The organism is Streptomyces sp. NPDC004065 (assembly GCF_044903565.1).
Taxonomy (GTDB): Bacteria; Actinomycetota; Actinomycetes; order Streptomycetales; family Streptomycetaceae; genus Streptomyces.
Genome location: NZ_JBJDQT010000032.1, coordinates 57,356 through 105,218, shown reverse-complemented (window position 1 = coordinate 105,218; position 47,863 = coordinate 57,356). Strand labels below are relative to the sequence as shown.

Annotated in this window: 39 protein-coding genes (1 of these 39 only partly in view); 29 read left to right on the top strand and 10 right to left on the bottom strand. The window is 69.7% G+C overall.

Annotation, left to right across the window (positions count from 1 at the left end):
* From ACI2LW_RS28360 to ACI2LW_RS28350, 3 genes are all read right to left on the bottom strand, one after another.
* On the bottom strand, positions 1–1,484 hold a 1,484-nt coding region (locus ACI2LW_RS28360), incomplete at its 3' end, for a hypothetical protein (RefSeq protein WP_404734084.1).
* Positions 1,481–2,569 carry a hypothetical protein gene (locus ACI2LW_RS28355; protein WP_404734081.1) on the bottom strand — a complete coding sequence of 363 codons (1,089 nt, stop codon included), beginning with the start codon at positions 2,567–2,569 and terminating at the stop codon, positions 1,481–1,483. The genes ACI2LW_RS28360 and ACI2LW_RS28355, both read right to left, overlap by 4 nt.
* Before the next feature lie 151 nt (positions 2,570–2,720).
* Positions 2,721–4,052: a hypothetical protein gene (locus tag ACI2LW_RS28350; RefSeq protein ID WP_404734080.1), complete on the bottom strand. Its 1,332-nt coding sequence runs from the start codon at positions 4,050–4,052 to the stop codon at positions 2,721–2,723.
* A 220-nt stretch (positions 4,053–4,272) separates the two neighbouring features.
* Between ACI2LW_RS28350 and ACI2LW_RS28345 the strand changes: the two genes are divergently transcribed.
* Positions 4,273–6,306, top strand: coding sequence for a hypothetical protein (locus ACI2LW_RS28345; RefSeq protein WP_404734079.1), 2,034 nt, complete (start codon positions 4,273–4,275; stop codon positions 6,304–6,306).
* A gap of 24 nt (positions 6,307–6,330) precedes the next feature.
* A complete protein-coding gene (locus ACI2LW_RS28340) occupies positions 6,331–6,873 on the top strand; it encodes a hypothetical protein (RefSeq protein ID WP_404734078.1) in 543 nt (180 codons plus the stop codon).
* Positions 6,874–6,973: 100 nt separating this feature from the next.
* Here ACI2LW_RS28340 and ACI2LW_RS28335 read toward each other — a convergent pair whose 3' ends face one another.
* Both ACI2LW_RS28335 and ACI2LW_RS28330 read right to left on the bottom strand, forming a co-directional pair.
* Positions 6,974–7,288, bottom strand: coding sequence for a zinc-ribbon domain-containing protein (locus ACI2LW_RS28335; protein ID WP_404734077.1), 315 nt, complete (start codon positions 7,286–7,288; stop codon positions 6,974–6,976).
* Positions 7,289–7,547: 259 nt separating this feature from the next.
* Positions 7,548–8,030: an HIT family protein gene (locus ACI2LW_RS28330; RefSeq protein WP_404734076.1), complete on the bottom strand. Its 483-nt coding sequence runs from the start codon at positions 8,028–8,030 to the stop codon at positions 7,548–7,550.
* A 188-nt stretch (positions 8,031–8,218) separates the two neighbouring features.
* Between ACI2LW_RS28330 and ACI2LW_RS28325 the strand changes: the two genes are divergently transcribed.
* The 5 genes from ACI2LW_RS28325 (at position 8,219) to ACI2LW_RS28305 (ending at position 13,601) form a co-directional block, all read left to right on the top strand.
* Positions 8,219–8,839 carry a DUF1349 domain-containing protein gene (locus ACI2LW_RS28325; protein ID WP_404734075.1) on the top strand — a complete coding sequence of 207 codons (621 nt, stop codon included), beginning with the start codon at positions 8,219–8,221 and terminating at the stop codon, positions 8,837–8,839.
* Complete coding sequence (locus tag ACI2LW_RS28320; protein ID WP_404734074.1) at positions 8,826–11,603, top strand: LuxR C-terminal-related transcriptional regulator; 2,778 nt, start codon at positions 8,826–8,828, stop codon at positions 11,601–11,603. Before ACI2LW_RS28325 ends, ACI2LW_RS28320 begins: the two co-directional genes overlap by 14 nt.
* A gap of 177 nt (positions 11,604–11,780) precedes the next feature.
* Positions 11,781–11,972 (top strand): hypothetical protein, encoded by a 192-nt coding sequence (locus tag ACI2LW_RS28315; protein ID WP_404734073.1) that lies wholly within the window; start codon positions 11,781–11,783, stop codon positions 11,970–11,972.
* A 100-nt stretch (positions 11,973–12,072) separates the two neighbouring features.
* Positions 12,073–12,906 carry an SDR family oxidoreductase gene (locus ACI2LW_RS28310; RefSeq protein WP_404734072.1) on the top strand — a complete coding sequence of 278 codons (834 nt, stop codon included), beginning with the start codon at positions 12,073–12,075 and terminating at the stop codon, positions 12,904–12,906.
* Positions 12,907–12,956: 50 nt separating this feature from the next.
* Complete coding sequence (locus ACI2LW_RS28305; RefSeq protein WP_404734071.1) at positions 12,957–13,601, top strand: FMN-binding negative transcriptional regulator; 645 nt, start codon at positions 12,957–12,959, stop codon at positions 13,599–13,601.
* A 66-nt stretch (positions 13,602–13,667) separates the two neighbouring features.
* Here ACI2LW_RS28305 and ACI2LW_RS28300 read toward each other — a convergent pair whose 3' ends face one another.
* Positions 13,668–16,331 carry a LuxR C-terminal-related transcriptional regulator gene (locus tag ACI2LW_RS28300; protein ID WP_404734070.1) on the bottom strand — a complete coding sequence of 888 codons (2,664 nt, stop codon included), beginning with the start codon at positions 16,329–16,331 and terminating at the stop codon, positions 13,668–13,670.
* 475 nt (positions 16,332–16,806) lie between these two features.
* Here ACI2LW_RS28300 and ACI2LW_RS28295 point away from each other — a divergent pair, with 475 nt between their 5' ends.
* The 4 genes from ACI2LW_RS28295 to ACI2LW_RS28280 all read left to right on the top strand — a co-directional run bounded on the left by ACI2LW_RS28295 (position 16,807) and on the right by ACI2LW_RS28280 (position 21,292).
* Positions 16,807–17,409: a DUF998 domain-containing protein gene (locus tag ACI2LW_RS28295; protein ID WP_404734069.1), complete on the top strand. Its 603-nt coding sequence runs from the start codon at positions 16,807–16,809 to the stop codon at positions 17,407–17,409.
* Positions 17,406–18,662 (top strand): PLP-dependent aminotransferase family protein, encoded by a 1,257-nt coding sequence (locus tag ACI2LW_RS28290; RefSeq protein ID WP_404734068.1) that lies wholly within the window; start codon positions 17,406–17,408, stop codon positions 18,660–18,662. The genes ACI2LW_RS28295 and ACI2LW_RS28290 overlap by 4 nt, the downstream gene beginning before the upstream one ends.
* A 99-nt stretch (positions 18,663–18,761) precedes the next feature.
* Positions 18,762–20,558: a serine/threonine-protein kinase gene (locus tag ACI2LW_RS28285; protein WP_404734067.1), complete on the top strand. Its 1,797-nt coding sequence runs from the start codon at positions 18,762–18,764 to the stop codon at positions 20,556–20,558.
* 23 nt (positions 20,559–20,581) lie between these two features.
* Positions 20,582–21,292 carry a hypothetical protein gene (locus ACI2LW_RS28280; RefSeq protein WP_404734066.1) on the top strand — a complete coding sequence of 237 codons (711 nt, stop codon included), beginning with the start codon at positions 20,582–20,584 and terminating at the stop codon, positions 21,290–21,292.
* A 40-nt stretch (positions 21,293–21,332) separates the two neighbouring features.
* Here ACI2LW_RS28280 and ACI2LW_RS28275 read toward each other — a convergent pair whose 3' ends face one another.
* A complete protein-coding gene (locus tag ACI2LW_RS28275) occupies positions 21,333–24,077 on the bottom strand; it encodes a LuxR C-terminal-related transcriptional regulator (protein ID WP_404734065.1) in 2,745 nt (914 codons plus the stop codon).
* Between the two features lie 257 nt (positions 24,078–24,334).
* Here ACI2LW_RS28275 and ACI2LW_RS28270 point away from each other — a divergent pair, with 257 nt between their 5' ends.
* The 5 genes from ACI2LW_RS28270 (at position 24,335) to ACI2LW_RS28250 (ending at position 28,517) form a co-directional block, all read left to right on the top strand.
* Positions 24,335–24,784, top strand: coding sequence for an ATP-binding protein (locus tag ACI2LW_RS28270; protein WP_404734083.1), 450 nt, complete (start codon positions 24,335–24,337; stop codon positions 24,782–24,784).
* Between the two features lie 339 nt (positions 24,785–25,123).
* On the top strand, positions 25,124–25,585 hold the full coding sequence (locus ACI2LW_RS28265) for a C40 family peptidase (RefSeq protein WP_404734064.1): 462 nt from the start codon (positions 25,124–25,126) through the stop codon (positions 25,583–25,585).
* 76 nt (positions 25,586–25,661) lie between these two features.
* Positions 25,662–26,888, top strand: a complete 1,227-nt coding sequence (locus ACI2LW_RS28260; protein ID WP_404734063.1) for an MFS transporter — start codon at positions 25,662–25,664, stop codon at positions 26,886–26,888.
* On the top strand, positions 26,885–27,907 hold the full coding sequence (locus tag ACI2LW_RS28255; protein WP_404734062.1) for a tetratricopeptide repeat protein: 1,023 nt from the start codon (positions 26,885–26,887) through the stop codon (positions 27,905–27,907). Before ACI2LW_RS28260 ends, ACI2LW_RS28255 begins: the two co-directional genes overlap by 4 nt.
* Positions 27,908–27,938: 31 nt before the next feature.
* Entirely contained in the window at positions 27,939–28,517 is a 579-nt protein-coding gene (locus ACI2LW_RS28250; RefSeq protein WP_404734061.1) for a GNAT family N-acetyltransferase, read from the top strand.
* Positions 28,518–28,666: 149 nt separating this feature from the next.
* Here ACI2LW_RS28250 and ACI2LW_RS28245 read toward each other — a convergent pair whose 3' ends face one another.
* Positions 28,667–29,266, bottom strand: coding sequence for a hypothetical protein (locus ACI2LW_RS28245; protein ID WP_404734060.1), 600 nt, complete (start codon positions 29,264–29,266; stop codon positions 28,667–28,669).
* 474 nt (positions 29,267–29,740) lie between these two features.
* Here ACI2LW_RS28245 and ACI2LW_RS28240 point away from each other — a divergent pair, with 474 nt between their 5' ends.
* The 3 genes from ACI2LW_RS28240 to ACI2LW_RS28230 all read left to right on the top strand — a co-directional run bounded on the left by ACI2LW_RS28240 (position 29,741) and on the right by ACI2LW_RS28230 (position 38,560).
* Complete coding sequence (locus tag ACI2LW_RS28240) at positions 29,741–36,115, top strand: FG-GAP-like repeat-containing protein (RefSeq protein WP_404734059.1); 6,375 nt, start codon at positions 29,741–29,743, stop codon at positions 36,113–36,115.
* A gap of 52 nt (positions 36,116–36,167) precedes the next feature.
* Positions 36,168–37,445, top strand: coding sequence for an IS701 family transposase (locus ACI2LW_RS28235; protein WP_404734058.1), 1,278 nt, complete (start codon positions 36,168–36,170; stop codon positions 37,443–37,445).
* A 251-nt stretch (positions 37,446–37,696) separates the two neighbouring features.
* A complete protein-coding gene (locus tag ACI2LW_RS28230) occupies positions 37,697–38,560 on the top strand; it encodes an SMP-30/gluconolactonase/LRE family protein (RefSeq protein WP_404734057.1) in 864 nt (287 codons plus the stop codon).
* 22 nt (positions 38,561–38,582) lie between these two features.
* Here ACI2LW_RS28230 and ACI2LW_RS28225 read toward each other — a convergent pair whose 3' ends face one another.
* Positions 38,583–38,723, bottom strand: a complete 141-nt coding sequence (locus ACI2LW_RS28225; RefSeq protein WP_404734056.1) for a hypothetical protein — start codon at positions 38,721–38,723, stop codon at positions 38,583–38,585.
* 619 nt (positions 38,724–39,342) lie between these two features.
* Between ACI2LW_RS28225 and ACI2LW_RS28220 the strand changes: the two genes are divergently transcribed.
* The 8 genes from ACI2LW_RS28220 (at position 39,343) to ACI2LW_RS28185 (ending at position 45,859) form a co-directional block, all read left to right on the top strand.
* Positions 39,343–40,014: a HEAT repeat domain-containing protein gene (locus ACI2LW_RS28220; RefSeq protein ID WP_404734055.1), complete on the top strand. Its 672-nt coding sequence runs from the start codon at positions 39,343–39,345 to the stop codon at positions 40,012–40,014.
* A 3-nt stretch (positions 40,015–40,017) separates the two neighbouring features.
* The gene (locus ACI2LW_RS28215) at positions 40,018–41,022 is read left to right on the top strand and encodes a HEAT repeat domain-containing protein (protein WP_404734054.1); all 1,005 of its coding nucleotides are present in this window, start codon (positions 40,018–40,020) and stop codon (positions 41,020–41,022) included.
* A 253-nt stretch (positions 41,023–41,275) separates the two neighbouring features.
* A complete protein-coding gene (locus ACI2LW_RS28210) occupies positions 41,276–41,434 on the top strand; it encodes a hypothetical protein (RefSeq protein ID WP_404734053.1) in 159 nt (52 codons plus the stop codon).
* Positions 41,435–41,483: 49 nt separating this feature from the next.
* On the top strand, positions 41,484–41,864 hold the full coding sequence (locus ACI2LW_RS28205; protein WP_404734052.1) for a hypothetical protein: 381 nt from the start codon (positions 41,484–41,486) through the stop codon (positions 41,862–41,864).
* 12 nt (positions 41,865–41,876) lie between these two features.
* Positions 41,877–43,310 carry an MFS transporter gene (locus ACI2LW_RS28200; RefSeq protein WP_404734051.1) on the top strand — a complete coding sequence of 478 codons (1,434 nt, stop codon included), beginning with the start codon at positions 41,877–41,879 and terminating at the stop codon, positions 43,308–43,310.
* 36 nt (positions 43,311–43,346) lie between these two features.
* A complete protein-coding gene (locus tag ACI2LW_RS28195; protein ID WP_404734050.1) occupies positions 43,347–44,174 on the top strand; it encodes a hypothetical protein in 828 nt (275 codons plus the stop codon).
* 163 nt (positions 44,175–44,337) lie between these two features.
* Entirely contained in the window at positions 44,338–44,931 is a 594-nt protein-coding gene (locus ACI2LW_RS28190; protein ID WP_404734049.1) for an RNA polymerase sigma factor, read from the top strand.
* Positions 44,903–45,859 (top strand): CU044_5270 family protein, encoded by a 957-nt coding sequence (locus ACI2LW_RS28185; protein ID WP_404734048.1) that lies wholly within the window; start codon positions 44,903–44,905, stop codon positions 45,857–45,859. The genes ACI2LW_RS28190 and ACI2LW_RS28185 overlap by 29 nt, the downstream gene beginning before the upstream one ends.
* Positions 45,860–46,152: 293 nt before the next feature.
* On the opposite strand, the gene ACI2LW_RS28180 is transcribed toward ACI2LW_RS28185, so the two are convergent.
* Positions 46,153–46,812 (bottom strand): hypothetical protein, encoded by a 660-nt coding sequence (locus ACI2LW_RS28180; RefSeq protein ID WP_404734047.1) that lies wholly within the window; start codon positions 46,810–46,812, stop codon positions 46,153–46,155.
* A gap of 200 nt (positions 46,813–47,012) precedes the next feature.
* On the opposite strand from ACI2LW_RS28180, the gene ACI2LW_RS28175 reads away from it, so the two are divergent.
* Both ACI2LW_RS28175 and ACI2LW_RS28170 read left to right on the top strand, forming a co-directional pair.
* Complete coding sequence (locus tag ACI2LW_RS28175; protein WP_404734046.1) at positions 47,013–47,330, top strand: hypothetical protein; 318 nt, start codon at positions 47,013–47,015, stop codon at positions 47,328–47,330.
* A gap of 480 nt (positions 47,331–47,810) precedes the next feature.
* Positions 47,811–47,863 carry the 5' portion of a hypothetical protein gene (locus ACI2LW_RS28170; RefSeq protein WP_404734045.1) on the top strand. Its footprint extends 3,166 nt past the window's final position, so 53 of the gene's 3,219 nt are visible here — the first part of the coding sequence; its start codon is at positions 47,811–47,813; its stop codon lies off the right edge, out of view.

The following is a 47,863-nucleotide window of genomic DNA, read 5'->3' as shown; positions in this document are numbered from 1 at the left end:
TCGACGATGTCGCCGTCGTTGAAGTACTTGATCGTCTCGTCGATCGCTGCGAGGAAGGCTTCCTCGTTACCGATGTCGTTGACCGCTACCTGCGGCTGAAGGGTGGGTGCGGGCTGCAGCTGGGTCGCCGCGCTCGAGGCGTTCAGGGCGGCGCGTGCGGAGGTGGCGGTGGCGGACCGGGTGGTGGGGGAGGGGCCGGCGAGGTGCGCTGTTCCCGTGGAGGCCGGGTATCCGGCGGCGGGGGCGGAGGAGTAGTCGGCCCGGCTTGCGGTGATCTTCTCCGTGAGGGTCCGGCAGACCTGGTAGGAGGCCTGGACGAGCTGCACGACGGGGTGGTGGTCTCCCAGCAGCGCGGCCATGCTGCGCCACTGCAGGTACAGGTCCTGGAGGATGTCGTCGGCCTGCGCCCGGTCGTGGCAGGCGCGTGCGCATTCGAGCCGCGCGACGGCGAGGTTGCCGGCCGCGGCGAGTGCCTGCGGATGGCGCGCACCCACGTGCCGGTTGAGGCGGCTGCCGATGAAGGCCAGATCGGTGGTGGCCTTGCGCAGCCGTAACGGGGAGCGGGCCGCCCGCGCGCATTCGACGTGGACCGCGGCGAGCTTGCCCTGCACCACCAGGGCCCGCGGGTGGTCGGCGCCCAGCATGGCGGACAGCCGCTGACTGGCTGCTTCCAATATGCCCGCCGCGTGTTCCAGACGGTCGTCGGCCTGGGCGTCGCGGGCGTCCTCGACGGCGGCCAGCGCGAGTTGGGCCACGATCAGGTACCCCTGCGGGTCGCGGGGGTCCAGCGCTGCGATGGCGTCCAGCGACGCACGGGTGAACTCGGTCGCGGCGGCGGTACGCGACGGCCCGGACGGTGTGCGGCGTGCGAGGAAGACCCGTACCCCCGCCAGGAGCCGGCGGATCTCGACGGGCGCGGCCTCGGTGGCCGCGGCGAGGAGGAGGTCGGCCTGGGCCAGCCAGTGAGCCGCCTGCCGCGGCTGTTGTGTACCGGCGCTGATGGCGGCGAGGTTGGCCATGGCCCGCACGGATTCCCAGTCCGCCCGGCCGGAGCCGGTGGCCTTCCCGGCCGGGCGCGGGGCGTCGGCCGGTGCCGGTCGGGCTTCGCTGCCCGTGCCCGCCCCGGCCTTGTCCGCCGTGTCCGTGCGGTGCAGCCGGGTCAGCAGGCTCTGGGCCTCGTCCGGGTGCCCGAGGCAGGTGAGCAGCACCGCGCAGCGGTTGGGGTCACCGCCGGGGGGATAGCCCTGCGGGGGGTCGGACACCAGACGCCGCACCAGGGAGTGCGAGGCGGTGTGGAGGCCCATCTGGTAGAGAAGCCACGCCAGTCTCAGGACGAAGGTGAGGTTGGTGGCGGAGACGGGCGGCACTTCCCCGGCGGCGCATCGGTCGGTGAACACTTTCAGCGAATCGGGCACGCCGGTGCGGCGGGTCTCCCGCAGGGCCTCCTCGGCGTGCGTGACCGCGTCCTCGTATGAACTGATCATGCTTCGCCTCCCTCGTCGCCGGCGGACAGTTGGAGTGCGCGCAGCGCGTCCGTGAGGTCCCCCACCGACCGTACGCGCAGCGGTTCCAGGTCGAGCGATTCGACCAGTTCCGATTCGCTCAGGTGGTGGAGAAACCGCAGATAGTCTTCTGTTCGGGCACACAGCGCGCTGAGCACGGGGTCTCTGATCTCCTGCGGTGACCAGGAGAGGCCGGCCGTGGGTGATATGTCCAGTACGGCGCCGTTCGAATCCCCTTGGCCACGTTCGGGCGGGGGCTCGAGGTGCACTCCGGCGTGCGCGCCGGTCTCGGACGCCGTCTCCTCGCGCGCCAGCGGTGCCGGCGCGGCACTGTGCGCCGGCACCAACACCGTGTCGGGCGGGCAGGAGGGCGACTCCCCGGCGATCAGGCTGGTGGCCAGCCCCAGCGCGGACAGGCCGGGGAAGGCCTCCATCGCGCTGTCGATCGAGGTGGCGACCACACCCTGGGGCGGGCTGTGCGAGAACCGCGGCGAAGCCGGCGACATCAGCACTCCGACCAGGGGGGAGCGCTCCGGTTCGTCAAGGATCCGTTCGACCGGTCCGCCGCCGAACGCGGCATGGTTGTGCACCGGGGTGTCGGTGGCGAGATGGATGGCGATGCGGCACGGGCCGTGCTCCGGGTGATCGTGCACCACGTCGTCGACGGTGCCGCGCAGCGGCCGGCGCACGCGCGGCGGCGTGTACGGGGCGCGCCAGTCGTCGCCCTTGGTCGCGTGGTCCATGCGCGGGGTGGGCAGACACTGGCTGGGGTGGGCGATGACGGAGATCAGTGCGAGACCGACATCCGGCCGCAGGTCGACGATCTCACCGGGGACGTCGGTGCCGGTTCCGCCGACCATGCGCAGCACGATCCGCGAGCCAACCTCGAGCGGGGCGACACAGTCGGTGAGCGTCATCGCGTAGTAGCGGGTGACCAGGAACGCGCCTCCCAGCAGGTCCTCGTCCTGGACCAGATCGACCCAGTACTCGTCGTCGCACTCGCTCATCCGTACCTCTGCCTGGTTCGGGTGCCGCATACAGCCCGAAAAGCTCAACTGCTCGTCCACCAGCTTTCCGTGGGCGCCCCGTGCGTTGCGTGGGGAACACACAACGCTGCCGTGCACCGTAGGGGTTCCGCCCGGCCGGCCGGACAAAAAGTGAGGGCGCACCGCAGCACAAGGGGCGCACGGCGGGGCGCAGAACCGGCTCGGGCGCCCCTCACGGCCCGCGCCCCAGCGCCCGGCCGGCCCCCGAAATGACCGCGGTGGCCAGCACCCACCCCGACACGATCAGGAACACGGCGACCGCCTTGTCCCAGCCCACCGGGTCAAAGGCCGGACGATAGCCCAGCGAGACGACCGGGATCAGCAAATCCATGCAATACAGCACGGGATCGAAGGCCCGCTGCCCGGACCCGCTCACCGGGGCCGGCGCGTGCATCGAGAACCAGCCGGAACCGGCCGCCACCAGCGCCAGCAACCACAGCAGCGCCCGCCGGGGGGCGTAACCGTAGCCGAACAGGACGTCCTGCACCGCCCCCCAGACACGGCCGGTGAGCCGGTCACCCCGCCGCAGATGCCGCTCGCGGGCGTGCCGCACCGTCCTGACCGCGCGTTCGTCGCCCGCCGCCTGGTAGGAGGCGGCCAACTGCTCGAAGACGCTCACCCCGGCCTCCTGGTCCAAGGCGAGCCAGGCCAGCCGGTCCTTCACCGACAGCGGTGCGACGGAGCCCAGACGCCTGTAGACCAGCCCCTCGATGTCCAGCCGGCCCGCGGCGGGCCAGGTGGCGGCGTCGTCGACCAGCGCCCCCACCGTCGCGTCCCGCAGCACGACGCGTCCCGACGGGGCTGCCCGCAGGTCAAGACGCAGCCGCGACGCCGTCAGCCGGCTGAGGATCAGCTCCCCGCGCGGCGCGGCAAGAGTGGCGTCGTGGAACGTCACCACCGACTCGACCACAGCACCCCGCAGCAGCACCTGGCCGCGGGAGCGGAACCCCCAGTCGGCGTAGAACCCGCGACCGCACGAGAGGCCGGTGGCGTCGACCCCGCCCACCCGCGCCGCATTGAGGTACACCGCGTGCGCCACGCGGGCATCGCGCAGATACACCGCGCCGGTGGCCTCGAGCTCGCCCCCCTGCACGGCGCCGTCGACCCGCAGACGCGGAGCGAACACGGACCACAGGCCGTTGGAGTGCAGCCGCAGCCTCTCTGCCGCAAGACTGCCGGTGATCCGCGCGTCCGCCAGTCGCAGGGGCGCCTCCGCGGACGGCTCCGGCACCCGGTGCGGACGCTGCACGGTGTCGCGCACGGCCGCCGCCTCGGTGCCCAGCGCCATGAGCGCACCGGGAGTCGTGCCGATGACACACCCCGACAGCCCGACGTCCCCGTCCACGGTGAGACCGTCCGCCAGCACCGCGGGCACGCACGAGCCGCTCAGGTCGAGTGAAGTCGCGGACAGGCCACGCAGATCAACAGGATCGGAAAACCGGCATTCGACCAGCACCAGCCCGAACTGCAGCTGCCGGTGCGAGAGGTCCACCGGTCCGACCACGCGCGCCCCGCGGAGACGAAACGGTCCCGAACCCGGTTGGTGCTCGGCCACCGCCTGCTCAAGAGCATGCGCGCTGACGGGCCTGCCCCGCGCCACCGCGCGCCGCACCCGGCGTATCGCCCCCGTCCTCGCCATCCAAACATCCCCCTGGTGCTCACTCTCCGCGGGCATCACACCACAACTGGGGCCGCCCTGGCCCCAATTCGGACACACTGGGGGCATGAACGAGTTCTTGAGGTGCTTCGGCGCGCAGGCCGCCGCGGAACTGGAGCGGTGGCAGAACAGCCGACGCAGGATTACCTTCGCCAAAGAACTTACCGGCGGCAGCGGAGCCCGTCTCGCCTTCGTCTACCACCAAGGCGATGCCGATCACCCTCAGCAGAAGCTGCTGCTCAAGCTCTGCGCCGACGAGGAAGGATCCGTCGACGAGCCCCGCGACCACGAGGCGGCATGGCAGTCGGGCCCGGAGTACCACCGGGGCGGGTCCGCCTTCGACTTTCCCCGGCGCCGTCTGATCCGTCAGGTCTATCCGGCGCTCAAGGTCGGAACCACCACCTGGCTGATGTTCCTGGGTGTCGCCCTGGACAAGCGTGGTCGCTACCCGCTGAGCCCGCTGAGCACGGTCCCTTCCGGCACCGGGAAAGCCCAGGTGGCCGCCGCCGTGATCCGCTCCATCTTCGAGGAGTGGAATCCCGATCACAAGGCGAACCAGGAGCTGGCCGCGCACACCTTCCTCCAGCAGGCTCTGGGCCACCGGGCCGCTCCCGACAGCCGACTCGCCCGCAGTTGCCGGCAGCTCCTCGGCTCCGCCGTGCACGACCCCAATGTGCAGCTGCCCGGATGGCCCAGCCCGCTGCCCAACCCCACCCCCCTGGCGAACCCCTCCCCGCTGGCCGGTCTGAAACCACCCACAGTGGCCCTGGGCCGCGCGCACTACGATCTGCACCCCGGCAACATCATGGTGGCCGACCAGCCGGCGCTCGAGCCCGACTCCTTCCGCCTCATCGACCTGTCACGCTTCACGGAAGAGGGGCTGCTCCTGCGCGACCCGGTCCATCTCATGCTGTGCCTGGTCTGCGACTACCTTCCCGACCTGAGCGAGCAGGCACGCGACCAGCTGAGGGCCCTCCTCCTGGACCTGGACGGAGATGGCACCGGCCTCGATGTGGACCGGGTGCCGGCCGGTTTGATCTCCACCGTCCGTCTCCTGCGCTCGGCCACCGAGTCCTGGCGCCGGCGCCGTGACTACCCCCACCCCGACTGGCACCCCCAGTACCTCCTCGCTCTCCAGGCCTGCGCGCTGATGTTCCTCACCCGCAGTGAGGCCCCCGAGGACCAACGGTGGTTCCTGCGCCTGGCAGCCTCTGCCTGCGCAGCGTTCCGGCCCATGGCAGAACCGTTCACCCCCCACCCCTCTGCACAGGCGCCGCCACCAGGCCGGGCCGCGAGCCGGCCCGCCGTCCCCGACGAAGACGCCGACCTGCTGCCCTCCGCACTGCGTGCCGAACTGCTGCGCCACCGATCGAAGTTGCGACACCTGCGCACACGCTGCGCAGACCCGCGCTTCGACACCGTGCTCACCGACAACCTGCGCGCCGTCGTCAATCGGTGCACCAGGCTGGCGGCCCTGGCACAGGACGGCGACCCCACCGAGGCCGCCGCCGTCCTTCACCAGCAGTGCACGACGGTGCTGCAGGCAGCCGAAACCCTGCGGGCGGCCCATGACCGGAGCGACGACCACGCGGCACGGACAGCGGCCCGCACCGCCTTCGTCACCGCACTGGCCCGACTGCTCGATTCCCCCGGTCGCGGTGCCGCCCACCCCGCCGACCCACGCGTAAAAGCCGAGGAGGAGTTGCCTGTGCAGGCCGGCCGGAACAACGACGCAACGCCGAGGACACCACCAGAGCCCCCCATGGCCCAGGTGCTTCCCTTCCCCCATACGCCCCGGACGAGCGGCGCCGCCGTCGAACTGTCCTCCCTTCTGCGGGACATCGATCGCCTTCCCGCAGATGCGAGCGGCCCCCGACTGGTCTTCCTCGGCCGGCGGATCTGCGCAAGAGCCGCCCGCCTCGCGAACTCGCTCACCGGCCTCGACACCACACTGCTGCGCAACCAGCTCGAGGAGAGCGCGGAGCTGATGACCCGCTTCGACGCCACCACCCCGCCCGCGGAAATCCACCACCTGCTGAGACTCGCCGGGCAACGATTGCGCACCTACGGCCGCGAGGTCTGGCCCGACGAAGTCGACTGAGCCACTCCCGGTCCGGGCCGCCCGATGAGCGCAGACAGCGTCGCGCTGGCCGCCTTCCTGGAGAACTGGCAGGAAAAAGCGGGCACAGCCCTGGAGTCATCGCAGGCCGCGATGAGAGCGTCCAGCTACGTCGAGCAGCTCCAGAGACTGCAGGCCGCCGCACAGAACCTGCATCAACTGTGCGGAGAACTCGAGCAGGAGCTGCGCAGGGTCCACAGATCTGCGACCATCACCACTGACCTCAAGACCCTGCGCCAGGGATGCCGAGCTGCTCGAAGCGAGCTGGACCATCTGCTGGCAGCTGTCGCCGAGGCGCGGGAAGGACGCGAGGCGGTCACCGGAGAACAGCTGGCCAGCGCGAATCTACGCCAGCTCCGCACCGAGATCGTCACGCTCAAAGGGCAGGCCGAGGGCAGCACGGACGATCTGCTCGAATTCACGGAAGACGTCCGCCGCGCCCTGCACACAGAAGCCCAGAACCGTCCATCAGCAACGATCCACCGCACCGAGGTCCGCCTGCAACTTCCTCGCACTGATGCCCACAACGACCGCGACGCGACCGCCTGAAACCCTCACAGGCGCACATCCGGGACCCCGGCGGCAATCCGGTGGACCGCACCCGGCCGACCCCGAAGCCGTCGCAGGGGGTGGGGGTGTCCGCCCCCGGTCAGGTTCCGGGGCGCCAGCAGGGCTGCTGTGGATGCTGCGGCTGCTGTGGCTGCGCGTGCGCCTCACTGCCGAGAGGATCTGCCGGCTGTGCCAGCGACCGCTCGACCCACTCCTTGGGCACCGCTTGTCCCATGCCGCAGAATGTGCACTGAAGTGCACAACTCCTCGAGACGGGGAACAGTGGCACGAAGAACAGCGTGAACTTGGTGACGTACTTCGTGACCGTGTGCGCGGCCGGGGTGTCGCAGTGGCGACACGTCAGCATGAGTACCGCGAGCCGGTACGAATATACGCTGGTGCCGAAGATGATCATGAGTGGAGTCCTTCGAAGTGGGGCGGAGAAGGCTGGAATGCGCGCTGGAATGAGGCGGTGGGCGTCCGCTCTCTGCGTTCCGTGCGGTGATTCCATTACGCCTTCGGTGAGGGCCTGGGTCATGACCCGGCCTCTCGTGGCTTGACAAACCCGTGACGAAGACCGGCGCAGGCCGTTCCGGGCCGGGTGACCGCAGCGTCACGGTGTGTGCAGCAACAGGCGTCGCCAGCCGGCGGGGCGAAGCACAGCGCGGACCGGTTCACGGAGCGGAGGGCCCGGCGAGGATCGCGGTCAAGGCATCCTTGATGTCATTGCGCAGAGCGTCGTGCCGTGAGTCGAAAGCGTGCTGGGGAGCCGGCCGTTGGGCTGCGTAGCGCCAGACGGGTCCGTACCGGAACTCCTCCGGTTCCCAGTGGTAGCGGGGGTGGACGTGCCCGTGGAGGTGCTCCCAGGAGTTGCCCAGAATCTCGTAGTTGAGGCGCCGGAATCCCTCGGGGTCGTGCTTTCGGCACGTCTGCTCGACGGCTTCTCCGAGCAGGGACAGGTCGAGGAGAAACCGGGCTCGCTCGTCGCGCGGCAGATCGGTGAGGTGACTGGCCTTCCCCGCGTACAGCAGCAGGCAGTACCCGGGCAGATGCTGGATGTCGCCGATGACCGCCCACCCGGTGCGCATACGGGCCAGGACGGTCGGATTCTCCCCCCGCTCGGCAGACCCGATCCGGTCGTCTTTCCAGTGCGTCATGTCTCCTGCCTATCAGCTGCCGATGCCCCGGGTGCCGGAGCAGGGCCCGGCCTTACGCCGGCTCGCGGCTGGACGCCCTCGGTACCCTGGGAGCGGTCCGCCGGAATGAGTAACGACTACTCATCACAGGGGCTCGCCGACCGGGGAGAGTGACAGCGGGTATTTTCCGATGCCGGAGGGCTTTCGCAATGGTCGTGCATCATCCGTCGCCGGCGAACGGCACACGGCAGGTCGCGTGGAGCGAGGGAACGTGGCTGAACGCGCCGCCGGCCTGCCATGAGGACGGCCAGGACCTCGTGGTGACCACGGCCGGAGGCAGCGACTTCTGGCGGCACACCGCATACGGCTTCGTGCGCGACGACGGTCACGCGCTGCTGACCGACCTGCCGGACACGAGCGCCGTCGAAGTGACCTTCACCGCCGACTTCCTCACTCGCTACGACCAGGCGGGCCTCATGGTCAGGGCCGACGACCAGCTGTGGGTGAAGGCCGGGGCCGAATTGACGGACGGCGCTGTGCACGTGGGAGCGGTGGTGACGCGGACGGTCTCCGACTGGTCGCTGTCCCCGGTGCCGGAATGGTCGGGCCGGCCCGTCACCGTACGGGCGAGCCGCTTCGCGGACGCCCTGACGATCCGGGCCAGGTGCGCCGACGGTCCCTGGCGGCTGCTGCGCGTGGCGCCCTGGTCCGCAGGGGTCACCTCGGCGGCTGGTCCGTACTGCTGTTCGCCCGGGCGCAGCGGCCTGCTCGTTCGCTTCGGCGGCTTCACCGTCGGCCCGGCCGACTCCTCGCTCCATGCCACCCCGTGAGCACGAAGGGTCCTCGCACGAGCCGGCCGACTCCGTGCGGGACCGGCATCGCCGAGCGCTCCCTGCCGTCCCCTTCCTGTCCGACACCGCCGCCTGCGAGCGGCCCTGGCCCCTGGTCGGGCGGGGTCAGGTGCTGGACCTGTTCACCCGGGCTCTGCGGCACCGCCGCGTGCAGGGCATCCTGATCCACGGTCCCGCGGGCGTGGGAAAGTCCCGGCTCGCCGAGGAGTGCCTCATCCGCGCCGAGCGCGCCGGCTTCCGTACAGCGTGGGCGGTCGCCACCGCGGCGGCGGCAGGCGTACCACTGGGCGCCATGGGACACCTGATCCCCGCGGGCGTCGATCTCTCCGACCCGGTCGCCGGATTCGCCGCGGTCGCCGCCGGTCTGCGGCACAGCGAGGAAGGCAGACTGGTGCTGTTGATCGACGACCTCCACCTGCTCGACTCCACGTCGGTGATGCTCGTACGGCAGTTGATGGACTCCGGCACCGTGCTCCTCATCGGCACGGTCAGATCCGGGGAACCCTTCGACCTCGCATCGGCCTTCGGCAGCGGCGACTCGATCCACCGGATGGACATCAGCCCCTTCACGGAAGGCCAGGTCGCCGAGGTCCTGCGGGGGGCACTGGGACGCCCGGTCAGCGTGCACAGTGTGCACGAGCTGTACACGGCCAGCGCCGGAAACGCCCTCTACCTGCGGGAACTTGTCCTGGGCGCGCTCAGGAACGGCTCCCTGACCGACGACGGTGAGGTCTGGCAACTGGCGGCCGGCTGGCGCGTGGGAACGCCCCGGCTCAAGGAGCTGATCGAGGCCCGGCTGGCCCGGGCCACACCGGCCGGCACCGAGGCGCTGGAACTGCTCGCCCTGTGCGAACCCGTCGCCCTGGCCGACATACAGGCCGTCGCAGGACTGGATGAGCTCATCACGCTGGAACGGCTCGGATACGTACGCGTGGTCAAGGAGGACCGCCGTCATACGGCCCTGCTGGCCCACCCGTTGTACGGCGAGGCCCTGCGCGCGGCCATCCCGGAACTGCGCCGCCGAACGATCCTGCTGGCCCAGGCCGGACGAGTGGAGGCCCGCGGTGCCCGCCGCCAGGACGACCTGCTGCACATCGCGTCCTGGCGGCTGGCCGCGACCGGCACCGCGGACCGCGCGCAGCTCGAACGCGCGGCCACCCTCGCACGGCACAGCCACGACTACCCGCAGGTGGTACGGCTGCTGGAGGCTCTCCCTCCGGCCGAACACACCGTCGGCAACCGGCTGCTGCTCGCCGACGCGCTGTTCCAGTCGGGCAGGCCGGACGAGGCGGAGCGCGTACTGGACCAGGCCAAAACCCTGGCGACCACGGAGGACGACCGGCTCGCCGTGGCGGTGGCCTACTCGGTCAACGCCCTGTGGGGGATGGCTCATGCGTCACGGGCGCTGGAAGCGATCAGCTCCAGCCGCACGGACCTCGATTCACCGGAGGCGGCCAGAACCCTCACCATCAGCGAAGGCTGCATCCACGCCGCCTGCGGACGCCCGGTCGAAGGACTGAAGCTGCTCGACGCCCTCGGAGACGACATCGACACGGCGGCGGACATCAGCGCATGGCTCATCGCGGCGAGCGTGAAGACCAGGGCGCTGCAGATGACGGGCGACATCGCCGGGGCCCTGTCCTGGGCGGAGAACGCCTACGCCATCCATCGGCGGGTCAACCGGCGCGCCCTGTCGGCGCCCCATCCGGTGCTGCAACTCGCACCCTCCGTCCTCGCCCTCGCCGAGGAGGGACGCATGGACGACGCCCGGACGCTGGGGGAGCGGCTGTTCGGAGAACTCGTGGGCTCCGAAGCGGGGCTGGCCCGGATGTGGGTCGCCTTCTTCCTGGCCCGCACCGAGTGGCTGGCGGGACGCGTCGTCTCCGCCCGCCGCTGGTACGCCGAGTGCACCGCCCTCGCCCGCTCGCACCACGGGACCCGCCCCATGCGCGAGGCGCTCGGCGGCCTTGCCGCTTGCATCGCCCTGCTCGGTGACGTCCCGGGAGCGGTCGCCGCCCTGTCCGACCTGAACGAGGCGGACGCGTGCATGGCAGAGCTCGAGTACGTCAGTGCGATCGCATCCCCGGGCAGAGCCCTCGCTCAGGCGTGGTCCCGGGCGGCCACCGGGCAGCTGGCGACGGCACGGGAGATCCTGATCCGGGCCGCCGACAGCCTCAGGCACACCGGGAACATCTCGTCGGAGGGACTGCTGCTGCTGGACGTGGCACGCCTGGGCGGAGCGGCGGACGTCCTCGACCGGCTCGAGGCGATCGCGCTGCAGTCGGACGGCAGGCTGGCCCGGGCCAGGGCGGACCTGACCGCCGCCCTGGCCCGCGAGGAGGCCGATGCCCTGATGAGCGTGTCGGAGGAACTGGAGGCGATGGGCTGCGATCTCCTGGCGGCGGAGGCGGCGGCGGCCGCCTCCGCGGCGTACCGCAAGAGCGGGCGCGCCCGCAGCGCGACCGCGGTCGGCGTGCGGGCCGGCGCCGTGGCGACGCGCTGCGAAGGCGCGCGTACACCCCTGCTGGCCATGGCGGAGGCGGCCGTGCCGCTCACGTCGAGGGAGACCGAGATCGCGTGGCGCGCCGCGGCCGGGGCGACCAGCAAGGAGATCGCCGAGGAACTGGTCCTCTCCGTCCGCACGGTCAACAACCACCTCGGTCGCGTCTACGAGAAGCTGGGTGTGACCAGCAGACGGGAACTGGCCCGAGTACTCCCGGACCACCGGGGCGCACAGGCCTGACGCCCGTCGGCCCGCCGTGCCGCGCCCGGTGCCGGCTCAGCGGCCCATGTCCATGCTCTCCCGCACCAATTGAGCAACGCCTGCTCAATCGCGTCCCCCGGGACGGTGCCTAGCGTTGCTGCAACCGCACAACGGCGGTCACCGAAAAGGCCGAGAAACAGAGGAAAGGAGCCTTCCATGAGATCCGGGTCGCACAACCACAACGAGATCGTCGTCGAGCACCCCGGCGAGGGCCGGTCCGGCACGTCCGCCGAGCAGAAGCCGCGTGACATCGAGTCCGTCGCCGCGTCCGAGGCGGGACCGATCGGCTGCAACCACAACCAGATCGGTGTGCTGAACCACAACCACATCAGCGTGCACGGCGTCTGAACCGCCCTCGCCCTGGACAGCCTCCGGACGCGGGCGAGCGAACACGCGCCCGCGTCCGGAGCTGTACGAAGGGGTCCGCTGAGAAGAAGGGACCAAGCAGATGAACGAGACCATTCTCGTCACCGGAGCCACCGGCAACCTCGGCGGTCATGTGCTCGCCCGGCTGCAGGCGGCGGGGCGTGGCGTACGAGGCCTGTCGCGCCGGCCTCCTGCGGAACCGGGGGCCGGTGAGTGGAGCGCGGCAGACCTCTCCGCGGGCTCAGCCGGGCTCGGCGAGGCGCTCGAAGGGGTCGGGACCGTCGTTCACTGCGCGACGGACGGCCGTACCCGTCAAGGCGATGTCCAGGCGGCCCGGAACCTGGTGGCCGCGGCCCTGCGCGGCGGCCGTCCGCACATCGTCTACGTCTCCATCATCGGAGTGGATCGTCACCCCCTCGCCTACTACCGGGCCAAGCACGAGGTCGAACAGCTCCTGGAGGCCTCCGGACTCCTGTACACGATCCTGCGGGCGGCCCAGTTCCACGACATGCTCCACTTCGCGCTCAGCCGGGCCGCGCGCCTTCCGGTGCTTCCCGTCCTCGCGCGCACCAGCTTCCAGACCGTGGACACGGCCCACGTCGCCTCCCGCACGGCAGAACTCGCGGTCGACGAACCCAGGGGCCGTGTGGCGGACCTCCCCGGGCCGCAGACACTGACGATGGCGGAGATGGCCCGCGCCCACCTGCGCGCGTCCGGAACCCGGCGGCCCCTGCTTCCCGTGCTCCTGCCCGGACGAGTGCCCCGCGCCTACCGGGAAGGGCTGCATCTGGCACCAGGCCCCGTCCCCGGCAGCCGCACCTTCGAGGACTTCCTCGCGGGCGCGCCGGCGGTCCGAGTACCGGCGGCGGCACGCAAGCCCCGGCTCCGCGCCGAGCACAGCAGGCCCAGGCCCTGACCCGCGCACGCGCCTTTCGTGTTCAAGGGAATCCATGGGAGGGAGAGTCCATGTACACACCTGAACGGTTCGTTCCCGACGAGGACTCCGTGCGTGATCTGCTGGCCAATCAGGGGGCGTCCGACCTGATCACCATGACACCGCGCGGTCTCCTCGCCACCTTGCTGCCCTTTGAGTACGCACCGGACGCCGGCGAGCACGGTTCCCTGCTCGGACACGTCGCCCGCGCCAACGACCAGTGGAAGCAGCCCGTGCGGGGCGAGGCCATGGTGATCGTCCGCGGACCGGAGGCGTACATCACGCCGACCTGGTACGCCACCAAGCGCGAGCACCATCGCGTCGTGCCGACCTGGAACTACATGATCGCGCATGTCTACGGGCGTCTGGTCGTCCACGACGAAGCGGCATGGATCGAGGCGCAGATCCGGCGCCTGACCGACCGGCACGAAAGCGGCTGTCCCGCACCATGGTCCGTCGACGACGCCCCGGCGGAGTTCGTCCAGCGGCAACTGCGCGCCGTCGTCGGCGTCGAACTGGTCATCAGCCGCATCGAGGCGAAGTTCAAACTGAGCCAGAACCAGCCGCAGGAGAACCTGGAGGGTGTCATCAACGGGCTCCAGGCCCGCGGATGGGCCGACGACGCCGCTGTCGCGGCCGCGGTCCGTGCGCACGACCCGCGCTCCGCCACTGCCTGACGGCGCCGGCGAACGCCGCGGCGGCCGTATCCGGCGCTCTCGTGCGCCACCGCCCTGGGACGGCACTCAACGAGGCAGATCCTTCGACCCGGTGTCGAGATTCAGGGCCCGGGGGAGTTCCGCGCGGTTGCGGATACCCAGCTTGAGGTAGATGCGCTGCAGGTGGTTGTCCACGGTGCGGACGGACAGCGTGAGGTGCTCGGAAATGCCTTTGCTGGTGTTGCCGGCGGCGGCCAGCAGGGCGATTTCCTGTTCCCGTCCGGTGAGGGGTGCGCAAGCGCCGGCGATGGTCGCCAGGAGCGGAGTGCGGGCGCCTTCGCATCGGCCGGCGAGGCGGGCGGCGCGGGTGGTGGCGGCCGTCGCCGCACGGGAGTCCCCCCGGCGTTTCCAGGCACCGGCGGCCGCGGCCGCCGCCTCGGCGGCGAGGATGGGTGTGCCCATGTGCTCGAGTTCCGCCGAGGAATCCATGAGACTCGCCGGATCGTCGTCCGCCAGGGCGGTCACGAGGCGCGCGCGTGCGTGCGTCAGCGCGCCGTCGCACCGGCGGGACAGTTCGTTCAGGCGCTCCCGGACGCCTTGCGGGTCGCCGAGGCGTCCGATGTCGGTCAGCAGGAGCACCTCGGAGATGAGGTGGCCGGTGCCGCGGGCATCGGCAGCGGCCGTGCGCAGCAGGTCCCGGGCCTGGCCGAGTTCGCCCCGTGCGACGTGCAGCCAGGCCGTGCCGAGCGCTTCCTCGCCGGCCAGAAAGCCGCTCGGCGCGTTCGCTTCGACGTCGGGGACGAGCGAGGCCGCCGTGTCCGTGTCGCCGACGAGCGCGGCACAGGCCATCAGACCTGACAGATAGGAGCGCATGCCCCTGGACAGCCGATGCGTGCGCGCCACCGCGGCGGCCTCGCCGTACCATCGGCGAGCGCTGAGCGGACGACCGGCCAGCCACTCCGCACGTGCGCTGTAGAAGGCCAGGAACTGGCGGGCCACCGGGGCGGGCGCGGCCTGGAGGACGTCGCACGCTCCGACGGACACGTCACGAGCCTGGTCGATCATCCCCTTCTCCATCAGCGACAGTGCGAGCGGTGCGGCCTGCAGGGCAGGGTGAGGAAGCAGCCTGCCTTCCCCGATCGTCTCGTGGACGGACCTCGCGTGTTCGGCCAGGGACCGCGCCTCTTCGACACTGCCAACGAACACCAGACCCAGGGCTTTCGCGTTGAGCGCGATCAACCAGGCGTCCAGACCCTCTTGGGGCGGGGCCTCTCCCAGATCGTCGAGCATGCTCAGCCCCCTGGCAGGCGTGCCGCCCACGGTGAGAATGCCCCCCTCCAGGAAGCGGAACTGGTTGGCGAGGACCGGGTCGGACAGGGCGGACTGGGCCGTGACACACACGGTGAGCGCTCTGTCCGAGTCGGGTGTGGACCAGAAGAGGTTGGTACAGCGGGTTCCCGCGGCGATGGTCTTCTCGTGGTCGTCGCGGGCGCCGGCTTCGGCTTCGGCCAGGACGCTCTCCGCGCGTTCGAGTTGTCCGGCGTGCATGAGGGCCCGGCCGAGCAGGACAAGGCTTTCCGTGGTGTGCTGGTCGGCTTGGATCGCGGAGAGCAACTCGATGACTCGTTCGTTGTCGTTGGAGTTCATCGCGAACTTCGCGGCCCGCAGGAGCAGGACGCAGTCGGCGGTGCCGGTGGCGTCCAGTCGCCAGGAAGCGACACGGAGGGCGTCCTCGCGGCGCCTGAGGCCGTGAGCTTCGAGGCGCTCGGCTTGGCGCAGGGCGATGTCGTAGCGCCGCAGGGCGGGGGTGCGGGCAGCGATGACCCCTCCGTACAGGGAGTGGGCCAGGGCGACGGTCACCCTGCGCCGATGTGCGGAGACACGGACGATGCCCGACCGCTCGAGATCGTCCAGGACGGTGCGGTCGGCGATGGCCGCAGCGTCGGTGCGGGAGAGCTCCCCGCAGAAGGCGAGGGATTCGAGTAGGGGTCGCGCCGCGGAGGGCGAGGCAGAGATCCTGGCGGCGATCAGGTCCATCAGAGTGGGAGTGAACGGCAGGCGTGTCTCCGAGACGTCCCAGACTCCGTCGTTGAGGGCGAGAGCGCCTGACTCCAGGGCGCCCAGAACCAGCTCTCTGAGAAGCAGGGGATTTCCGCCGCTGGCGGTGAACAGCGCGTGGTGGGTACGTCGGCCCACGGGACCCTCGAGGACGCGCTGTAGAAGTTCTTCGAGCTGGTGGCGAGCCATGTCGCCGAGATCGATCCGACGGACGTGGTCGCTCCGCTGCAGCAGCGCATGGATGGCGTCACTCGTCTGTTCACCGGTGCGGGCGGTGCCGATCAGGCTGACCACCCGGGAGTCGAGGAGCTGGCCCAGCAGGACAGCGGACGAGTTGTCGAGGAGATGCAGGTCGTCGACGAGTACGACAGTGGGCCTGGGGCGCCCTGACAGGACCTGCGCGACGGCGCGGAAGCCGCGGACGGGGTCGGCGATGTCGACGCCCGAAGGGAGAATGTGGGCGATCGCCCCGAGCGGCAACTGGGCGGCGGCCCGGCTTGCCACCGCCCTGGCCGTACGGCGTTCACCGGCCGCCGCCAGGTCCAGGAACTCCTCCGCCAGGCGCGTCTTCCCCACCCCGGGCGCCCCGAAGATCAACCAGCAGTGGACGCGGTCCGCGGCAAGATCCTGCCGGAAGGAGTCCAGGTGCGGTTCGCGCCCGACGAGTGGCCATCGGTCCATCCAGCCCTGCATGCCGTACCCCCTCACGGTGCGACGCCACTCATCCTACCTGTGGCCTTACAGGGCACGGCCGCCGGAGGAGTCGCCGACTCCAGCACGACGTCGGCACGACGCCGGCCGGCCCGGTCATGGCCGGGGCATCACCATGGCGTCGCCTGTGACGATCGGGCCGGCGCCGCCCTGGCTCCACCGGCGGTGAAGCCGATGGCGCGGCCGCCCGGATGCCGGCCCGTCCGCCAGGATTCTCCTCCAGGGCCGCCTCGGCGATCCGGCGCGGAAGGAGCGCGCCGCCGGGCAGCCGCCGGCTGAGTACCCGCTGCTCATACGACGTGGCGCCGCCGGACGTAGCGTCCGACTCGTCCGCACAGCCCGGCCGACTCCACCGAGCGTGGGCTCCCGTCGCCCGCGCCCGGCCCGGACTCACGCCCGTCAGGCCCGGGCGGCGCTCGTTCGGCCCACCGCCGGTCCCCGCGCAGGAAAGAACCTGATGAACAGACCCACATCCTCGGCATACGCAGCGACGGCGGAGGCAGCGATCTGGCTGTCGGCGGCGCTCATGGCGTTGCTGCACGTGCTGCCCACGCCGTTGAACCCGGTGACGGACATGGTCAGCGAGTACGCACTCGGCGAGTTCCCGCTGCTGGCCGATGGCTGCTTCCTGGCAATCGCCGTGGCCGCCCTCACCCTCGCCCTGGGTCTGCGCGACGTACTGCCGGCCGATCGCACCGTCACGACGGCAATCGCCGGTCTCGCCGTCACCGCACTCGGCGCCGCCGTCCTGCCGTTCTTCCTCACCGATCCGCAATCGCCGCCCTCGTCGACGCACGGAAGAATCCACGTGACCGCGGCGCTGGTCTCCATGACCTCCCTCACGGCGGCGATATTCGCCCTGGCACTGCGCTTCCGGGCCATGCCGCGATGGAACCGACTCGCCCTCCCCGGCTTCATCTGCGCGGGGATCATGGCGGCGAGCATGGCGCCCATGCTGGTGCGGACGTGGCCGGGAATCATGGAACGCCTCCTGATCCTGGCCGGAATGCTGTGGATCGCCATGACGTCCCGGTTCCTGCGCACGGGCGCGGGCCGATGAACGCCGCCCCGCCTCCGGCAACCGCCGCCCGCCTCGACACCGTGGAGACGTCCCCGCTGCGGGACATCCTGGCGTTGACCTCGCGCAGCGACGTGCTGTCCTTCGCCGGCGGACTTCCCGATCCAGCCCTGTTCGACCACGAGGGCCTGCGGACCGCCGTCGACCAGGTACTGACGCACGCGCCCCGCAGGGCCTTCCAGTACTCACGCACCGAGGGAGATCCCGCGCTGCGCGCGGCGATCGCCGCACGCCTCGACCGCCGCGGTCTGCCTACCGCTCCCGACGACCTGCTGATCACCAGCGGGTCGCAGCAGGCGCTGGCGCTGGCCACCACCGCCCTGCTGGAGCCGGGAGACACGGTCCTGGTCGAAAACCCCAGCTATCTGGCCGCACTCCAGTGTTTCCGGCTGGCGGGGGCCCGGGTTGTGCCCCTGCCGACATGCGGGGGCGAGTGCGATCCCGCGGTGCTCACTGAGGTGGTACGCCGTGAGCGGCCCAGGCTGCTCTACGTGATCCCGAACTTCCAGAACCCCACCGGCAGCACCATGTCGGCGCGGCTGCGTCAGGAGGTGGCGCGGAACGCGGCGGCGCACGGGCTGTGGATCGTCGAGGACGACCCCTACGGCGAACTGCGCTACCGCGGCGATCCGGTCCCCGCGATCGCCGCACACCCCGGAGCCGAGGACCGCACGATCGTGCTGGGCAGCTTCTCCAAGATTCTCGCCCCCGGCCTGCGAGTGGGCTGGCTGCGCGCACCCCGCGGCGCAAGACGGGCGTTGACCGTCGCCAAGCAGGTCGCCGACCTGCACACCTCGACGCTGGACCAGGCCATCGTCGGCGCCTATCTGGCCGGTGGGCGCATGGAAGGACACATTGCCGGCCTGCGTCAGGCCTACGGGGCCCGATTGGCAGCCATGGTCGCGGGCCTTCCCGAGGCACTGCCCGAGGGAAGCACCTGGAACGAGCCGGAAGGGGGCATGTTCCTCTGGGTACGCATGCCGGAGGGAATGGACGCCGCGGCAACTCTGCCGTCGGCGATGCGCCGGAACGTCGCCTACGTTCCGGGAGCCGCCTTCTTCACGGACAGTCCCGTACCCGCCAGCATGCGCCTGACGTTCACCACCCATGCCCCGGACGAGATCGCGGAGGGTCTCGCCCGCCTCGGCACGGTTCTCCGGCGATCTCCGCACGACCGAGGCATGCCGGCCGCCGCACAGCCGACCGCGGGGTCACCGGGCCGACGGCCGAGATGAGCAATGACTGCTCAGGCGGAGGTGTGCCGGAAACCGCAAGGCTGTTCGCGCCCCGTGGAACTGCCTGGGGCGTGGTGTCGAGAAAGGCAGACCTGAACCGTGAAGACGTGGTCGGTTCCCGGTTTCACCGAGATTCGCGAGCTGGGGGCCGGGGCAAGCGGACGTGTGGTGATGGCGGTCGAGATGGCCTCCGGCACTCCTGTCGCGGTCAAGTACCTCAACGAGCGGCTGACCGGGGACGCCCGCTTCCTCGAGGAGTTCCGTGCCGAGGCCGAACTGCTGAAAGAGGTCGACTCCCCGCATGTAGCGCGCCTGCGCCGGTACGTGGAGAGCCGGGACGGTGCCGCCATGGTGCTGGAGCTGGTGGAGGGGTGCACTCTGCGGGCTCTGCTGCGGCGGGAGGGCGCTACGACGCCCGAGGCGGCGCTCACCGTGCTCAAGGGGTCGCTCCTCGGCCTGAGCGCCGCGCATCGGCTGGGCATCGTCCACCGCGACTACAAGCCCGAGAACGTGCTGGTCACCCGGGAGGCCTCCTCGAAGCTCGTCGACTTCGGCATCGCCGCGCGCGACGGGTCCGTACCCGACGGCGCGTCGGGAACCCCGATGTACATGGCACCCGAGCAGTGGCGGGGGCATCCGGCTTCGCCCGCCACGGACGTCTACGCGGTGACCGTCACGTTCTTCGAGTGCGTCACCGGGGTCCGCCCGTTCGGAGGGCGGCATCTGACCGAGGTCGCCGCACAGCATCTGTCCGCGCCCGTGCCCGCCGACGCCGTTCCCGAGCCACTGCGTGCGCTGGTACTGCGCGGGATGGCCAAGAGCGCGTCCGAGAGGTTCGGTTCGGCCGACGAGTTCCTCGACGAGCTGGAGACCGCCGCGGCCGCCGGATACGGCCCCGACTGGGAGGAGCGGGGCCGGCGCGCCCTGGCCGCACTCGCCACCGCACTGCTCCTGGAACTGGTCCCGTCCCCGGTCGGCGGGACGGACGCCGTGACCGATCTCGCCACCACGGAAGGTGGCGGGATGCCGACGGCCGAAGGTCCTCACCAAGGGCGCCGAGCACAGCGGTCCGGCGGTCGTACCCGCGGCCCGGGTGTGGTCGGCGCGGTCCGGCGGCGGCCTCGCAGAATTCCCGCGATCGTCGCCGCCACCGTCGTACTGGGGGGCGTCGCCGTCACGGCGATCGCCACCACTCAGGGATCGGCCGGCAACACCGCGCTGACCACGCCTGCACAGGACTCCCAGGCGGACGGCGGGCCGACGGCGCACCCCTCCGCCGGTGACATCGGTGATCACTCCCCGGCGGCGTCCCCGACACCGGCGAACGGTTCCCTCACGGCCGGCCCCCCGGGCTCTTCGGACGGCCCGGCCGGCCGCGCGGGCCAGAACCCCGGCACAGGCCGCACACCGGCAGGCGGCAACAGCAGCGGCACCGGAACCGAAACCGGAACCGGTACCGGCACCGGCGCCAGTGCCGGGGGTGCCACGGCCGGAGGGCCCTCGCCCTCCACCGCGCCGCAGCAGCCGTCCGCGTCGCCGCCGGCCGCCCCTGCCGCGATGGCGGTCCGCTCGGTGGACATCACCTCGCTGAAGGAATCGACGCAGGTACGAGGCGCCGATGCGGCGATCACCGTCACCACGACCGGGACCGATCCCGTCACCCTCGTCCTGACCTGGTACAACAGCGAGCAGGCCGGCGTTCCCGGACAGCAGGACGGCACCACCGAGACCTACCGGCTCAGCGGCCGTACCAGCTACCGCCTCTCCTACCGCCACGCATTCACCACCTGCCCCCGGTACTGGGGGCTGCGGGTCAGTACCGCACCCGGCGCCGAGACCGGTGACAGCTACCGGGACATGGACGCACTGGCCTGCATTCTGGGGCCGATCGGCTGAGCAAGGACTGGAGAGCGAGCGGCATGCCGATGAGCGACGACTGGCCCACCCAGCGTCTCGGGCGCCACCACCCCGGCCATCAGGAGGACGACTCCCCGGAGTACCTGTCGACGGGGTGGACCCCCGCTTCCGCCCCGCCGTCCCCGCCGTCGTCGTACGGACGCGGCGAGCAGCCCACGGCCGTGACGGTGTGGAACACCGGTGTCCACCCCATGGGCCCGATGCCGGAGCAGGCCACGCCGACTCTGCGCCTTCCCGAGCAGGAGGCTTTCGACGACCGTACCTCCACGGTCTGGCGGCACGGCCCGCGGCAGGGCGCGGGCCGTTTCCGGCGCCGCACGGGACGGCTGCCGCGGTGGACGGCTCTCGTGCTGCTGATCGCTGCCGTAGCCGGCGTGATCCTGTGGCAGCGGGACACCCCGGACCTGGCCGTCACCCAGGTCACGGTGAGCGTGCGGCCGGCCGAGTTGCCCTGTGACCGAACGGCCGCGGTGGTCGCCGTGGTCACGACCAACGGAGCAGCCGGAACGATCCGCTATCGATGGGTGCGCAGCGACGGCACCGACTCGGGCAGCCTGCGGCAGAACGTACGTGCGGGCCAGGAGGAAGTCAGGCTGCCGATGAAGTGGACCTTCCACGGCAGAGGCACCCACAAGGCGCGCGCCGTCGTGGACATCCTCACCCCCACAGCGCATACGGCCTCGGCCTCGTTCACCTATCGCTGCGCCCCGTAGGCGCTGTGCTTCGCCCCTCAGTACGCGAGGGGCGATCAGCTCACTCGTCGCGGCCCGCGCCAGGTGGCTGATCCGGGTCGGGACGATGTGCCAGCGCCGAGCGGAGGTCGCGTCGGCTGGAGACGCCGAGCTTGTCGTACACGCGGCCGAGATGGTTGCTGACGGTTCTGGTCGAGAGAGTCAGCTTCTCCGCTATGTGCTGGGTCGTTTCCCCTGCCGCGGCGAGCCAGGCCACCTCTGCCTCCCGTCGCGTCAGGGGCGCCCCGCCCTGGGCCAGGGCCAGGCCCGGCGTGCCGACCCCTTGGCATGCTTCGGCGAGTCTCGTGCACCGGAGTGAGGCAGCGGTGGCCTGCCGCGGACGGCCGTCCCCACGGAACGCGGCCGCCGCGCCGGCGGCCGCCTCCGCCGCCAGGAGTTCGTACCCCATGTCCTCGAACTGCTCGGAGACCGACAAAAGCGCCGGCGCGTCCTCGGCGGCCAGTGCCGAGGCGAAGGCAGCCCGTGTCCGCGCCAGAGCGGCATCGCACTGATCGGCGATCTCCCGGAGCCTGTTCTCGGCCTGCCCGGCTCCTCCCAACCGGGCGATGTCGGTCAGCAGCATGCCCTCCGCCGAGAGATCTCCTCCGGCCCTTGCGGCACGGGCTGCCGCGCCCAGGACGTCCCTGGCCCGGGTCAGGTGTCCGGCCAGTACGAGTTGCCATGCATGGCCGAGGGCCCTGCTCGGAGCGTCCCAGCAGTCCACACCGCCCGCTTCGCGGCCGGCTTCCTCCATCGTCCTCAGTTCGGCCAACGCGGCCTCGGCCGATGCGGAGTCGCCGAGCACGCTCGCGGCAGCGGACAGTCCGCCCAGCGCCTCTCGCAGAGGACGGGCGCGATGGTGGCTTCGGGCGAGAGCCGCGCACTCGGCGTACCAGCGGCGCGACGACGCGGCCCGGCCGGCCAGCCACTCGATCACCGCGAGGAAGTAGGCGAGCCACATCCGGGTGAAGTCCGAGTCCGAGCGGACCAGTTCCGCGAACTGGCGCTCCCCCGAGGCTCGGGCTTCCGGCAGGTGTCCTCCTTCGGCGAGCGCCAGCAGCAGCGGCGCCTTCTGCAGCGCGGGGTCGGGAGCCGTCGTCGTCTCCCGCGCGGCCCGCTCATGGATTTCGACGGTCCGCTTCGCCCAGGTCACAGCCTCCTGAGTCCGTCCCAGCATCTGCAGCGCCCACGTCCTGACCACCGCTCCCTTGAGCCAGGCGTCAAGATCGTTCGCGGCTGCGGCATCGCACCGCAGGAATTCGTCGAGCAGCCTCAGGCCCGCGACGGGGCTGCCCTGGGCCACGTGCGCGGAGCCGTCGACCGCGGCCAGGACGGCGGACGCCTCCGGTGACGTGAGCTGTTCGCGGACGGCGGCGGTCAGCTGAAGGGCCTTGGCGGAGCTGCCCATTCCCCAGATCATGTTTGCCGACCACGAATCCACCACTGCCAACTTTTCCCGGTCAGTGGCGGCCAGGGAAAGGGTTCGATTCAGAATGTCCCCGGCTCGCTTCGACTGTCCGGTTTCTATGAGGGCGGAGGAGAGGGACAGCCGGCTCTCCACCGTGTGTTCTCGCTCGGGGACCGCTTCCAGCAGCCGGATCACCTGGGGGTAATCACGACTGTGCCGGGCAAGGGTGGCGGCCTGAACCAGCAGTCGTGGATCGGCGGTGCCTGTCGCCGACAGGCGCCACGATGCGATATTGCGCAGATCATCCTGTCGCCGTGCCCCCCGGGCCTCGATCCGTGCGATCTGCTGGAGCAGGACGTCGTGCTGCCTCAGTGTCGGGCTCCCCGCACGAATCATCTCGCCGTACAGGGGGTGTTCCAATCGGAGTATGTGACGTTTTCCCTCCCGCGTCGTTCGCATATAGCCCCATCGTTCGAGCTCGGCCAGATCCTCCATTGTCGCGACCGCTCTCGCGTCGGCGAGTGAAACGGGTTCGCACAGGGCGAGCAGTTCGAGGACGGCGGTGCCTCGGGGTGTTGCCTGGCCGAGCCGCGCAGCGATCAGCTCGCGGAGACGAGGTGTGCCGAGCCGTGATCCGCCCCGGGTCAGCTGCCACACCTCGCCGTCGTGCCGCAGGGCGTCGCTGCGCAGTGCGCCCAGTGTGAGCTCTCGCAAGTACAAGGCGTTGCCGCCGCTGATCGCATGGAACTGATGCGCCGTGTGCCGCGCGACAGAGCCCTGGAGAGCGGCTTCGAGTACAGCCGCCACTTGCTTCTCCGTGAAGGCGGCTATGTCCAAGCGGCGTACGCAGTCACCTTGGCAGAGGGCGGAGTAGGAAGAAAACGGCTCACCCGACCTGACCGTGCCCAGAAGAAATACGTTTCCCGAATCCATCAACTGCCTCAGTAGCATGACGGACGTGTTGTCGAGGAGATGGAGATCGTCGACCAGGAGAACAAGGCGTCCCTTCCTGTTTCGTCGACCGATTCCAGCCTCAATGGCATGAAATCCTGCAACGGGATCCGTGAGGTCGATTCCGCGGGGTATGATGTGCGCGATCGCACCGAGGGGAACGGCGGCCGCCGCATGGGTCGCGACTGCCATTGCAGTGTCGAATCCCGCAGATTTTGCCCGCTCGAGGCACTCCTGGGCCAGACGTGTCTTGCCTACGCCGGACAATCCGTGGATCAGTATGCCTTTGACGTGATGGTCCGGAAGCACCTCGCGGAAGAGATCCATCGCCGACTTCCGGCCGATGAACGGAAACGGCCTGTTCCAGGATATTCCTGAGGGCTTCTGGACGGTCTCATCGTCGGACATGACACCACTCTTTCCGCTGCCGTCGCCACCATGAGCCGCCGCCCGACGGGTCCGGCAGTCCGACGGTACCCTGATCGCCACCGGCCGCGTCGCGGTGATCTGCACTACTTGGTGAACTGGGGAAGTTTCGAGGACTGCGGCGTCCCGTTCCGGACGTTGAGTACGCATTACTCAAGCGGCAGGGCGCTGGGCGGTGTGAGGTAGGGCAGGTCAGGACGACCATGCGGTCGTCTCCCAGAGGGTAAGTCGTGAAGATCATGGTAATACCTGCAGGCCTGTCGACGCCGCCGCGCTCCTCACAGTACGTGAGTCTCGGACTGAGGCACGCTCCCGAGGCGCCGGCCGTCGCTCGTCGGGCAGCGAAGCGGCTTCTGTCCGCTCGTGGCTGCGACCAGGACGTCCTCTACAAGGTGATGCTCGTCGTGTCGGAGCTGGTCACCAATGCGGTCGTCCACGCCGCGCCACCGGTGAAGCTCTCCATGCGGATCCAGGAGAGGGCCGGCGGGCCGGACAGGGTGCACGTGAGCGTCACTGACGGAGGGCCCCGCCCGCGACCGGACGGCCCGAAGCGCGGCGGACATCCGGAGGAACACGGACGCGGCCGCTTGATCGTGTCGGAACTCGCCGAGGGCATGGGAGCGGCGTGTCCCGAGGCGGCCGCACAGTCCCATGTCTGCCACTGGGCAACCATCGAACTGCGCTCATAGCGTCCATCCCGCCGGGCGTCGTCCATGGGCACCGATGCAGCGGCCCGGCCAGGCCCTCCGTCTTGTCACCGTGCGCTCCCCACTTCGTCCGGGGCCGCGACAACGGAACCGAACATCCTGAACCGACTGCCCTCAGAGGCCACTGCCACCGTGCGGCCTCACCTCCCAGCCCGAACGGCCCCGGCGGTTCGCGTGCCGCTGTGAAGCGCGATGCCGCAGCCGCTGCCGGGACGGATTCGACGTGGGCACTCACCGCTGACTCACCGCTGACTCACCGCTGACTCACCGCTGACTCAGCGGTGACACCGAGACACACAATCCGCCGAGAAGGGATTCGACATGTTCAGACGGCCGATCCTCAAATGGGCATCCCCGGTCACCGCGCTGGCTGCGCTGGCGCTGTGGCTGCTGATCCCCGTCAACGCGTCCGCATCGACGCCCGACATATACGCGACCGCGATCGCAGCGGCCAAGAGCAAGCTGGGTTTTGCCTGTCTGCCCGGCGGAACCGGCCCCGTCGTCTTCGATGCCGGCGGACTGACCCAGTGGTCCTATGCGCAAGCCGGTGTCGCGATTCCTCGTGAGCCGAAGTACCAGGTCTACGCCGGCGCCGACTTCGGCGACGACATCGACTCGGCCCGCCCGGGCGACCTGATCGTCTACTACAGCGACAGGCACCACGTCGGCATGTATGTCGGCGGAGGACAGATCATCCACGCCTCGACAGCGGCCGACGTCGTCCGGTACGCGAGCGCCACGAGCATGCCCATCTACAAGATCATCCACCCCTATGCTCATTGACCGGTCCCGCCGGTCGTGGCCGCGTAGACAGCGAGCCGCGGAAGGCCCCGGCACCGAAGGAATCCCCCCTGCGGCCGTGCAGGTGCTCGCCGGGGAATTCCTCTCCAGCGCCGGTTCCGGAGCGACCTTTCCCTACCTGGTCGTCTATCTCCGGGACATCTGCGGCCTGTCCGGAGGCCAGGTCGCGGTGGTGCTCGTGGCCCGCTCCCTGGCCGCCATCGCCGGATCCGTGGGGGGCGGCGCTCTCAGCGACCGCCACGGGGCCGCCCGCACGGTGGTCGCACTCGCCGCGGTCGCCGCAACGGCGGCCGCCGTCATGGCCGGCAGCCACGGGAACGCCATGTGGCCGGGAGTCGTGGGAGCGATGCTCTGCACGGGCGCGGAGGCGGCGCGCGTACCGGCGCTGGATGCGCTGCTGGCCCACTCGGTGCCGGAAGATGCCCGGCGCACTGTGTTCTCCTGGCACAACACCGTGGTCACCCTCGGGGCCCTGCTCGGTGTCGCGGCCGCGTCCGGTGCGCTCGGCGTTCTGGGCATCCCGGCCGGTCTCCGCTGTGTCTACGCCGTCGACGCCGCGTCGTTCGTCGTGCTGGCGCTCCTGGCGCTCCTGGTGCACCGAGTGGGCCGTCGCCAGGGAACACCCTCCGGCACGGCTGCCGGTCGTGGGGCGCGCCATCACGATGATCTCGAGCACGACGGAGCAGTGCGGGCCCCCGGCTATGCTGCCGTCGCCCAAGATCCCGCCATGCGACGGGCGTTCGTGTTCGTGCTGCTCGTGGTGGCGGCCGGGTTCGCTCAGCTCCAGATCGGCCTTCCGGCCCTCACGCTGGTGACCGGCCAGGTCGATGTCCTCGGCTGGCTGTTCGCCGCGAACATGCTCATCGTCGTCGTGTTGCAGATGCCGGCCCAGCGCGCTCTGCAGCGACTTCCCCGGCGTGTTGTTCTCGCGGGAGGCGCCGCCTGCATGGCTGGGGCCTGGGCCCTCGTCGCTGTCAGCCCCGCCCCTGGGCCGGGGACCCTTGCCGCCGCGGCCGTGGTGTTCGCGTGCGGGGAGGTCGCCCATATGCCGGTCATCACCGCGCTGGTCAACGACCTGGCGCCGCCGGGGCTGGCCGGCCGCTACAACGGCGCCCACACCCTGGCCTGGACGAGCGGGTTCGCCGTCGGCGCCCTGGCCACGGGGACGCTTCTCGACGCCCGGTCCATACAGCCGTTCTTCGCGGCCTCGGCAGCCGTCCTCGGCCTGGCCGCGCTCACTGCCCTGGGCCTGGACCGCATCCGATCGAGGGAGAGCAACGGATGACGCGACACGACGGTGTGAGTCCCGTGCGCGCGGCCATGGCGCAAGCCGAGCGCGCTCTGGACGCGGGCCGGGCCGAGCAGGCGGAGGAGCTGCTGAGGGCCGTGCTCACCCCCGCCTCACCCGCGGAGCGACGGGCGATGGGTACCGCGCCCCTCACCGAGGAACAACTGGAGGCGCGCGGCATGCTGGCCGCCGTGTGGCGCGTCCGGGGCAGGTACCGGCCCGCCGGGCTGCTGCTCGCGATGACGCTCGCCGCCGCCGAAGCCGGCCTCGGACCCTCGTCGACCGCCGTGGCCTGGCTGTGCAACCAGTCCGGCATCCTGGGCAAGTACGTCGGAGACTTCGACAACGCCGAACGCCATTACCTCCGGGCGCTGAAGATCTACGAAGACGCATTCGGGCCGGACCACGATGCCGTGGCCATGGTGTGCCACAACCTCGGCGGGCTGGCTCACGCACTCGGTGACGCCCAGGGCGGGGAGCCGTGGGCGGCCCGCGCCGTGCGGATACGTACCCGGCTGCACGGGCCCGAGCACATCCTCACCGCACTGGACGTCGCCGCATGGGCCGCACTGCTGGAGGGTTGCGGACGCCTGGACGAGGCCGAGCGCCACCTGCGGCAGGCACTGGCCGTCTTCCGCGACGTCCATGGGCCCCACCACTACGAAGTGGCCGTCACCCTGCACAATCTCGCGGCGCTGCGCCACCGTCGCGGCGACCTCGCCACGGCGCGCCGGCACTACGCGGACGCTCTGCGCCTCAAGGAGCGTCTGCTGGGTACCGACCACCCCGACCTGGCACCGACGCTCGCCAACATGGCGGCCCTGAACGAGTCCGCGGGGAACACGGCACGAGCGCGGGTACTGTACGGGCGCGTCATCCACATCCTGCGAGACCGGGTCGACGGCACCTACCCCACCCTGGTCCAGGCTCGAGCGGCATGTCATCGGCTCACCGCCGGACGCTCCGAACCCGTCGCTCCTGTCGCCGTCCCGGTTGAGGACACGGCGGAGAGATGAGTCATGGCCCGCAGACCACGAGTCCGGAGGAATGATGCGAGAACCGCGCCGCGACGGCGGCCTTGACACACACCGGCTGGATGCACTCATCGAACTCTCGGCCGCCGCATCCGATGCCGACGCCGTCGCCGAGTTGCACACGGCCAGTTGGCGGGCGGCCTACGCGACGCTGTTCCCCGACCACTACTTGCACGGTCCACTGCTCGCGGAACGCCGTGAAGTCTGGCAGGCACGGCTGGCCGAGCCCCTCCCGGGCTCGGCCCTGTTCCTGGCCGTGGCAGAGGGGGAGTTGCTCGGCTTCGTCTACCTGCAGCCTCGGCCGGACGGCCGAATCCTGCTGGACAACCTGCACGTCCGTCCGGGCGGGACAGGCCGCGGGCTCGGCACACGGCTCCTGCGGCGCGCCCTCGACTGGTCCGCCGGCGCCCACCCGGGACGGGACGTCTACCTGGAGGTTCTCCAGGGCAACACCCGTGCCGTCGCGTTCTACGAACGCCATGGCGGCCGTCGTACCGCATCCCGCGTCTACCAGTTCGAGCAGGGCTTCGAGCTTCCCGGATACGAGTACACCTGGCCCGCCACGGAGGTCTCCTCGGACGAAGTCCCCTGAGCCGGCATCCTGCGCACCGTGCTCCGCGCAGGCGCGGCCGGACCGGCGAGCCACCGCACGGCGGAGCCGCGCCCTGGAGCTCCGATGCTCCAGAACGCGGCTCCGCAGAAATCCACCCCGATAAATCTCCGGGACCTGGAGATCGACTCTCAGGAACCTTCCACCGGGAAGAGGGCGACGTCGTCAATGAGGAAGGGGCTTGTGTTGACGTCGTCCTCTTTGGCGACGAAGGAAATCTTCACACGCTTTTCGGTGGTGGACACAAGGTCCTGGGGAAGGTGAACCTGCACCCTCTCATAGCCGGTGTTGGCATCCTTGTTGGTCCTGTAGTCCAGCTGGTACACCTGACCGTCCACGGACGCCGTGACTTCGAGCTGACGGAATCCCGCCGTTCTCGGAGTCACGTACAGCCAGTACGAGAGGACGTAACTGGTCTTGGGGTCCAACGTCACTGTCCGGGAAATGCTTTGCTGGCCGTAGAACCCGTACCCGCCGAACCCCTCGCCGCCCAGTTCGGCCTTCCACGTTCCGGTGTGGGATCGATAGCGCAGGCCATTGTTGATCGCGTGGTGATGCGGAGAGGAGCCGATCACGCTCCAGGAGTCCATCCAGCCCGACTCGCCGTCCTCGAAACCTCCGTTGTAGATCACGCTGCTCGTGGCTTCAGCAGAGGGAGCCCCGAACACGACGAGGCCCGTCGAAGCCAGGGCGGCCGAGATGATCGCGATTCTGCGCAATCTTCTGCGCATGCAACCTCCTTGTCCTTCCGAGAGAATTCTTGCGTCGACGCGTGCCGTGATTCTGTGACGGGCACGAGACGCACGCCGGAAATGCAACGCTTCACCACCTCGCGCGGATGTGCATGAGTAGGCGTTGCTCATGATCGGTGGTGGGGCAGATCAATGGGGGTCGGTATCGCCGAAACTGGTACCGGGGCTCAGGGCGCGGGGCCGCTTCTCCCCGCTGAGTACGAAGTGCTCATCTTCCCGGCCGGCGGCAGGACGATTCTTGGCCGAGCGGCCGCGGTACCCGACGGGCATGCCGGGGCCACGGGGCACGCGTTCGGAGAAGCAGCGCCCATGGGCGGTTCGCCGAGCCGAGGTTGCTGCGGCGTTCGGGTTCTCTCCTCGATGACGCATCGATCGTTTCGCTTTCCGGACGCCGTCAAGAGGAAGAGGAAGACGATGGTAAGACACAGAAGACGCACATACCGGCGTCCCCTAGTGCTGACGCTGGTTGGCGCCATCGCAGCGGGCGGACTGCTCCCGCTGGCCTGGATGTCCAGCGGTGCGGACTTTCCCGCCCCGGGCCTGCCGAAGACGTTCACCCTTCCCGCTGATCCCGTGTCCGCCGCGGCCTCCCACGGCTACCTTCCCCTCTCGTCGAGCGTGGACCGCTACGGCAACTACCGCATCAGCGCTCCGCTGTGGAGCCCCGACGGCCGGGCAGGCATACAACCGGACATGGCTCTGCAGTACTCCAGCGGCAGCCGCACCGACGGACTCGTCGGCAAGGGCTGGTCCTTGTCCGGGTTCTCCTCCATCACGCGGTGCGGCAAGACACTGGCGTCGGAGGGCGCTGTCGCGGGCGTCGGCTACGACACCGAGGACGCGTTCTGCCTCGACGGCATGAAGCTGGTCCCGGTCGAGACGGACGGGGACGAGGTGGAGTACCGCACGGAGAACGACACCTTCGCCAAGGTGACTGCCACGTCGGCGGGGAGCGTGGGTCTGTCGGACTTCGAAGTGAGGTTGAAGAACGGCAGGATCCGGACGTACACGCCGGTTACCGCGCCGCGGATGCAGTCCAAGGTCACCTGGACCAAGGGCGCCACTCCCGTCATCGGCAACCTCTCCGAGCCGGCGGGAACCCCGCACGTCATGTGGCTCATCGACGAGGAACGGGACCGGGCCGGCAACAGCATGCACTTCGAGTACACCAACACGGTGTCGCAAGGAGCGCTGGAGATCGTCCCGGACCGCATCACCTACACCGCCCATGGAGATGAGCCGGGACGGAGATACGTCAGGATTCGGACCGAGGCACGGCCGGATCCACGCTTCTCGTGGACGAGCGGTGTGAAGATCAGGCTGTCCAGGCGTGTATCGGCAATAGAGTCCTACGCTCCCAACCCGGTCACTCAGCAAATGGTGAGCAAGTACGTGCTCTCCTACGGGCCGCCGGGAGCGGAGGACAGGTCACTGCTGACCTCGATCGAGCAGTGCGCGGGAGCCGGCGGCTGCCTGTGGAAGAAGAACTTCGACTGGAGCCTCACCACGCGCCAACCCACCTTCACCAACAAGATGATCGGCACGGCCTCGCCCCCGGCCCAGTCCGGGGGCGACAGGGCGTCAGCCGCCTCGCTCGTGGTCGCGGACCTCAACGGGGACGGCCTGGACGACATAGCTCTGAACCAGGGCGGCACCGTGGTCCACGACAACGAGGTCCGTCTCGGTACCCGCCGCGCTGACGGCGCCGCACAGCCTCTCAGCCGCAGGGTGACCAACAGTGCGCCCAACCCTGCTCTGGTACGGCCGGTCGACGTCAACGGGGACGGAAGGGCCGAAGTGTGGGGCCCCGGCACGGCAAGGGACCGCAACCGCCTGTTCAAGTGGAACGACACGACGGGGACCTTCGAGGAAACCGGTGTGCAGTCCGCGGAGAATACCTGCGGGGTCGTCTCGGGCGGGCGCTTCGCCTGCGCTCCGGCTGAGTGGGCCGACTTCAACGGCGACGGCCTGCTCGACCTGGCCGAAGGCCGCTTCAACGGCTACACGCCGTCCACTCATGACATCGACTTCGGCACCTACGCTGTGCGCTACAGCAGGCCCGGCGCATCCCTGGCAGAGGCTCTGGAGGCCGCAGTGCCCACCGGAGGCGTTCGTGCCGGCTGCCGCGCTGCTGTCGGAGACCTGGACGGAGACGGCCGGGCAGACCTGCTGGTGCAGCGCAAGGACTACGCCGCACCGGGCGAGGGACGATGCAAAGCCGGCGAGACCTACGCCGTGGGCATCGCGCGCGGCACCACACGTCTGTCGAACCATGACAACAGCGCAGGCACCGACGCCTACTCCTTTCTGCTCACCGCGCCCAACGGGACCGAGTGGGGTTCCGGGCAGGGCGACTTCAACGGGGACGGCCTGGCCGACAGCATTCTGAACGGCCGGACGCTGTGGAACACGGGCAATGGCGTCACGGTCGCCGCGGGTCTCACCTCGGCAGGTGTGCGCGCACGCGACGGAGTCGCGGCCGACCTCAACAACGACGGTCTGGCGGACTTGATCGATCTGAACAATTCCCTGGGCCGCATGGAGATCAGCGTCGCCGAGGGCGACGGATCCTTCCACACCAGCGAGCACGTCTCGGGCCGGCTCTTCCTGGACACCGCGTTGGACACGACCCTGGCACGGCTCGGCGACTTCAACGGCGACGGAAGGACGGACGTCGTCTTCATCACCGCGGACGGCACCATCAAGGTGGCCGAGCAGAACGCCTCCACCTCCGACCGGATCACGGGTTTCACGGACGAGGACTCGGCCTCCCGGGCAGAGCGGGTGAGCTACTCCAACGAATGGTCGGCGTACCCGGCTGGTGACGCCGACAACAGCTGCACGTACCCACTGAGATGTGTCCGTGACGGCCTGACAGTGGTGAGGTCCGTCACCGCTGAGGCGCATGGCCTGGAGCGCACCATCCACTACGCCTACGACAAACCCGTCGCACACATGCGAGGCCGAGGCTTCCTGGGGTTCACCCGGGTCACGGTCTGGGACCCCTCCACACCGATGGAGACGACCACCACGTACGACCCGGGTCGCGGTGACGTGGCCGAGACGGGCGCGTGCGATCCGTGCCGACGGCACTATCTGCGCGGGTCAGTGCCTGTCAGCGTGCGGCAGGTGATCCCCCTCCTCAACGGTGAACAGCTCTCCGCCAGGCCCGCTCACGCGAACGCCCGTGTCACCCTCAGTGTCCCGTCCAGGGAGCTTCGCCGACTCAACGAAGGGCGCACAGTGGCCCTGCTGGACGCCACCAGCGACGTGGACGAGTGGGAGGAGAGCGTCAATCTCACGTGGGACGAGGACTTCTCGGCCGCGAACTCCGGGAAGACCCACCTCTGGGCGATCGGCAGCGTGCCCGGCAACGCCAGACACCTGCACAGCAGCGCGACCTACGACGACTTCGGGAATGTGAAGGAGTCGGTCGACGCCCGTCGAGACGGTGTCACCAGGACGCTGACCACGACCTACGAAAACCGGACCGGCCCCTGGCTGATCGGGCTCGTCCAGGACCAGTCCCAGACACGTGACGAACCCGGCACGGGAGCCGAGACCACCCTCACGCGGCGCCTGCACTTCCACCACAACGACTTCGGCCGGCTGGACCTGGTCGAGGTCGAGAGGGACAACAAGGACGCCGGGGTGCGCAGCACCCGTACGTACCACCATGACGACTACGGCAACATCAGCACTGTCGTCCTCAGCGCCGAGGGCGAGCCGGACCGAACCTCCCACGTGGAGTTCGACGCCCCCTACCCAGGAGCCCCCGACGAGCACATCTATCCCAGCCAGTTCTGGTCCGAACACACCGACAGCGCGCACAGCCCGTCCGTCTGGTTGGTCACCCATCCCGGACTCGGCGTGCCCATCGCCTCGATGGACGTCAACGGTGCTCAGAACTCAGCCTCGTACGACGGATTCGGGCGTGTACTGAGCCAGACCACGGACGGCGGGGAGACCTCCACCTTCCGCTACGAGCCCCGCACCAACAGCGCAGGCGCCGTCGGCACGAGAACGGTCTCCACGACGGGTGCCGACCCGGCAGTACCCGGCTCGGGCCAGATCACCGTGGTGGACAGCGACCCGGCTGGCGCCGTCGTGCGCCGAAGCTCCACCGGCTTCGACGGGACGGCCATTGCCGTTGAAGCGGTCTACGACCGACTCGGTCGACTGGTCACTGAATCCCGCCCGGCCCGCGAGCCAGGTACACGCGGGTGGACACGGTACGACTACGACGGGCTGGGCCGGCTCCTGGACACCACACTGCCCGGAGGCAAGCACATCCGGTCCGAGTACCCGTCCATGACGGAGAAGATCACCACCGATCAGGAAGGCCATCGGAACAAGGTCGGCGTCGACGCTGACGGCCGGGTCATCTCCACCAGCCGCATGCTCCAGCGGCCGGCAGCCGCCGACAAGGAGATCACCATGCGCTACACATACGCCCCCTTCGACCTGGTCAAGCGGGTCGAAGACCCGGAGGGCGTCACGACTGACTTCACGTACGACACCCTCGGGCGCCGCAGCGGCTCGACGGAACCGGACCGCGGGACGACCGTGACCCACTACAACGGCTTCGGCGAAGTCCGGGACACCACCGTTCCCGGAGGTATGAACAGCTACACCTACGACGACCTCGGCCGCACCACACAAGTCAGCACTCCTGAAGGCAATCGCACCTTCACCTGGGACACCGCCGTCAACGGTCTGGGGCAACTCGCCCGCGCCGACAGCCCGGACGGCATCGCCCTCAGCTACCGCTACGACAGCCTCGGCCGGCTCTCAGGGATGGACCTCAAGGAGAAGACCACCACGTACAGCCTCGACCGTGACTACGACAGCCACGGCCGCATCAACACCATCACCTACCCTCAGGTGCCGGGCCGTGACCGACTGCGCCTGAAGTACGGCTACAACGCGTGGGGTTACACCACCACTGTTTCCGACGCCTCCGGCGCCGAGTCGCTGGGCAGACTGTGGCAGGCAACCGCACGCAACGCCGACCTGGCCCTGACCCACGGGCAAATCGGCACCAGCGGACTCACACTCGACCAGGACTTCGCCCCGGACTCCGGAAGCCTTGTGTCCACCACCGTGTCCAAGGACACCGACAAGCGCAGCGAGATCGGTTACACGTACTGGGACAACGGACTGGTGCGCACCCGCACCACCAAGGACGGCTCGGTGCAGCGGCGGGAGAGCTTCGGCTACGACTCACTGGACCGCCTGACCACTTGGGGCGTCGGCAGCGCGGGTACGGCGGACCCCGAACCCCGCCTGTCCGATGTCACGTATGCCTACAGCGACTCCGGCAACCTCACCGACATCAGCCGCGGCACCCCTTCCGAGCATCGCACCTACGGCAAACCGGACGGCAGCCAGCCCCACACCCTCACCGGGCTGGACGACCTCGTCACAGGCGCCCACACCGACTTCACCTACGACGAGCACGGCCGGCAGACGACCTCGGAGCATCGGACTCTGGACTACACGTCCTTCGACCTCCCCGACACCAGCACCATCGACGGGGTCAAGCAGACCTTTCAGTACGACGCCTTCGGAGCACGTGTGAAGAAGACCGGTCCTGATGAGGCCGTGCTCTACCTGAAGGGCTTCTACGAGCGCCACCAGCGAGGCAGCCAGGTCGAACACGTCTTCCGCGTTCCCGGTATCGACGGGCTCGGCGCCGACATCGTCTACGACCCCGCCAGTACACCCAAGTCGCGTGTGCTCTACCACGTGGAGGACGCCCTGGGCAGCACCGTTCAGACGCTCACCGACGAGGGCAAGACCCTGAGCCGCACCTACTACGACCCGTTCGGCGAGCGCGTCGCACCGGACGGGGACCGCACCAAGACGGCGAACAGCGCCATGCCCCGCGGCTTCACCGGCCACGAGCACGACGCCGGCGGCGTCATCAACATGAACGGCCGGCTGTACGACACCATCATGAAGCGCTTCCTCAGTGCGGACCCGTTGATCAGCAACCCTCTCAACAGCCAGACATGGAATCCCTACAGCTATGTCGGCAACAGCCCGCTCAACCACACGGACCCGAGCGGACTCGGCCCGTGCGTCTACGCCTTCATCGGCGAGGATCCCGGACCGCCGCCCGGCTGCGGTGACGACACACCCGCTGGAAACGCGGCCATGACCGTGCTGCAGCTGGTCAGCAACGGAGTGCTGGAGCAGCCGGGCTGGGGAAGCGGCGCCCCGACGGCGGCCGGCGCCACAGTCCCCGGCTCCGACGCCAACGGGCACACGGAGCCCTGCCTGCTCGGATGCGTGGGGCAGACCGGCGAGCCTGCCACCGGGCTCACACCCACCGAGCCTTCCGCAGAGGCACTTCCGGCCCTGGAGTCCCCCGGAGGCGGACGGATCAAGGACAAGCGGGACCCCGATCCGAGTGACGTGGTCACATTCGAAGGGGTACAGATGCACGAGGCCGCGGCCAATGCCCTGGGCAGACTCATCGCTGCGGCTCGCAAGGCGGGCATCGGGCAGAACCTGCTCAAGCCCGTCTCCGGGTACCGCTCGTACGCCGCCCAGAAGACCCTGTTCGACGAGGCGCTGAAGAAGTACGGATCCGAGAAGGTCGCCCGCCAGTGGGTGGCTCCTCCCGGCTCCAGCGCCCACCAGTCCGGTCGGGCAATCGACCTGGACATGGGGAGCGCCACGGTCAAGGAGAACGCCGCCAAGCAGCGCGAGACCGAAGCCTACAAGTGGATGGTGGAGAACGCCGAGAGCTACGGGTTCTATCCCTACGACAAGGAACCCTGGCACTGGGAGTACAACCCTCCGGCCCCCGCAAAGCCCTAGTAGGACTCCGTTAGGTCTTTCGCGTGGTCGTGGTCAGCGGCATGGTGGGTGTGTGGATGCACATGAAGTGAACCGTGTTCGGGCGAAGTTGGCGTTATTCGTGGCGGATGTGTTCGCCTCGGTGCCGCGCAAGGACCAGCGGGCCAAGAGCGACTGCTATCTGCGGGGACTGATGGTGGACGGTCGCCGCAAGTCGATCCAGGCCATGGCCTCGCGACTGCCGGACGGCAACGAGCAGAACCTGCAGCAGTTCGTGAACCAGTCCACCTGGGATCCGGTGCCGGTGCGGCGCCGGATCGCTGAGCGGATGGTGCCACTGATCGGCCCGGATGCCTGGGCGGTCGACGACGTGTCGTTTCCCAAAGACGGCAGAATGTCGGTCGCCGTTGCCCACCAGTACTGTGGGGCCCTGGGCAAGCAGGCGAACTGCCAGGTCGCGGTCAGCGTGCACGCGGTCACCGACACCGCCTCCGTCCCGCTGCAGTGGCGGCTGTTCCTGCCCAAGGAGTGGGACAGTGATGTCGATCGCCGGCGTCGCTGCCAGGTGCCCGATGGGGTCGGGCACCGTGAGAAGTGGCGCCTGGCCTTGGACACCCTGGATGAGCTGGCCACCTGGGGCCTGGTGCCACCGGTGGTGGTGGCCGACGCCGGCTACGGGCAAAACGCCGACTTCCGTGCCGGGCTGGCCGACCGGGACATCGCCTACGTGGTGGCCGTCCGCTCGGATGTGACCGTCCACCCACACCACGTGGCACCCGTTGCCCCGCCCTGGTCCGGCAACGGCCGCCGGCCGCAACCCCGCTACCGGGACAAGCCGTCCTCGGTGGCCGACCTGGCCACCAGCCGCGGACGGCAGGCATTCACTGAGGTCACCTGGAGGGAAGGCTCTCGCGGGCCGATGCGCTCGCACTTCCTGGCGCTGCGCGTGCGGCCCGCCGGGGTCCGAGCCCGCCGCCTGGTCCAGGCCGCCGCCATCGCGCGCGACGGCCAGTGGGATGGCGTCTTGCCCGAGATGACGCTGCTGGTCGAATGGCCCGAGGAAGCCGAAGCACCCACCGACTACTGGCTGTCCAACCTGCCGGCAGACACTCCGGTCACCGAACTGGTCCGCCTGGCCAAGATCCGCTGGCGGATCGAGCACGACTACCGGGAACTCAAGCACGACCTCGGCCTGGACCACTTCGAAGGCCGCTCCTGGACCGGCTGGCACCATCACGTCACCCTGGTCACCGCCGCCCACGCCTTCCTCACCGAGCAGCGGCTGGCCCCAAAAGCCGATACAGCGGACTCACCCTCTACCAGACCCTCGACGCCCTCCAGGACCTGCTGAACTGCTGGACCGGCATCTGCACCACCTGCCACCAGCCCCTACCCAGCGGGATACACACGGCACCAAGATCGAGACAGACCTAACGGAGTCCTACTAGCCGATGAGTGATCTTCGTGGTCGCGGCGGTGCAGGCGTGACCACGAAGATCATTTTCCAGTCTTGGCAGAGCATCCGCCACGGGCGACCTGGAGCTGAACCGGGCCCCGATTTCTCCGCACAAGGGCGCCGAGCACGTCCGGGAAGGCACACTGATGACGAGTAAGCCCATTCTGCTGGCATCGGGTTTCGCGCTCGCCGAGGGCCCGGTCGTGCACGGGTCGGGAGCCCTGTGCGTGGCGGACGCGTTGGCCGGAGGGGTCCGCGTGCTTCACCCGGGCGGCGGCGAGCGGCAGCTGCTCGCGGGCCGTAAGGGCGTCGGCGGGCTGGTGGTTCACGCCTCGGGTGCCCTGCTGGCCTCGGGCCGGACCGTTGTCGCCACGGACTGGGACCCTTCGGCCGGCACGGAAGGCTGTGTGGAGGTCCTCACGGACCCTCGGATCACGGGCTTCAACGATCTCGGTGTGGGGCCCGAGGGGGAGTTGCTGGCCGGGATGCTCCGTTACCGGCCCTTCCGCGGCGAGCCGGCGGCTCCCGGCGGCCTGCGCGTGGTCGACGTCGCGGGGGCCGTGAACGACAGGCCCGGCGAGGTGATCTGGCCCAACGGCGTGGCCGTGGCGGGGGAGTGGCTCTACCTGAGCGACTTCGCCACGGGCACCGTGCTGCGTGCCCGGTGGTCCGCCGGGGAAGGGCAGGAGCTCACGCCCTGGTGGCGGAGCCCGAGCGGGCAGGCCGACGGGCTGGCGGTCGACGCGGAAGGCGCGGTGATGGTGGCCCTTGGATCGGGCGGCGCCGTGGCCCGGGTGCTGCCCAATGGGGACACCGCCGAACTGATCCCGGTGCCGTCGACCTTCGTGTCGAGTGTCTGTTTCCGTGGCGCAGGGCTGGAACGCTTGGTGGTATGCACCGCCGACAACACCGACTCTCCGCAGCTCGGCGGGTGCGTCTTCGAACTTCCCGCGCCGGTGCCCGGTACCGCCGTACCGCCGGCGGCAATCCCTCTTCCTAACCCGACGTGACCCGGCACGGAAGCCGGGGATGTCAGGGGCGATCGCTCCTGTCGCGCAGCCTTTTGACCGCCTCTTGGACGACTCCGCGAAGAACCATCGCGGTCACCAGCGAGAGGAACAGTGCCAGTGACCCGAGGATGGCCCAGGCAGCGATTTGATCGGCGGCGGTCATGGAAATCCTGTCGAGTCAACGAGGTCGGGCGCTGCCACAAAAGCCGCCCGTGCCGCAGGTGATCGAGAGCATTGATTACTCAGGCCGCAGCTTTCGGGGATTTGAACTGCCGACGACCATTCTCGAGAGCGTGCCGAAAGAGCTTGATCGTCAACAGAATCTGGTCGGGCAGCGGTTGTGCCGGCGGCCCCGGGGCACATGCGCATGGATCGCCGACTCATGGATTTGGGTACTCACTACTCAAGAATGCGGTCCCAGGACGTAGTGAACTCGCTTCTCAACGCGCCGGACTCCTCCGCCGGCGCGATGGGATGGGCTGTCCCTCCACCGGTGCAAGCCCATCAGCACGGGCCGGCTGCCCCCCGGCCGGCCCGGTGAGATGGGCTGTCCCAACGCGCCGGGGCAGCCCATCGGCACGCTCCAGGCCTCCTCGTCGGGCACAAGGTCCTGCACCTGTACGCCGTCGACCACACCCCAAGCCCATGACGTCACGCACGTCTCGTATGACGGGACAAGCGCCGGATTCGGGCTTCGAGGATGCCCGGGCATCCGCCGGACCGGCTCCGCTTGACCTGAACACCGTGACAAGGGCTTCACTGTGGCCAGGGAGGTGGTCTTCATGATCACGACGAACAAGGACACGAACGCGATGCGAGCTTTCCAGGGGCTGGAGAGCCAATCCTCGTCGGTTCGGCTGCAGGCAGCGCTGGCTTTCGGCATGACCCCGGACGCGGGGGTCATCGGCAAGCTGATCAAGCGATGCGCGATCGAGCCCGAGTTCTATGTGCGCGAAATGCTGACATGGGCTCTCACCCGCCACGCGACATCGATGACGATCCCGCTGCTTCTCGACGAAGTCCGCTCGGATTGCGCGCAGGCACGAAGCCAGGCGCTGCACACGCTGTCCAAGATCGGGGATCGGCGAGCGTGGCCGGTGATCACACCGGCGCTGCTGTCCGACGCCGACGACGAGGTGGCCCGGAGCGCCTGGCGGGCAGCTGTCGCACTCGTACCCGAAGGCGAGGAGCGCGAGCTGGCCGTAACCTTGGCGACGCAGCTCGGGCGCGGCGAACGCGAGACGCAGCTGAGCCTCAGCCGGGCGCTGGTCGCGCTCGGGGAGGTGATGCTGCCGGCACTGGGTGCCGCGGCGATGGACCCGGATCCTCGCGTCCGCGCCCACGCGGTCGCCACGGAACGGCTGTGGCGCGACCCGGATGCAGGATTCGAGTTCGCGATCGAGGAGGCGAAGCGCGTCGCTGTCCTCGGCGGGCCCGGCCAGGAGAGGCGATAGGCAGTGCTGATCGGTGATGTCGCGCGACGGTCCGGGGTCAGCGCCCGCATGCTCAGGCATTACGAATCGCTCGGCCTGGTGCGGCCCACGGGCCGTACCGACTCCGGCTATCGGGAGTACTCGAGTGAGAACATCCGGCGAATCTTCTACATCGAGAGCCTGCGGTCGTTGGGGCTGTCGCTGCGCGACATCGGGCGCGCGCTCGATGATCCTGACTTCGCGCCCGCCGAGCTCGTCGACGACCTCATCCGCCAGACGCGAGACCGCATCGCAGCGGAGACGGAGCTGCTCACACGACTCCTTCGGATCGATGCCGCGAAACCCGCCGCCTGGGAGGACGTCCTCCAGATCGTCGCGCTCCTCCAGGCGTTGGGGTCGATGAGCGCGGGGGCACGGCAGCGCGCGGCGCTGTCTGCGGTCGCGGAAGTTCCCGTGCCGGTGGAAGCACTGGTCGAGGCTGTGCTGAGCGAGTCCGAGCCGAATGTCGCCGGCGCCCTTCGCTGGGCTCTGGCGCAGTCGGGACAGGAGGGGCTGGCCCTACTGGCGGAGGGCCTTGGCTCGCCCACGGCCGAAGTGCGGATACGTGCCGTCCGGTCCATCGCCGAGATTCCGGACGGTGAGGCGACCGCCCTGCTGCAAGACGCCCTCACGAATCCCGACATCGTGGTGCGCGGGTATGCCGCTCTGGCGCTCGGGGCACGTGGAACGGCCGACGCGGTCCCGACTCTCATCGACATGATCGTCGAGGAGAGGAACGACGCCGACGCGGCCGACGCACTCAGCACGCTGGCGAGTGATCCCGCGCTGGCGGATCACATCGCCACTGGGCTCGCGGACCGCCTTGCCCATGACGCCGTTGGACCGCCCGCACGCCGTCGGCTGACTCAGGCCCTCGCGGACATCCCGGGGACCCTGGCATCCCGTGCCCTCGCGGACCTGGCACACGACGAAGACCGTGTCGTTGCGCTGACCGCGACATACGCTCTCCAGCTGCGGGACGCACACTGAAGCGGGTTGCCGGTACGGGTCGCCCCTCGCCCCGATACCCCCTCGGCGGCGGGTTCGTACCGTTGGTCGCCCGGACGACGCAGCGGCCGCCGGCCGGTGAGGACGAGAACCGGGCAATCGGCCGGGGGCGGCCGGATTCTCCTCCCGCACAGATTGAGCAACGCCTGCTCACCCGGCTCCCCCGGCGCGGCCCCTAACGTCGCTGTGACCGCACAGCGGCGGTCACTGAGGCAGCCGAGGAAAGGAGCCTTCCATGAAGTCCGGATCGCACAACCACAACGAGATCGTCGTCGAGCGTCCCACCGACGCAGCGCCCGCGACGACCGCCGAGCCGAAGCCGCGTGACATCGAGGCGGTCGCCGCCTCCGAGCAGGGCCCGTCGGCCGCAACCACAATCCGATCGGCCTGCTGAATCACCATCACATCAGCGTGCACGGCGCCTGAAGCGCACCCAGGGATGGATGCAGGGCAGGTGCCGGCACGGCGGCCTGCTGCTCGCCGTGACGCCGGCCGCGGCGGAGACCACCACCGGTCACGCCGCGCGCCAGGCGTACCGCACACGTCCGACAGCCATGCTGGACTGCCTGCCGGACGCGCTGCCCCCGGGCAGCACATGGAGCGTGCCGGACGGCGGCATGTTCCTCTGGGCCCCCCTCCCCGACGGATGGGACACCGAAGCGTTCGCGCCGCACACCCTGCACAGGAACGTCACTTGCGTGCCAGGCGCCCCCTTCTTCGCGGGCGCCCCGCTGCGGGCCTCCATGCGCCTCGCCTTCATCACGCGCGCCCCGCAGGACATCACCGAGGGACCGACGCGGCCGGCAGCCCCGTTCAAGCAGTAAGGACGAACCGAAGTGACCCCCGACGCATCCAGCCGCTCCCAGGCTCTATGGGCTCTGACGATCACCAGCGCGGCCGGTTTCATGATCGGCCTGGACAATCTCATCGTCACCACCGCCCTGCCCTCCATTCGCGACGACCTGGGCGGAGGCATCGAGGACCTCACCTGGACCGTCAACGCCTACACCCTCTCCTTCGCGGCCCTGCTGATGACGGGTTCGACGCTGGGTGAACTGTTCGGCAGACGCAAGCTGTTCATCATCGGACTGGCGGCATTCACCGCGGCATCCGCCGCCGCGGCCCTCGCCCACGGCCTCCCGGCCCTCATCGCGGCGCGGGCCGCCCAAGGCATGGGCGCGGCGGTGCTGCTTCCGCTCACACTCACCTTGCTCACGGTCGCCGTACCGGCCGAGCGCAGAGGGATGGCCTTCGGAATCTGGGGCGGTGTGAACGGCAGCGCCATCGCCCTCGGGCCGGTCATCGGTGGTGCGGTGATCGACCGGCTCTCCTGGCAATGGATCTTCTGGCTTAACGTCCCTGTCGGCCTTCTCCTGCTGCCCCTGTCCCGTCTGCGGCTGGCTGAGAGCCACGGCTCCGCCCGGCGGCTCGATGTGCCGGGCACCCTGCTCGCCACCTCCGGCGTCTTCGGCCTGGTGCTCTCCCTCGTGCGCGGGGAGAGCGCGGGCTGGACCAGCGGAGGCGTCCTCGCCGGATTCACCGGCGGGGCGGTGCTGCTCGCCGGCTTCGTACGCTGGGAACTGCGCACTCCGTCGCCGATGCTGCCCATGCCGCTGTTCCGTAGCCGCGCCTTCAGCGTGGTCAACGCCATCGGCCTGCTGAACTTCTTCGGTCTGTTCGGCGCCGTGTTCCTGCTCACCCAGTTCCTCCAGGGCGTGCAAGGCCATTCGCCGGTGGAGGCCGGCGTGCGCATGCTGCCGTGGACGGCTCTGCCCATCGCCGTCACACCGCTCGCGGGCGCGATTTCGGACCGTATGGGCAGCCGTGGCATCCTCGTCCTCGGGCCGGCGCTCCAGGCGCTGGGCATGGGCTGGTACGCGGCCGTCACGGCGCCCGGTCTTTCCTACGCCGCCCAGGTGCCGCCCTTCATCCTGTGCGGGCTCGGTATGTCCTTGTTCCTGGCGCCCGTTGCCAACGTGGTCATGAGCAGCGTGGGCGCCGGACAGCAGGGCATCGCCTCGGGCGCCAGCACATCGCTGCGCAACATCGGAGGCGTACTCGGCGTATCGGTGGCCGGCGCCGCCTTCTCGGCCTACGGCGGCTACCACTCTGCCGGGCAGTTCGTCGACGGCCTGCGGCCCGCCCTGTGGATCGACGCCGCGGCGTTCGCTCTGGCGTCCGTGACGGCGGTGCTGCTGCCCAGGAGCCGGCCCGGCACCACGGTCCGCGCTGCGGGCAGCCCGGCCAAGGACACGGCGACACCGGTCTGACCGGCTGTCTTCGCCCTGAGCAGGACAATGATGCACATGATGATCCCCGGCCTCGGCCGTCTTCCCGACCCCCCGTCCCACGATCCCGGCTTCGAGGACGACTTCACTGCCCGGCAGCTCGACGAGAACCTCTGGATCGACCACTATCTGCCCCACTGGACGACGCCGGATCGCTCCCGGGCGCGCTACGACCTCGGCGACAGCGGGCTGCGCCTGCGCATCGACGCCGACCAGCCGGACTGGCGGGCGGAAGACGCCCCGCTTCGCGTGTCCAACCTGCAGACCGGGCTCTTCTCCGGCCCGGTGGGCTCGCGGCGGGGAACACACCGGCATCGTCCGGACGGACTCGTCGTGCGCACGGAGACGGCGGAACGCCTCCTGTGGGCACCCACCGCCGGACGGGTGGACGTGACGGTGAGCGCGAGCCTGGACGAGGGCTGCATGCTCGCCGCGTGGCTCGTGGGGACGGAGCGCCTGTCCGAAAGGGACAGCGGCGAGATCTGCATTTTCGAGATCGACGCCGCTGCCGTCGGCGGGAGAACGACTCACGCCCGGTGCGGGCTGAAAGCGCATTCGGATGAGCGGTTGGTCACCGGCATGACCGAGGTCGCCCTGCCTCTGGACGTGTCGAAACCGCATACCTGGACGGCCATCTGGGGACCGTCGGGCACGGTCATCGGCTGCGAAGGCCAGATCGTGAAACGCATGCCCCAGTATCCGGGTTACCCGCTCTTCTTGATGCTCGACCTGTTCGAGCTCGGCCCTCGCACGGCGCCCGACACCGCATACCCGAAGACCGCCGGCCTCCACCGCGAGCGTGGATGGGATGCCGTCTCACCGACACCTGGGACCCCGTGCCCATGAGCAGCGATCACTCATCCCGAAAAAGCACAGCCCCTGACCTGGCCGGCACGCCGAAAAGGATCCCAATTCCAAGGGTGAAGTCGGGCCACATGCTCCGTGAACTCGATTCCCGGGTTCGGGCAACAAGGGAGTGTCAGGTAGGCACGAAGTTATCGGAGTGAGTGTGAGTGGGCCACCATCAGATGATGCCGCCGCGGTGGAGGAGTCACTGCGGCAGCCAGAAGCGTTCGCGCGCCTGTACGACCAATACGCGAAAGACATCCATCGGTACGCGATGCGCCGAATAGGCGCGGAGGCGGCGGATGATGTGACGTCGGAGACATTCCTGGTCGCATTCCGCGCACGCAGTCGCTTCAATGCCTCGGCGGTCGGTGCGCGCCCATGGCTGTACGGAATCGCTGCCAAGCTGATCGGCCGGCGTCGGCGCTCGGAAATCCGGATGCTGCGGGCATACGCGCGCACGGGCTCGGACCCGGTGGTCGAGTCCTGGGTGGAGCACGCCGACAACCGGGTGGTCGCGCAAGGCGTGCAGCAACAGTTGGCCGGCGCCCTGGCAGAGCTGTCGGCGGGAGACCGGCATGTCCTGCTGCTCGTGGCCTGGGCGGAGTTCACCTACAGGGAAGTCGCCGATGCCCTGGGCATCCCCCTCGGAACAGTGCGCTCACGGTTGAACCGTGCCCGCCGCAAGCTCCGCACGGCGCTCGGCGCCGATCCCGCACTCGTCGTCGATGCCATGGAGGTGGCTCGGAATGGATGAAATGACTCTGCTGCGTGACCTGCGCGCCGGCATCCCTCAGCCGGACCGCGGTCGGCTGGCCGCCGGCCGCCGCAACCTGCTGAAGGCTGCTCGCGGTCAGGACGAAGCTCGCCGGGCGCGGAGCGGCCGGCGGTTGGCCGCCGTTGGGTCGGCGGCCGCGATCGGCGCTGTGGCTGTCGTGAGCGGCCAGATCGGGACCAAGGGCGAAGAACCCGGTTTCGTCCCGGTGGCCCGGCCCGCGTACATCACTCAGCCGGGAAGCGCCGCCCAGTTCCTCGAGCAGGCCGCCGACGCGATCGCCAGGCGTCCCGTGCCGGCCCCGCGCCAGGACCGGTGGGTGTACGTCAAGGAGGCCGAGGCCAATGCGACCGACCAGGAGCACCGGGGAGTGCGCGAGCGCGAATCGTGGACACGTTACGCGGATCCGGCCTTGGAGCAGGGCCGGGCAGGCGACGACCACTCGCCGCGCGAGCAGTACCGCTTCCTCGCCGGTCTGCCCCACGATGTGAACGCGGTGAAGGCGAAGGCTCGTGCCTTCTGTCCCGGTGATGGCCACGAGAGCAGGACGCAGCACGAATTCCGGGCGCTGAAGGTGCTGGCGAGGAGCTATCCGGCACCGCCGGAGGGCCTCGCGACGGTCTACCGTGCCCTGGCCACCCTCCCGGGCATCAAGGCGGCCCGGGCCACCGACGTACTCGGGCGCGACGCGATCGCCATCTTCCTGCCCGGCAACGGGCAGGGTGATCTACGCGAGGAATTCCTCATCGATCCCCGGACCTACGTCTACACCGGCTCCCGGTGGATCGCCCAGAGTGACCGCAAGGACCCGCGGGCCAACGCGGGGGACCGCTGGCGGAAGGGAGACGTCATCATCGACGACTCCGTCAAGGACGTAGCACTCGTGGCAAGGAGGAACGAGCGCCCGTAGCCGACGGACGCGGCTGCCGGCGTCGACGCGGTCTCTGCCCCTGCCCTCGTCAGGGGCAGAGACCGCGCTCGTACGGTGGCGTAGCGCCGCAAGGCGACGGAGCCGTCCGAAGGGTTGTGGACCACCTGGTCGTCCTCCCGGCGGAGCGCCGGCCTGACCGGGACTCGCTGAACCCTTCTGTGCGAAGCCCATGCGACCACGAGGGCCTTCCGTATCGCTGCGATGCGTGCCCGCATCGCATCACGGAAGGCCCTCGCCTGTTCCCAGGGCGGTTCAGGTCAGGTCAGCTCAGCTCAGCTCTGCGACATCACCCAGTAGCTTCCGCCGGCGCCGAAGCGGAGATGCGTGAGCGGCCGGGAGTGAGTCGTGCACGAATCCCACAGCGGCACGTAGAGGGGGCAGAGGTCCCAGTTGTACCTGACGTCGTAGACGTTGAATCCGACACCGTAGGAAGGGTTGGCGGTGCAGCTCAGGTACTTGTACGACGGGATCCAGGGTGCGTCGTACCCGGAGCAGCTGGAGGAGGTGTAGGTGATGGCGCTTCCGTTGCCGCACCAGTCGGTGTGGCCGGTGCCGTAGAGCTGGTCCGTGCCGACGCTCCTGGTGTCGTGGGACCAGCAACCGGAGGCGGCCGCGACCGCTGCCTCCTTGGAGTTCGTCCGGGCGGCGGGAGCGGCGCCGGCGCTCTTGTGCGGTTTCGTGATCTCGTAGCGGGAGAGGTTCACATACTTGGCCAGTCCACGTGCCGTGACCTCCGCGGGGGTGAGGGCACGGATCGTCTCGGTGCCGCCCGCCTCGTTCTTCCAGCTGACCGCTGTCGCCTCGGCGGTCTTCAGGTTCGGGTCGGAGCCGGTTGCCGCCTGGGCGGCCGGAGCCGCCATCGAGACACTCAGCAGGGCCGCACTGATCAGAGTCCCGGCCATGGCGACCAGCCTGTCCTGGTGTCCTGCCACGCTCATCCTCCTTGATTCGGCTGACAGTTGACGTAGCGTCACCTGGCGACAGCGCGTCGGCCATGAGTAATTCCTACTCGTTGATCGCCCATGTCGGGCCCCAGGCAGGTGAGTAACAACTGCTCACGACGGTGATCACGGCAATTCCTAGGTTGCGTCTTGTCATTGATAACCCATCAGCAACCGAGGGGAACACCGGCATGACCTTGCGATCACGGCTGAAGAAGGCGCCCGTCGTCGGAGCGCTCGCACTGGCCACCACCGGGCTGGGGGTGCTGGCGGCGCCGTCCGCCTCCGCGGCGACGACGCCCACGTACCACATGAACTGCACGACCGGAATCTGGGGCAACCAGGGCTGGGGCACCTGCACCGGCACGGGGCGGTGGGTCGTGCGCGCCGAGTGCGCCTGGAGCCCGCTGTACTCCGTCAGCGCCGGAGGGTGGACCGACGGAACGGTCACCAAGTGGACGGACTCCTGCGCCTTCGGCGTCGAGTCCGTGCGGATCGTGGAGTACTGATCCGGCAGGAGCCGGCAGGAGCCGGCAAGGGCCGGCGCGAGCCGGCTGAAGCAGGTGCGTCCGCCCGCCGGTGGACGCACCTGCTGCGGCGTTCTTCAGGCGTTCCGGCACATCCACTGGCTTGCCCGGCGAACGGGCCGGGCCGCCGGGCACGCATCGCACACGTTCACCAGGGCCCTCCCGCAGCACCGCGGGAAGTGCCCTCCGCCACAGAAGTGAGGGGAGAAATTCGTGTCGCAGGGGGAATTCACGGAGGATCCGCAACAGCCACCGGAAGCCGCTCCGAAGGAGCCCGCTCCGACCGGGGCAGGGCCGGCAGGCCGGGGGAGCGGAGTCACCCGGCGGGGCGTGCTGACCGCCGCGGGAGCGGCCGGTCTTCTTGCGGCGGTCTCCCAAGCGGTTCCGGGCGGCGGGGGCTCACGCGAGAACGCCCTCGGTGAACCCACCGCCGCCGACGGGCCCGTGCGAGTGGTCTCGCTGGTGCGTCAGGCCGACATGGTCGACCTGACGCTCGCGCTGTGGAACTGCTCGCT

Coding starts and splice junctions, on each gene's coding strand:
- ACI2LW_RS28345 (WP_404734079.1), top strand. CDS start 4,273: ATGAACGAGTTCTTGAGGTGCTTCGGCGCGCAGGCCGCCGCGGAACTG.
- ACI2LW_RS28340 (WP_404734078.1), top strand. CDS start 6,331: ATGAGCGCAGACAGCGTCGCGCTGGCCGCCTTCCTGGAGAACTGGCAG.
- ACI2LW_RS28335 (WP_404734077.1), bottom strand. CDS start 7,288: ATGATCATCTTCGGCACCAGCGTATATTCGTACCGGCTCGCGGTACTC.
- ACI2LW_RS28330 (WP_404734076.1), bottom strand. CDS start 8,030: ATGACGCACTGGAAAGACGACCGGATCGGGTCTGCCGAGCGGGGGGAG.
- ACI2LW_RS28325 (WP_404734075.1), top strand. CDS start 8,219: ATGGTCGTGCATCATCCGTCGCCGGCGAACGGCACACGGCAGGTCGCG.
- ACI2LW_RS28320 (WP_404734074.1), top strand. CDS start 8,826: ATGCCACCCCGTGAGCACGAAGGGTCCTCGCACGAGCCGGCCGACTCC.
- ACI2LW_RS28315 (WP_404734073.1), top strand. CDS start 11,781: ATGAGATCCGGGTCGCACAACCACAACGAGATCGTCGTCGAGCACCCC.
- ACI2LW_RS28310 (WP_404734072.1), top strand. CDS start 12,073: ATGAACGAGACCATTCTCGTCACCGGAGCCACCGGCAACCTCGGCGGT.
- ACI2LW_RS28305 (WP_404734071.1), top strand. CDS start 12,957: ATGTACACACCTGAACGGTTCGTTCCCGACGAGGACTCCGTGCGTGAT.
- ACI2LW_RS28300 (WP_404734070.1), bottom strand. CDS start 16,331: ATGCAGGGCTGGATGGACCGATGGCCACTCGTCGGGCGCGAACCGCAC.
- ACI2LW_RS28295 (WP_404734069.1), top strand. CDS start 16,807: ATGAACAGACCCACATCCTCGGCATACGCAGCGACGGCGGAGGCAGCG.
- ACI2LW_RS28290 (WP_404734068.1), top strand. CDS start 17,406: ATGAACGCCGCCCCGCCTCCGGCAACCGCCGCCCGCCTCGACACCGTG.
- ACI2LW_RS28280 (WP_404734066.1), top strand. CDS start 20,582: ATGCCGATGAGCGACGACTGGCCCACCCAGCGTCTCGGGCGCCACCAC.
- ACI2LW_RS28275 (WP_404734065.1), bottom strand. CDS start 24,077: ATGTCCGACGATGAGACCGTCCAGAAGCCCTCAGGAATATCCTGGAAC.
- ACI2LW_RS28270 (WP_404734083.1), top strand. CDS start 24,335: ATGGTAATACCTGCAGGCCTGTCGACGCCGCCGCGCTCCTCACAGTAC.
- ACI2LW_RS28265 (WP_404734064.1), top strand. CDS start 25,124: ATGTTCAGACGGCCGATCCTCAAATGGGCATCCCCGGTCACCGCGCTG.
- ACI2LW_RS28255 (WP_404734062.1), top strand. CDS start 26,885: ATGACGCGACACGACGGTGTGAGTCCCGTGCGCGCGGCCATGGCGCAA.
- ACI2LW_RS28250 (WP_404734061.1), top strand. CDS start 27,939: ATGATGCGAGAACCGCGCCGCGACGGCGGCCTTGACACACACCGGCTG.
- ACI2LW_RS28245 (WP_404734060.1), bottom strand. CDS start 29,266: ATGCGCAGAAGATTGCGCAGAATCGCGATCATCTCGGCCGCCCTGGCT.
- ACI2LW_RS28230 (WP_404734057.1), top strand. CDS start 37,697: ATGACGAGTAAGCCCATTCTGCTGGCATCGGGTTTCGCGCTCGCCGAG.
- ACI2LW_RS28225 (WP_404734056.1), bottom strand. CDS start 38,723: ATGACCGCCGCCGATCAAATCGCTGCCTGGGCCATCCTCGGGTCACTG.
- ACI2LW_RS28220 (WP_404734055.1), top strand. CDS start 39,343: ATGATCACGACGAACAAGGACACGAACGCGATGCGAGCTTTCCAGGGG.
- ACI2LW_RS28210 (WP_404734053.1), top strand. CDS start 41,276: ATGAAGTCCGGATCGCACAACCACAACGAGATCGTCGTCGAGCGTCCC.
- ACI2LW_RS28205 (WP_404734052.1), top strand. CDS start 41,484: ATGCAGGGCAGGTGCCGGCACGGCGGCCTGCTGCTCGCCGTGACGCCG.
- ACI2LW_RS28195 (WP_404734050.1), top strand. CDS start 43,347: ATGATGATCCCCGGCCTCGGCCGTCTTCCCGACCCCCCGTCCCACGAT.
- ACI2LW_RS28185 (WP_404734048.1), top strand. CDS start 44,903: ATGCCATGGAGGTGGCTCGGAATGGATGAAATGACTCTGCTGCGTGAC.
- ACI2LW_RS28175 (WP_404734046.1), top strand. CDS start 47,013: ATGACCTTGCGATCACGGCTGAAGAAGGCGCCCGTCGTCGGAGCGCTC.